This is a genomic window from Saprospiraceae bacterium (genome assembly GCA_016717265.1).
Lineage (GTDB): Bacteria > Bacteroidota > Bacteroidia > Chitinophagales > Saprospiraceae > Vicinibacter.
Genome location: JADKFX010000002.1, coordinates 1 through 43,353 on the forward strand (window position 1 = coordinate 1; position 43,353 = coordinate 43,353).

General features: G+C 33.0%; 32 protein-coding genes and 1 pseudogene. 14 read left to right on the plus strand and 19 right to left on the minus strand.

Annotated features, from left to right (window positions below; genetic code table 11):
* Positions 1 to 172: 172 nt before the first annotated feature.
* The 3 genes from IPO86_16075 to IPO86_16085 form a co-directional block, all read right to left on the minus strand.
* Positions 173 to 940, minus strand: coding sequence for a hypothetical protein (locus IPO86_16075; GenBank protein ID MBK9729620.1), 768 nt, complete (start codon positions 938 to 940; stop codon positions 173 to 175).
* Between the two features lie 102 nt (positions 941 to 1,042).
* Positions 1,043 to 1,564 carry a ribonuclease H-like domain-containing protein gene (locus IPO86_16080; GenBank protein ID MBK9729621.1) on the minus strand — a complete coding sequence of 174 codons (522 nt, stop codon included), beginning with the start codon at positions 1,562 to 1,564 and terminating at the stop codon, positions 1,043 to 1,045.
* The gene (locus tag IPO86_16085; GenBank protein ID MBK9729622.1) at positions 1,528 to 1,758 is read right to left on the minus strand and encodes a hypothetical protein; all 231 of its coding nucleotides are present in this window, start codon (positions 1,756 to 1,758) and stop codon (positions 1,528 to 1,530) included. The genes IPO86_16080 and IPO86_16085 overlap by 37 nt, the downstream gene beginning before the upstream one ends.
* Before the next feature lie 108 nt (positions 1,759 to 1,866).
* Here IPO86_16085 and IPO86_16090 point away from each other — a divergent pair, with 108 nt between their 5' ends.
* A complete protein-coding gene (locus IPO86_16090; protein ID MBK9729623.1) occupies positions 1,867 to 2,841 on the plus strand; it encodes a hypothetical protein in 975 nt (324 codons plus the stop codon).
* Positions 2,842 to 2,919: 78 nt separating this feature from the next.
* On the plus strand, positions 2,920 to 3,633 hold the full coding sequence (locus tag IPO86_16095; protein ID MBK9729624.1) for a nicotinamide mononucleotide transporter: 714 nt from the start codon (positions 2,920 to 2,922) through the stop codon (positions 3,631 to 3,633).
* Here the strand turns inward: IPO86_16095 and IPO86_16100 are convergent.
* The 5 genes from IPO86_16100 to IPO86_16120 all read right to left on the minus strand — a co-directional run bounded on the left by IPO86_16100 (position 3,619) and on the right by IPO86_16120 (position 8,768).
* Positions 3,619 to 4,779, minus strand: a complete 1,161-nt coding sequence (locus tag IPO86_16100) for an aminotransferase class I/II-fold pyridoxal phosphate-dependent enzyme (protein ID MBK9729625.1) — start codon at positions 4,777 to 4,779, stop codon at positions 3,619 to 3,621. The genes IPO86_16095 and IPO86_16100 overlap by 15 nt on opposite strands.
* Positions 4,780 to 4,807: 28 nt before the next feature.
* The gene (locus IPO86_16105; GenBank protein MBK9729626.1) at positions 4,808 to 6,148 is read right to left on the minus strand and encodes an APC family permease; all 1,341 of its coding nucleotides are present in this window, start codon (positions 6,146 to 6,148) and stop codon (positions 4,808 to 4,810) included.
* 62 nt (positions 6,149 to 6,210) lie between these two features.
* Positions 6,211 to 7,092, minus strand: a complete 882-nt coding sequence (locus IPO86_16110; protein ID MBK9729627.1) for a pyridoxal-phosphate dependent enzyme — start codon at positions 7,090 to 7,092, stop codon at positions 6,211 to 6,213.
* A 35-nt stretch (positions 7,093 to 7,127) separates the two neighbouring features.
* Positions 7,128 to 7,922, minus strand: coding sequence for a TonB family protein (locus IPO86_16115; GenBank protein MBK9729628.1), 795 nt, complete (start codon positions 7,920 to 7,922; stop codon positions 7,128 to 7,130).
* A 111-nt stretch (positions 7,923 to 8,033) separates the two neighbouring features.
* Positions 8,034 to 8,768: a TIGR00730 family Rossman fold protein gene (locus tag IPO86_16120; GenBank protein MBK9729629.1), complete on the minus strand. Its 735-nt coding sequence runs from the start codon at positions 8,766 to 8,768 to the stop codon at positions 8,034 to 8,036.
* A gap of 95 nt (positions 8,769 to 8,863) precedes the next feature.
* Here IPO86_16120 and IPO86_16125 point away from each other — a divergent pair, with 95 nt between their 5' ends.
* The 7 genes from IPO86_16125 to IPO86_16155 all read left to right on the plus strand — a co-directional run bounded on the left by IPO86_16125 (position 8,864) and on the right by IPO86_16155 (position 23,629).
* Positions 8,864 to 10,159, plus strand: a complete 1,296-nt coding sequence (locus IPO86_16125; protein ID MBK9729630.1) for an aminotransferase class I/II-fold pyridoxal phosphate-dependent enzyme — start codon at positions 8,864 to 8,866, stop codon at positions 10,157 to 10,159.
* Positions 10,160 to 10,195: 36 nt separating this feature from the next.
* The gene (locus IPO86_16130; protein MBK9729631.1) at positions 10,196 to 11,272 is read left to right on the plus strand and encodes a mannose-1-phosphate guanylyltransferase; all 1,077 of its coding nucleotides are present in this window, start codon (positions 10,196 to 10,198) and stop codon (positions 11,270 to 11,272) included.
* Positions 11,273 to 11,852: 580 nt separating this feature from the next.
* The gene (locus IPO86_16135) at positions 11,853 to 12,323 is read left to right on the plus strand and encodes a T9SS type A sorting domain-containing protein (protein ID MBK9729632.1); all 471 of its coding nucleotides are present in this window, start codon (positions 11,853 to 11,855) and stop codon (positions 12,321 to 12,323) included.
* A gap of 265 nt (positions 12,324 to 12,588) precedes the next feature.
* Positions 12,589 to 16,458 carry a VCBS repeat-containing protein gene (locus tag IPO86_16140; protein ID MBK9729633.1) on the plus strand — a complete coding sequence of 1,290 codons (3,870 nt, stop codon included), beginning with the start codon at positions 12,589 to 12,591 and terminating at the stop codon, positions 16,456 to 16,458.
* Positions 16,459 to 17,001: 543 nt separating this feature from the next.
* Entirely contained in the window at positions 17,002 to 18,129 is a 1,128-nt protein-coding gene (locus IPO86_16145) for a T9SS type A sorting domain-containing protein (GenBank protein ID MBK9729634.1), read from the plus strand.
* Between the two features lie 166 nt (positions 18,130 to 18,295).
* Positions 18,296 to 19,798, plus strand: a complete 1,503-nt coding sequence (locus IPO86_16150) for a hypothetical protein (protein MBK9729635.1) — start codon at positions 18,296 to 18,298, stop codon at positions 19,796 to 19,798.
* Between the two features lie 63 nt (positions 19,799 to 19,861).
* Positions 19,862 to 23,629, plus strand: coding sequence for a gliding motility-associated C-terminal domain-containing protein (locus IPO86_16155; protein ID MBK9729636.1), 3,768 nt, complete (start codon positions 19,862 to 19,864; stop codon positions 23,627 to 23,629).
* A gap of 313 nt (positions 23,630 to 23,942) precedes the next feature.
* Here IPO86_16155 and IPO86_16160 read toward each other — a convergent pair whose 3' ends face one another.
* From IPO86_16160 to IPO86_16180, 5 genes and pseudogenes are all read right to left on the minus strand, one after another.
* On the minus strand, positions 23,943 to 26,792 hold the full coding sequence (locus IPO86_16160) for a PKD domain-containing protein (protein MBK9729637.1): 2,850 nt from the start codon (positions 26,790 to 26,792) through the stop codon (positions 23,943 to 23,945).
* The gene (locus tag IPO86_16165; protein ID MBK9729638.1) at positions 26,789 to 27,184 is read right to left on the minus strand and encodes a hypothetical protein; all 396 of its coding nucleotides are present in this window, start codon (positions 27,182 to 27,184) and stop codon (positions 26,789 to 26,791) included. The genes IPO86_16160 and IPO86_16165 overlap by 4 nt, the downstream gene beginning before the upstream one ends.
* 218 nt (positions 27,185 to 27,402) lie before the next feature.
* On the minus strand, positions 27,403 to 28,839 hold the full coding sequence (locus IPO86_16170) for a PKD domain-containing protein (GenBank protein MBK9729639.1): 1,437 nt from the start codon (positions 28,837 to 28,839) through the stop codon (positions 27,403 to 27,405).
* Positions 28,784 to 30,637, minus strand: a complete 1,854-nt coding sequence (locus tag IPO86_16175; GenBank protein MBK9729640.1) for a PKD domain-containing protein — start codon at positions 30,635 to 30,637, stop codon at positions 28,784 to 28,786. Before IPO86_16175 ends, IPO86_16170 begins: the two co-directional genes overlap by 56 nt.
* Before the next feature lie 791 nt (positions 30,638 to 31,428).
* A pseudogene (locus tag IPO86_16180) lies at positions 31,429 to 33,350 on the minus strand (sulfatase-like hydrolase/transferase).
* A 251-nt stretch (positions 33,351 to 33,601) separates the two neighbouring features.
* Here IPO86_16180 and IPO86_16185 point away from each other — a divergent pair.
* Together IPO86_16185 and IPO86_16190 are read left to right on the plus strand one after the other, a co-directional pair.
* Entirely contained in the window at positions 33,602 to 35,680 is a 2,079-nt protein-coding gene (locus IPO86_16185) for a hypothetical protein (GenBank protein MBK9729641.1), read from the plus strand.
* An 8-nt stretch (positions 35,681 to 35,688) separates the two neighbouring features.
* Positions 35,689 to 36,327, plus strand: coding sequence for a response regulator transcription factor (locus IPO86_16190; GenBank protein ID MBK9729642.1), 639 nt, complete (start codon positions 35,689 to 35,691; stop codon positions 36,325 to 36,327).
* A 228-nt stretch (positions 36,328 to 36,555) separates the two neighbouring features.
* Here the strand turns inward: IPO86_16190 and IPO86_16195 are convergent, their stop codons facing one another.
* Together IPO86_16195 and IPO86_16200 are read right to left on the minus strand one after the other, a co-directional pair.
* On the minus strand, positions 36,556 to 37,272 hold the full coding sequence (locus tag IPO86_16195; GenBank protein MBK9729643.1) for a hypothetical protein: 717 nt from the start codon (positions 37,270 to 37,272) through the stop codon (positions 36,556 to 36,558).
* Entirely contained in the window at positions 37,224 to 37,529 is a 306-nt protein-coding gene (locus IPO86_16200; protein MBK9729644.1) for a hypothetical protein, read from the minus strand. Before IPO86_16200 ends, IPO86_16195 begins: the two co-directional genes overlap by 49 nt.
* A gap of 508 nt (positions 37,530 to 38,037) precedes the next feature.
* Here IPO86_16200 and IPO86_16205 point away from each other — a divergent pair.
* The 3 genes from IPO86_16205 (at position 38,038) to IPO86_16215 (ending at position 39,585) form a co-directional block, all read left to right on the plus strand.
* Entirely contained in the window at positions 38,038 to 38,352 is a 315-nt protein-coding gene (locus tag IPO86_16205) for a DUF3817 domain-containing protein (protein ID MBK9729645.1), read from the plus strand.
* A gap of 79 nt (positions 38,353 to 38,431) precedes the next feature.
* Entirely contained in the window at positions 38,432 to 38,938 is a 507-nt protein-coding gene (locus IPO86_16210) for a TIGR00645 family protein (GenBank protein MBK9729646.1), read from the plus strand.
* A 35-nt stretch (positions 38,939 to 38,973) separates the two neighbouring features.
* Positions 38,974 to 39,585: a YceI family protein gene (locus tag IPO86_16215; GenBank protein ID MBK9729647.1), complete on the plus strand. Its 612-nt coding sequence runs from the start codon at positions 38,974 to 38,976 to the stop codon at positions 39,583 to 39,585.
* A 312-nt stretch (positions 39,586 to 39,897) separates the two neighbouring features.
* Here IPO86_16215 and IPO86_16220 read toward each other — a convergent pair whose 3' ends face one another.
* The 4 genes from IPO86_16220 to IPO86_16235 form a co-directional block, all read right to left on the minus strand.
* A complete protein-coding gene (locus IPO86_16220; GenBank protein ID MBK9729648.1) occupies positions 39,898 to 40,488 on the minus strand; it encodes a T9SS type A sorting domain-containing protein in 591 nt (196 codons plus the stop codon).
* Positions 40,475 to 40,942 (minus strand): hypothetical protein, encoded by a 468-nt coding sequence (locus IPO86_16225; GenBank protein MBK9729649.1) that lies wholly within the window; start codon positions 40,940 to 40,942, stop codon positions 40,475 to 40,477. Before IPO86_16225 ends, IPO86_16220 begins: the two co-directional genes overlap by 14 nt.
* Before the next feature lie 173 nt (positions 40,943 to 41,115).
* Positions 41,116 to 42,087 (minus strand): hypothetical protein, encoded by a 972-nt coding sequence (locus IPO86_16230; protein MBK9729650.1) that lies wholly within the window; start codon positions 42,085 to 42,087, stop codon positions 41,116 to 41,118.
* 90 nt (positions 42,088 to 42,177) lie between these two features.
* The gene (locus IPO86_16235; GenBank protein MBK9729651.1) at positions 42,178 to 42,462 is read right to left on the minus strand and encodes an HYR domain-containing protein; all 285 of its coding nucleotides are present in this window, start codon (positions 42,460 to 42,462) and stop codon (positions 42,178 to 42,180) included.
* Between the last annotated feature and the right edge of the window lie 891 nt (positions 42,463 to 43,353).

Here is a 43,353-nt window from a genome sequence, read left to right on the forward strand (position 1 = left end):
AAAAGCTGCAATAATGCAGCTTAATTTAATGGAACAAGGTTAGCTCAATTTTTAAGAAATTTTATGACATCATTTTGATATATTAGAAAATATATCCCATTTTGCAATTCCTGTATATCTAAGGTCTTTTCATCTAGCCAATGTAGGGGAACCTTTTGACCATGAATAGTTGTCATTGACAACTGATCACCCTCAAAAAATCGAAACCTAAATTGAGTACATGAGAACTTGGATTTGGATAAATTTCAATTTTATTTTTTTCTTTTTTACCTATGTAAATAATTTGACTATAACTAAAAGTTTCATCCCGATCCACTGATTTTAAACGAAAATAAATAGTTGAATTTCCAGTTCCAATTCCACTGGTTTTTACCTCGTGAGAATATGATTTCAGGATCTTACTATCACCTGTTGCTTTCAATTTTGCGATGTCATTAAAGAATTTACCATCCTTACTTTGTTGAATTACAAAATGTGAAACATTCGATTCACTAGCAGTAAGCCATTTAAGGTGGACGGTTCCTATTTTATCTTGTTCCGCCGTAAAGCTTAACAACCGAATCGGCAACACTACCATATCCTGTACTGCACCACATAAAACATGACTCACAGTCTTACCATGTGCATGAAATTGTGCTTTGGAATCACAATTGGCAATAAAATCAAAGGTCTGACAAATGATGGTGCCAACGGGAACATTTGGAATATAAATCGTCCTATATAGTGTTCCATAACTATAATTTACACTATATAAAATGTGATCTGCTTCTGCAGAAGTTTTTCGAACACAAAATTGAACGGAAAATGAACAATCGTTTCCTGATTCTGGCTTTTTGCTGAGCAAAGTCAAACTATTGCTAACAGTATCTATACATTGCTGGGCAATGACAACATTTAAAGAGAAAAGGAAACACAAGGAAGAGACTAGGTATCTTTTCATGGTGGTTGAGTTTATGAGATTTTGAAGACCTCAAGTAAAGATAAGCCATCAACCTAGAGTCTGATTCTTTCAAATTGTATAATTGTTTTGATAATATATTAGCTACTTAAAATCTGCAAAATGCACTTCATCCCATTCTTTTGCTGGAAGATGATTCATCCTTAAATAAACGTTTGAAGTCACCCAAACATCTTGTGCACAATACTTTGCAATTCGGTCAAGATCCTGATCCTGATAATAAACTTCACCTACTTTGCTTCCGTCAAGGTCTCCTTTTGAACTTTCCAATTCCAAACATGCGGCTAACAATTCAAGTGAAATAAAATTCTTTTGATCTCCAAATTTCCACATGTCCAAAGTATCGGCCATAAACTTTAATTCCCAGGGTTTACGATTCGAAATATTTAAAATCGCTGGCAATTGCAGGTTATGGATTATAGCTCTCCGACAAATATATGGGATGTCAAATTCCCGAATATTATGGCCGCAAAGGATATTCTTGTCAGGATTATTAAAATGTTGGGATATTAAACTAAAAAAGTCAATTAGGATAGTTTCCTCATCAACTCCTGAAATGGTCTTAATTCTTAATACTCCTTTGTTAAAAAACCTAAGCCAATGCATATAATTTTTCCAAATTCTGCATAAATGGCAGCTTTCTCATTATATAACTGATCTAAGCTCTTTTCAGGCTCCTTTTCTTGAAAATAACGTATTTTACGTTCAAATAAAGCTTGCCAGTGATTATTCAGTTGATTATAGCTTGGATACTGACTAACGGTTTCAATATCAATAAATAATACATTATTAAGTTCCATAATATTATAGTAAGGGTTTTCCCTGATTTTTTACTAAATCATATTAAAATTAAGCTATTTACCGTTTATGTAGTTAAATTTACACAATAAATAAAAAAAAACAGTATTATGTCAACTTCCAATCAAAATGTTAAAGCCCTGGTAATTATTTTACTGGTTGCACTTTTTGGATTCAATGTCTATCAATTTGTAAATAATTCAAATCTTCAAAAAGATAATCTTGCAAAAGAAAATGAATTAGTTCAACTTGAAGATGCAAAAGCCAAACTCGATAAAGAATATCAACAAGCCGTAAGTGACTTAAATGATATGAAAACTAATAATGAAGAATTGAATCGGGTGATTGATACACAAAAAGAAGAGCTTCGGATTCAAAAAGAAAAAGTTACTGGCTTACTAAAAGATAGTAAAAATCTTGCCATTGCACGCAAAGAAATTGAAACTATTAAATCTAAAACACAAGAATATATAACTGAAATTAATCGCTTGAAATCTGAAAATGCTGAACTTGCAACAGCAAATACAGGTTTAAAATCAGATAAAGAGAAATTAACCCAGGAAGTTCAAACCAAATCCGCTGAAAATCAACAACTATCAGAAGCGAAAGCTACTCTGAACACGGAGAAAGATAATATCGCAAAGGAAAAAGATTTATTGAGTCGCAAAGTAAATCGTGCAACCGCAATTCCAATTCAAAAAATCAATGTTGATGCATTTGAAGAACGGGAAGGCAAAAAACCAAATGATGTATCTAAAGCAAAAGATGCAGATTTTATTGAAGTATGTTTTAAAACTACGGTAAATAAAAATACAGAATCCGGTACTGAAAAATTTTATATACGGATTATTAATCCAACTGGAGAAACGCAAGCAATCGAATCTGAAGGCTCTGGTGTTATCAGAAACGATCAAAATGGTGAAACCATTAAATTTTCAATGTCTGCCATGACTCAATATAGCAGCGATGTAAAAGAAGTCTGTTCTAAATTTAAAAATCCAGGTTCATTTGTAGCAGGCGTCTATCAAATTGAAGTTTTTAATAAAGGATATTTAGTTGGTACCAGTACTTTAAAACTTAAATAAATAATATTCTCCATTAAAAAATTGCACGTTCTGCATTATTTTCTATTGAGCACGTGCAATTTTATTTTATAGATCGCAATGTTGTTATATTTACAAATTAACAATACGCAATCTTCATCAGACCTTTTATTGACAATGGACTTTGGTGTAAATTGGTTTGACCCTGTCTTTACTATTTTAGGATACGGAATTCCTTTGATTGAAATCATCTCTGTAACTGCTGGTATCATTGCAGTTTACTTTGCTGCCCGGGAAAATATACTTACGTGGCCTATCGGTCTTGTGAATGTCACCACCGCATTTTTTATATACTACCATGTTCAGTTATATTCTGATATGTTTCTTCAGCTTTATTTTTTTTCCATCAGCATTTATGGCTGGATTATTTGGAAATTTGAAAAGTCGAATAAAATCCCTTTAAAATATCTTACTTCCAAACAAAGAATTTATATTAGTTTGCTAATCCTTATTGCAAGCTATGTATTTGGAAAATTTATAGCGAATATCCATTTGCTATTTCCAAATCTATTTCCAACTGCTGCTGTATACCCATATATAGATTCCTTTGTCGCAATTTCTAGCATTGCTGCAAATACTTTATTGGCCAAACGAATAATTGAAAACTGGATTCTTTGGATTCTTATAAATATAATCTGTGTCTATTTATACATTCAGAGAGAAATTTTATTTATTGCACTTGAATTTTTTATATTTCTTGGGCTTGCAATTTATGGAATAAAAGAGTGGTTGTATTTAAAAAAGCTACAAGATCAAATGCTAAAGTCTGAGTAATGCTTGTTGCAAATCCGAAATTAAATAATCAGCATCTTCCAGACCAACATACATTCGTATTAATCGATGCGACTCTTGTTTAGAATCAAAAGCACTTCGTTCAATTCCTGCAAGCCTGGGTATGATTAAACTTTCGTGACCTCCCCAACTAACAGCCATTAAAATATGTGTTAAAGATTCACAAAAATTTTCAATCTTTTCAGCGGCATCCGTTTTAACAATAAATGAAAATAATCCACATGCACCCCGCATTTGTTTTTTTGCGAGTTCATATTGTTTGAAACTCTCATCCCATGGAAATAAAACAGATTCAATTTTTGGATGTCCTTTTAGAAATTCTATGACAAGTTGTGTTGTATTCCGAATTCGATCCATTCTTGCAGGAAGTGTACGCAATCCTCTCAATAGTAACCAGGCATTAAAAGGTTGTATACCATTTCCTGCCGTCAGATATTCTAATTTAAAAACCTTTTGCAACAAAGTAGACTTACCAGTTAAAACCCCAGCAACCGTATCACTATGCCCTCCAATATACTTTGTGGCCGATTGCAAGACGAGGTCAATACCAAAATCAATAGGTCTTTGGTAATAAGGACTGCAATAACTATTATCTACTACTGTTAATATATTTCTTTGTTTTGCAAGTGTGGCAATAGCAGCTAAATGTTGGATAGAAAAATCCCAACTATTAGGAGATTCCAAATAAATAATTTTTGTATTTTCTTGAATTGCATTTTCAAAATTACTAGTATTTGTACCATCTACATACGTTGTTTCTACCCCAAATCGTGGTAAGAACTCATTAAACAATTTTTGTGCCCAGGTGTAAGGATCCCGAACTGAAATAATATGATCTCCTTTAGAAACAAAGGGAACTACGGACGAAAAAATTGCGGAAGCACCACTATTAAATACTAAAGCATCTTCAGCTCCATCTAAAGCAGCAAGTTTCTCTCGTAAAATATCTACCGTAGGATTTAAACCCCTTGAATAAATATATCCGCCATATTCATCTTTAAATCGTTGGCGCATTTGATCCACCGTATCAAACTTAAAATTGCTAGTTTGAATTATTGGAGGAGCTATCGCATTAAAATACTGTTCGCGATGTTCTCCTAGTTCATTAAGTATATATGATAAATCCACGATACTCTCAATTATTTTAGAAATTATATTAAATAGAATTACGCTTTAATTTTTGAATCAAAAAATACGCAATAATCAGCGCTATAAAAACAAGGATCGCTGTGAATCCAAATTGAGGATTCAAATAAAAACTAGAAATACCAACAAAAGTATAAGCACAAATAAAAAATATTGGCACCCAAGGAAAGAACTTAATTTGGTAAATTTCCTTCAAATTTAAATCTTTTGTTTTCCTTCTAAGGTAAAAGATTGTCGCAGCAGATGTAGCCATTCCTAAGGAATCCAAAATCATAACGAAACCCAGAATACGATCAAATGTTGATGCAAAAAAAACAACCAGAACGCAAATTAAAGTAAATACAGTCAAGCTCACTGTCAACACTTCCTTATTGCCAGACTTTTTGTTAAATGATTTTGGTAATATCCCATCCAGACTCATAGCATACATAACTCTTGGATTACTGAGTAACGAAACATTTACATATGCTAAAACTGCAAGAAATAATAAAATTGCAAATAAATTTCTTCCTATTGGACCAAAAAGTTTGGATGCTACAATGGATGCAATCCCTTTTGCTGTTTTCAACTCTTCGAAACCAATGATTTTATAATAACTTAAATTAACTAAAAGATATAAAACAATCACTAATAATATTCCACCATAAATACTTTTTGGAATCGTTTTTCTGGGCGACTTAATTTCATCACCAAAATTAATAGTTTGTTGATATCCACCATATGTAAAAGAAACAGCAACCAGGGTAGCACCAAAAGAGCTTATCAAATCAGACCAAGAAATTTGCATCCAATCCATATAATTTTGATTTGAGCTTACATGAATTTTGGGAAAAAATAATGCTGAGATGATTAATAGAATCATGGCTATTTTAATAATCATCAATACGTTTAAAGTATTCGCACTTAATCGAAGTCCTAAAAGATTGACACCATAAAATGCCAGAATAGCAAAAATTGCGATCATTGATTTTAATAGATCCGTAGGAGGGGTTACAAATAAAACCTCTGCCAAATAATCACTCCCAATTAATGCAACACCACCCAGGGAGGCAGCATTTGAGACCAGAATAATTCCATTAATTGCAAAGGCAATAGAAGGATGATAAGCAACTGAAAAAATCTTATAGTATCCACCTGTAACCGGAAATCTTGAGCCAATCTCAGCATAGGTCAGGGCACCACACAATGCAACCAAACCACCAAATATCCATGCTGCGAAGTAAACACTGGGTGTAATTGCAGCATTCGCTGAAACGGAGGCAGCCCTAAAAATACCAAGTCCGATCACTAAACCAATAACGATCATACTAAGTGAATAAACCCCTAGTTTCTGGCTACTATTAGAATCCATAATAATTGCGAAAATAAGAGATTCCAAAGAGAAAGTAGCGTTCCCGCGAATTATATAAGAAATTACTTTATAGACGCTCTACTCCCTTGCAATCCACCTGTATGCAAAACATAAATTTTCTTGTATTTATATTTATCTATTTGCTCAAAAAAAGAAACTAATAAAGGTGCTGTATAAACAGGATCCAATCTTATACCATAGTTCAAAAAAAATAAATCCATAAACTTCAATATAGATTCATCTTTTTTGCCGAAAGACAGATTCAGCTTAGCATCTATCATTTTAACTCTCGAATCCTGAATCCATGGATACTGAGCCATTCTAACTACTTGCATACTTAAAATGTGTACATTTTCAGAAAACGTAAGCAAGCCTTTAATTGTAGTACCTGTGCCACAAGCACATACTATTAAATTCTCCTGCCGGTCAAATTCAACTGGAAATTCTGATACAAGATTTGCGATCCCCTGAACACCAATCTCCCCACCTCCACCTTCTGGAATCCATAATGCATTTGAAAATCTATCCTCTAGAAAAATCTTTGGATCCAATCTCAGTTGTTGCGCTTCTACCCTACTTATTGGAATTAATGTAGCATTCCAGTTTCGACAATCCTTTAAAGTGGGTGTTTCAAAATCATTGTTCCATCCATAAATCAAGCAAGTACAAGGAATTTCTAACTTAAAACAAACATAGGCTAAAGCATGCAGATGATTTGAAAAAGCACCTCCCATACTAATCAATTCTTGCTTATCTGAACTCTGAAAAAAATTCAAATGGTTGCTTAATTTTCGCCATTTATTTCCACAGACTATTGGATTTATCAAATCATCTCTTTTAAAAATAAGCTCCTGTTTAATTTCTTCAATAAATATGGATTGCAAATCTGATGGCAGATTTAATTCTCGTTTAAGCTGCTGATATTTTTCCTCCGAAATTCTCACACACTGAATTGCTTTAATAAAAATACCATAACACTTTAACGATTTAATTTAAATTCAATCGGCATTTTAAAATTAAAACTAACATTCCGGTTATTATTTTTAGCGGGAATCCAAATTGGAATGAGTCTTATTACCCGAAGTGCTTCTTCATCACAAGATGGATAGAGTGATTTTAAGATTTTTGGATTTCTAACATTTCCTTCCTTGTCTATTACAAAGCCTACTACAACTACCCCTTCAACTTTGTTCTGAAATGCGGTATTTGGATAGACTAGTTTTGAAGAAATAAATCTGGATAAATTAGATGAACCTCCAGGATATTGAGGCATTACATCTACAAAATCGAAGGTCACCTCTGATTCATTTGCAATTTGCGCATTATTATTTACTTTGTTAAGATCCTTCTGTTGTATTGAATCTAAATCCTTATTCGTTGTATTTATTTCATTTATTGGGATCTCTTCTTTAACTACTTTTTTTATTTCACTTTTTTTCAATTCTGGTGGCTTCTTTTCAGGATTTTTTTTAGGGCTCTCTGGGACTTGCTTTGAACTCATTTTGGTGTTCAATTTTGGCAACACGATATCCGGAGGATTTTCTAAAAAGACTTCCGTAATCATTTCAGATTCCTTTGTAAAATTCCAATGGATTGAAGGAATAATCAAACAAGCAAGAAATATAATTAAGGACAATATTAATCCAATGGTCATATTCCTATTATAAAATAGCCTAAGTTGATAAGCACCATATGCGCGATTTCGATTAGAAAACACCATATTATTCCAATCAGAAACTGAATTCTTAAAAAATCGATATAAAATACCTAACAATGGAACTGTGAATTGATTAAATACAATATTACTTTCCTATAATGAAAATTTCATATAATTAGTATCTGTATCACTTTAGTTGAAATGAAATTAACATATATAATATTAAAATTAGCTGTCTTTTTCAAAAAGCCATGTGATCGGTTGGGCTATATTAAATGGCTGCAATACCCTCTTTATATTATAATTATTTTTAATATGTTCTAAGATTTGGGGAATATCATCTGAAACTAAAAACAAACTCCGATCAATTGGTGAAATTGTTTTTTCCAGCTCCATTTTATCAAGAAATTCTAAGAGCTCTTTATGATATTCTGTGCCATAAATAACGACTGGAAAATGAACCAACTTACCGGTTTGAATTAAAGTCATAGATTCAAAAAATTCATCCATAGTACCAAATCCACCTGGCAAGACTATAAAAGCATAAGAATATTTAATCAGGAGTGTTTTTCGGTTAAAAAAATACTTCATGTTTACCCAATAATCAAGATATTTATTGGGTTGTTGCTCATTCGGCAAGGTGATGTTGCAACCGACACTTCTTCCACCTACTGATTTTGCACCTTTATTTGCTGCTTCCATAATTCCTGGTCCACCCCCGGTCATAATGGTAAAACCCAAACTAGCTACTTCTGCCCCAATAGTTTCTGCAATTTTATAATAACGATGATCTTCCTGAAAACGAGCCGAACCAAATATAGTTACGCAAGGTCCGGTAAAATATAATTTCCGGATTCCTAAAAACAAATCCCAAAATACATCCCAAACAAAACGCAATTCTGCAAACCGGCTCATAGGGCCATTTAGATATTGAATATTTCTAATGTTCTTAATATTCTCCATAGCTTCTCGATCAAATAAACCGCAAGATTAAAAAAAATTCAAGTGATATCTCTATTTTTTAATAATTTGCAGCAACAGTAAAAACCCACAGGCCTATGCCGCTGAATGAAACTACCCCCTCAGCCTTCAGAATTTCTTCTCATATGGCCGAAACCTTGATCCCATCGGAAATCATTAAACTGGCTGCCGAAGTGAATCACAAGATTCAAGCTGGAGAACATATTTTCAACTTGACAATTGGCGACTTTAATCCAAGCATTTTTCCAATACCAAAAGGATTGGAAAAATTTATCATTAAAGCATATCAAGAAGGGCATACCAATTATCCTGCTGCCAATGGAATGGTAGATTTAAGACAGGTACTTTCAACGCAAATAAATGAAAAACTTGGGCTTCACTATAGTGCTGATGAAATCCTAATTTCTGGTGGTGCAAGGCCTTTAATATATGCTATTTACAAAACACTTCTAGATCGGGGTGATACTGTATTATATCCAGTTCCATCCTGGAACAATAATCATTATTGTCATTTATGCGAAGCGAATGGGATTGCGCTTGAAGTGAATGCCGATCAAAATTTTATGCCAACTGCTGCCGATTTTGAACCTCATATACAAAAAGCTACACTCATCGCTTTATGCTCCCCACAAAATCCGACAGGTACTGTGTTTACAGAAGACACACTTCGGGATATCTGCAAGCTTGTATTGACAGAAAACATCCGAAGAAAAGGCATTCAAAAGCCACTGTATATCATGTATGATCAAATTTATTGGGAATTAAGTTTTGGTGATACAAAACATTTCGATCCTGTTAGTTTAATTCCTGAATTAAGAGATTATGTAATTTATGTCGATGGACTTTCAAAAGTATATGCAGCTACCGGTATTCGGGTCGGATGGTCATTTGGACCTCGAAAAATAATGGATCAGATGCGGGCAATTCTGTCTCATATTGGAGCCTGGGCTCCTAAAGCAGAACAAATGGCTACTGCCTGGTTTATAAAAGATCAACAAGAGGTACAAACCTATTTGGATTGGTTCAAACCAGAAATTCATACCCGATTAACAGGTTTATATGAGGGGATCTTAAATCTCAAACACCTTGGATATCCAATTGATATCATCCATCCACAAGCTGCTATTTATTTAACTGTTAAATGTCCCTGGAAAAATAAAAAAACAGCGGAAGGCAGAATTTTACAAAATCAAATTCAGGTAACTGATTATATATTGAATGCTTGTAAAGTAGGAATTGTTCCTTTTAAGGCTTTCGGTGCATCGGAAGATTCTGAATGGTATCGAATATCTGTTGGCACATTAAAAAAACTTGAAATTGCTGAAATTGTAAATGCTTTGAAATCTGGCATGGATCAATTAATGGAAGTATAATCAACAATTCTTTTTTAGTTTTTAATTAAAATTTAGATGGAAAATAAGCATCCTAATTATCATGCAATTATTATGGCAGGTGGAGTTGGAAGTAGATTCTGGCCGCTCAGTAGAAATCAAAAACCGAAACAATTTTTAGATATCTTAGGAACTGGTAAAACTTTAATTCAATTGACCTATGAGCGATTGATTAAAATTATACATCCAGAAAATATTTGGGTAGTAAGTCATGCGGATTATCAAGATTTAATTAAAGAGCAATTACCTTTACTTCAAACAAACAACATCTTATTAGAGCCCCAGCGGAAAAATACTGCACCCTGTATTCTATTTGCTGCACTTGAAATTTCCAGAAGAGATCCAAACTCAATATTATTTATTGCACCTTCCGATCATTTAATTTTAAATGAGTCCATGTTTGTAAAAGATGTTAGTGATAGTTTTGATTTTATTTCAAAGAATCCAGAAAACTTATTGACTTTTGGAATTCAAGCCTCCAGACCTGATACAGGTTACGGCTATATTAATTTTGATTCAAGCCAAGTCCTTGCCGAAGATATTTATCAGGTACATAAATTTGTTGAGAAACCAGATCATAACACTGCATTATCTTATTTAAGAAGTGGAAATTATGTTTGGAACTCTGGTATGTTTCTATGGAATACTAATACCATATTACATTCCCTTGAAATCTATGCTCCAGATTTATTTAAAGCATTTAATTCCTATACGAATCCTTCTGATATTATTTCCATTTATCAAAATTGCAAATCAGATTCCATTGACATCGCTGTAATGGAAAAATCCAAATCTGTTGTCGTGAAAACTGTAGATTTTGGATGGAGTGATTTAGGAACCTGGGGATCATTATATGAACTTTTACCACATGATTTGAATGAAAATGCAAGTACTAATACAACGCTTCTCTTAAGCCAAACCAAATCTTGTATGATTCACGATGAACAACAAAAATTAATTGCTTTACATGGTGTGGAGGACTTAATCATTATTAATACCGAAGATGTATTATTGATTTGTCATAAATCTGAAGAACAGGCAATTAAACAAATTGTTGGTACAGTACAGGAAACATTCGGTCCTGCTTTAACATAAGCTTTCGCAAGGTCTCATTTTAAGGATTTACAAAAACAGGCTTACAAGATATCCTTTAAGTTAGGTTAATAAATTTGAGGAGCATGTTTATAATATAGCCTAAAAAAATTTATAAAATTTTTTTAATTTCTTTTAATAATAAGCTATTACTTAAAATGCATCCGAAATTTTAAGATCTATAAAATAATTTCATATAAAATGAAATTTAAAAAAATGCATATTTTTAAACCAAATTTAAATTTTTACATAACAACAATTTACACATAATAAAAATAAATATATAAAAATACTTGTCAAAAAATTAGGAAAATATGTTTTTTTTCACCTTTGCGATGAAGTAGTGTTGTTTTCAAATTCAGTTATTTTTACTTCATTTATTTCAAACGAGTCTTTAAGAACAATCCCTGAACTCGTGTGTACATCAAACTATTTTGTTTGTAGATATTACCTTTTTAAAAGGTATTTATTTGTTTGAAAATTTTATTGAGAATTAATTTATTCGATTGATTTTATAGTGTGTGCTATAAGACAGGTATTGTATTGTCTTTAGATGCATTCAAAATAAAATGGATTAAATTTTATTTTTTGTTATGAAGCGCTGAGAGCATCTGATGGCAGTACATACTCATATGGCCTCATAAGTAGTTATATAATAGGTCCCTTTGATGAAAGTATTTTTTTAGTAGTCAAAATATGTACCACATCAGTTTGTAACTGTTCAACACCTTATTGTTTTAAAACTATCAATGTACCTTTTCCTGATTGCGATAATCTTGAGTATCGATTCAAAAATTCCCATTATTCAAAATCAATTGGCGGAGGCGATCTTATTGTTATTCCAAATCCTATAATTAAGAACGAGATTATACTAAGATCAACATTGGAGGCTACCGATTTTGAAGTATTAAATTCGTCTGGTTTTATAGTTCATCGTGGAAATTTTAATGATCAGGAATATAAGTTTACTTTAAATATTTCATCCGGATTATACTTTATAAGATATAAAAATAGTTACAATAAATTTACCTATTTAAAATTTATTAAATTGTAATCCAATATAAAAAGCTTGTGAGATAATAATACATTCTCACAAGCTTTTTTAATTAATTAAGAATGATTTATTAACTTTGCTTAAAGGTATGGTTTCTAATAAATGTTAATAACAAAATCAATTGACAAGATTATTTAATATTCTCCTGATTATAATGGGTGTTCATTTATGTAATGCTCAATCAAAGTCATGCATAAATAGGGATTCAAGTTTGTGCTATATTTCTGAAAAGCTTCCCAAGTTAAACTTAATTTTAGAAAAAAAATTGGAATGTAAAGAGATTATTCCTGATACACAAACTCCATTGTTGGCGGATATGGATGGGGATTGTATACCAGAATTAATTGTACAAGACACAAACCGTGAAAATTTACTGATAATAAATGCTAAAACCGGATTGGTAAAAACTAAAATTAAAACTTACATTTTATATCCTTATTGGAATAGCTTTTGTGTGGCGGATGTGGACAAAGATGGAGTACTTGAAATTTTCGTTATTGCGGCAAATTTTTTCACAAATCCTTCTAATATTCAAAGCCGAATAATTTGTTACAATACAAATGGTATTATCCGATGGATTTCGGATCAAAGAGTTGATAGGGATTACAATAATAAAATAACTGATATTATTGGTATACCGGCAATAGCAGATTTTAATCAGGATGGTGTTCCAGAGATCTATGTGAGTAATAAAATATTTAATGCTCAAACAGGAGTAAAATTGGCAGATGGAGGTCATAATGGTATAGGCTGTGATATTTCGTCTGGATTATTCTATGGTCCTAGTACTATTGCTTCACAACTTGATACGGATACATTTGATTTGGAATTAGCAGCTGGATACTCCGTTTATAAGGTCAATATTTTAAACCCTAACGGATTAATTGGAAACAGCATGATCCCAATAAACATTAAAGTAAATAGTGAATACAAGGATGGAACTACCACAGTAGCAGACATTAATTTGGATGGTCAACTGGATATTATTGTAACAACTCCTGGAGTAGGTGGAAGTGTATTAATTTACGTATATACACTTTATAATGGTTTGCCAAAACTACTTACTAAAGTGAACCCAATAGGTTCAGATGCTGGGGTAGGAATTCCATTAATTGGCGACATTAGAGGTATAGGCAAACCCTCTATTCTAATTAATAGAGAAAACAAATTATATGCCTACACCTATAATGGAACTGGATTTTTACAACAGGATTGGGTTTTTACTACAACTGATTCGTCCGGTTCAACTGGTCTAACCATGTTTGACTTTAACAACGATGGTAAACAAGAAATTGTGATTCGTGATATGACTTCACTTAAAATTATTGATGGTTCTGGTGTAATGCCAAAGTTGATTGGACAAGTAGATTGTTATTCGCATACTTGGAGTGAATATCCAATAGTAGGAAGTTTTGATAGTGCAAATCATGCAATAATTTGTGTACCTTGCCTCTCAAGTCTTAACGAATCAAATGGTAAGCTAACTATCTTTGGTCCTCCAGACAGTCTTCCTGGTTGGGCTCCCGCTCGTGGTATCTGGAATCAATACAACTATCATGTGCTTAATATAAATGACGACCTCACCGTACCGCGCGTACAAAAAAACAATGCCACTTATAAAAATGGAAAGTATAATAATTTTTATGTGCAGGAATCACTTTTAGAGGACGGCATGTATCTAAGAAAAGCGGCAAGCCTAACTGGAAAAATCAAATGCATTAATTATGATCCAATAAAAGAAGAATACACAGTAATATTTGACATTCACAATCGCCAAGATGCATCATTTATTGCAGATTCCAGTCTACCCGTTTCTTTTTACAATGGAGATCCTTCAACAGGAGGGATATTAATTGGTACATATTATACTTTTAAAAAATTATTTGGTGGAGATAGCTTGCTGAATCTAGAGTTTAAATTTTCAGTGTCCAATCTTGCAGATCTTTTTATGGTGATCAATACTACCAGGAATGGATCAGGGCAGTTTGATCCTACTGATTTTTCTATTGCAGAATGCGATTATACTGACAATATATTTCGTACACTCGAATTGCCAAAGATCGAAAAATTAAAAGCAAGCATATGTAATGGTGATACATACAATTTCTATGATACCCTTCTAAATAATGCTGGTATGTACTATCATAAACTGAGTGCGGTAAAGGGATGTGATAGTTTGATATTTATTTTGGAATTAACTCTTGTTGATTCAGTTCATACAACACAATCAATAATCGCTTGTGATGGATATTCATGGAATGGCACTACCTATACACAAAGTGGAAGCTTTATCTTTGACACTATAAACCAATTTGGTTGCGATAGTATTGCCACTCTGGATCTTGTCATTAATAAGCCAGATAATATAAACTTACAACATACAGCTTGTGATAGTTTTTCTTGGAATGGAAATACCTATGACAAAAGTGGGAGCTATCCATTTCAAACAGTAAATAATCTTGGCTGTGATAGTATAACAACATTGGAACTTGTAATCAACAAATCCGATAGTCAAGCGATTAATCATAATGCTTGTAATAGTTATGAATGGAATGGACAAATATATGCACAAAGCGGTACTTATAAATTTGATACTGTAAATAGATTTGGATGCGATAGTGCTGTTTCTTTAGATTTAACTATCAATTCAATCATTAACGTAAATTTAGTAGATGCTGCCTGCGATAGTTATACCTGGAATGGCAATACATATATACAAAGTGGTACTTACCAATATAAAACAATAAATCAACAGGGCTGCGATAGCATTACCACATTGCAACTCAAAATAAACAAATCAAATAATTCAACTACATCACTGACGACTTGTGACAATTACACTTGGAATGGAGTTACATATAACCAAAGTGGTATTTATCAACAAAAAACACTGAACAATTCTGGATGCGATAGCACAGCTACACTGCAACTCACAATTAACAAATCAAGCAACTCAGTTATAGATAATACGAGTTGTGAAAGTTATACTTGGAATGGCAATACATATACACAAAGTGGCAGTTATCAATATCAAACATTGAATGTTTCAGGATGCGATAGCATCGCTACGCTTAAGCTGATCATTAATAAGTCTGATCAATTGAATATCAATCAAACGACCTGTGATACATTTACCTGGAATGGAAATACCTACGATAAAAGTGGTAGCTATCCATATCAAACAGTAAATAATCTTGGCTGTGATAGTGTCATCAATCTAAACCTTACTATTAATAAATCATCTAAAGCAGATTTGGCATTATCTGTATGCGATAGTTTGAATTTTCTTGGCAAAACTTTAAAAGCAAATGGGAATTATACATTTAAAGTTCAAAATGTTGCAGGATGTGATTCTGTAATTAATCTAAGTCTGAATATCAGATCTGAGTTTTATAATAACTCTATATCAAGTTGTGATTCTTTCACCTGGAATCTGAATGGCCAATCATACAATCAATCCGGAATATATCTAAAAAAGTATACCAATAGTTTTGGTTGCGATTCAATTTACACACTCGATTTGAATATTTTTAAAAGTTATGAGTTAGTTGAGCAAGAAGAAGTCTGTAAAGAATTTCTATGGCAGGTAAATAAAACTTTATTAAAACAATCCGGTGAATACACACATCCATTAAAAACTATTCAGGGCTGTGATTCCATTATCAAATTGAATCTTATTGTGAATCACGATTTTGAAAAAGCAGATACTGTAGTTACTGACAGTGCTTACACCTGGTTTGTCAATCATCAAACATATCCGATATCTGGTATTTATCAGGAGCATTTTATTTCAAGCACTGGATGTGATTCTATTCATGTTTTGTTTCTGACCATTAAAAAGGACGTGGGAATTTACTATCCCAACGTTATCCGGCCTGGTGGACCCAATGGTTGGTTTACGATATTTGATAATGGTTATACAATTTCATCAATAACAACTCTATCTGTCTATGACCGTTGGGGCGATTTGATTTGGCAAAAACATGGTATTCTCCCAAATGATCTTCATATGGGTTGGGATGGAAAATTTAATGGACAGAATGTAATGCCAGGTGTTTATGTGTGGCATGCCCAAATAACACTTCAAGATGGAAGTGTAATTACAAAAAAGGGTGATGTAACAGCAGTAAGATAAATTCAGAAAATGCTAAATCCAGCATTTTAGTATTTCAAATTTTTGAGAACTCCAGTTTTATTTTACTGAATCTAAAATGCATCTGATTTTGATTGAAAATGGAAATTTTTTTATATTTAAGCAAGCGAATATATAACAACAGTTTACACATAATAAAAATAAATATATAAAAATACTTATCAAAAAATTAGGAATATATGTTTTTTTTTTTTTCACCTTTGCGATGAAGTAGTGTTGTTTACAAATTAAGTTATTTTTACTTCATTTATTTCAAACGAGTCTTTAAGAACAATCCCTGAACTCGTGTGTACATCAAACTATTTTGTTTGTAGATATTACCTTTTTAAAAGGTATTTATTTGTTTGAAAATTTTATTGAGAATTAATTTATTCGATTGATTTTATAGTGTTTGCTATAAGACAGGTATTGTATTGCGTAAAATTTAAACATTTTTAAATTATTTTGCCTATGGACACGGGAATGCATTTAAATAAAACGATGAAATAAGACCAGCTTCATTTTTTTAATCTTAAATCATTCTATATGAAACTCATTACATTTTTCGTACTTATAATTTTTACACAATCTATGTATGGACAATCCGCTTGTTCAGCACAATATGATTTTACTATGGTTGGAGATTCCAATACTTGCGTATATACATTTACACCAAATACTTTTCCTGGCAGCCCGAGTGTATGTTCTATTGATTGGGTAATTGGAAGTACCGGAACTTATGGTTTAGCTTGTGATCCAGGTCCAATGACTGCCAATCCACTTACCTACTCATTTTGTTTTGATGGCTATTACAACATCACGATGAATGTCCGTTTTTGCAGCGGAGCATATTGTTATGTTACCAAAGTGCTCTATGTGCGATGTTTAGGAGCTACAAAGTGTGATCCTGACCCAAATCGTATCACTTCTATTCCAGATCCAAAAGTGGAAATTACCTATATAGAACCTGATACTTGTGATTTTAATAGAGGCTCTCCTGTTTCTGGTTGTATGTCCATATGGAATGGTAATAATGGCTATTACATTTCCTGTGGATGGAAATGGGCTATCAGAGTGCATCCAAGTAGTTGTAATTTTTTTACCTATTATGTTCAGTATGATTCCATAAGATCTTGTGGAAACTATTCTTGTGTTACAAGATCACTGGATACAAATATCATTTGTATTAAAGCCTATATTGATAGACCGATATACATCGTTGCAACTGCTTTTGGATGCTGCATTCCAGCAGGTTACCAGCGAGGCTATATATGGACCCCAAGCCCCGATGGTGGCGTTTATACAATAATTGATGATCCTGATCCAATCGTTAGTGTATATTGTAGTGCTTACCGCCATTGTACAAATTATACCTATTGCACTGAAAACCCACAAACCATGAATCAAACCTCTGGTTGGCCTGGTACTACCTGCTTTTGGGCTGGCAACAAAACAGAACAAAGGGATAACTTAAAGGCTGTAGAGCATTTTAATATTGAACAAAATATTGTAATTTATAATATTCAAGGTAAAGAAGTTTTTAAAGGCAGATGGATCTTTGGCGATCCTTCCAATTTGTATTTAAATTGGCCAGATCATATAACATCAGGACTGTACTTTATAAAATTTCAGCACTCTACAGAAAAATCGCTTGTAAAATTGTATAAATTTTAATAGTTTATATTAACTTAGCTAATGAAAGTTCAGAGTAAAGCTAGAATAAAGTATGTAAGTCAAAAAAATCTCTAAGACATAAAATGGAAAAGACCAAATACACTTGCTTTACTTTGAATTTTTTTAAAACCTAATGCAAAAATAAATGTAAATTATCTGAAATAAATTGAAAACGAAAAGACTAGATTTTATTTTGATTTTTTCTTGCTTCACCATCCTAGCAAGAACACAATGTTCATTTGAATATATTTCAAATGACACCGTATTTCAAGATCATATAGAATTTATCCATCCAAAAAAAAATGCGAATGAAATTATTACTATTGGCAGTCGTATAAACAGAGGTCTCATAAATGATACCGTTTTTAATGCTCCGGTTTTTCAAATCTTTGATTATTGTGCTAACATACTTACTAAGACTGTGTACAATGTAATTGAAAAATTTAAATTGAATCACAAACGATTGCCGTTTCATCAAAGCTATCTCGAAGAACCTATAGGAAATACAGCTATTGCAATCGATGAAACGCAGTTTTTAATAGTGGACGAAGCTATTGATACCATATCAAATCAACAGGTTTTGATACTGTTTAGAATTGACGATACGGGACAAATCAGGAGTTTTAAGACTTTAAATTTAAATTCGCAAGAAGCAAATCAAAATGCAATCAAAAACGTACTAAAACTTAAAGATGGAAGATTTTTAGTGATCTTAACAGATAACATAGTTCAATATGATTTTTATTATTTTGATGCATATTCAGAGTTTTTATATAAAAAATCATTTAATTTAGGCAGAGGGATTCGATCGATAGTAGAAATTGATAATAATGAATTTATATGCAGTTCAAACACAACTGAAAAAGCAAGTTTTCAGTTTTACCGAATAGACACAAGTGGACAAATCAAATGGATCGTAACTCCATACACTGTAACAGGGTCAGCAAGAGAAATTCTAATAGAGGATGCTAAAATGTATATCGTGGGAGGATCTGGTGTTCAGGGTGTTTTTATGATTTGTGATTTTGAAGGAAATATTTTGAAGGAGTTTATATATGATAGCATCTACTGCAAGCAACGCTTTTGTAGTGCGTATATCGCCTCAGATGGTTATTATTATATTGGTGGGTATATACAGCATTGTGACAAAAATGATAAGCGAGGACAAGATATATGTATACTAAAAATGGATCCGAATGGTAAGCTGGTTTGGAATAAAACCTATGATTTTAGAAATGAATTGGGCACCTCCGGAAATCAATCATATTACACAGATTTTGGCGGATTTATGATAAGAAAAACGAATGATGGTGGCATCATTACAAATGGTATGTCAAAATATTTTGCAGTAACTCCAGGAATCGAGTTGCATGAAGATGCCTTACTAATAAAAACCGAAGCTGGATTGGTAAAGAATAATCAAATCACAAAGGGCCCTCATCATTTTGAATTAACAGCGAATATAATCCAGAATAACTTAAATATAATTGGACCCACAAACGATATAAAGAAATGGGTCCTATATAATTTACAAGGTGCGTCTTTGGTACAGGGTTCAAATTGGTCAACAGATCTGGAGATAGGGAATTTACATTTAGGCGTATATGTATTAAATATAATGGATCAAAATAATTGTAACTATTATTTTAAATTTATTAAAATGAAATAGCTGTGACCGAGGATCATTATTCAAGAATTAGATATGCATATTAGTATGAAATTTATCAAATTTATGCTACTCTTATTTCTTTCCTTTGGAAATTTAAAATTTGAAAGGATTGTAGCGCAATGCATACCAGTACCTTCAGAAACTTGCGAAGAAGCAAATGTTTTTTGCTCCTTAGATCAAATGAATGGCTATACTTGTAATACTCCTAGCATGACAAATGGAACATGTAGACCCGCATGTTCAGGTGGTGGAGGTGGGGGCCATCGAACATGGTGGGCTTTTCTAAGCCAAGGTGGATCTATTTCTATAACACTTAATGTCGGAGGGTGTACTTTTAATAATGGATTTACTGGATTATGTTGGGGAATATGGGGTGATTGTAATTGTAGTGAAGAAATTATGTGCATGCCTTTATTTATTCAACCAGGCCAAACAAAAACCTATGCTGTGAATTTGGTAAAATGTAAAATTTATTATATTGCTATAGATTCCGACGACGACATTTGCGATTTCACATTAAGTACATCTGGTGGAGGTCCACCAAATTTATTTTTAGGTCATATTAATAATAAAGTAAATGATATCATTGAACCAGTATGTGAAGGATATTGTGGTTATAAATTTTTTGTAGATCAGGGAGGTTGTTTGGAAGCGAATTACGAATGGACTTTAGATGGTAATAAAGTGGGTGATTCGAAACATGAAATTTCCTTAGATTTTCCAACTCAAGGTGATTTTAGATTATGTGTTACGGCTACCCTTGGCAATCCAAATAATGGATTTATATGCGCACAACAAGGTCCCACCTGCACTACCGTTAAAGTTCGATCTCTTGCAGATAAAAACGGAACACCTAGAACATTATGTTACGAAATAGCAAATCCTGCTGGCTATAAATGGCATTCCCAATTGATAAATACCTCGGGCATTTATCGCCAAAATTTTATAGACAATACCTGTTGTCCTTATGATTCTGTTGTACAATTTACAGTAATACCACAGGTAGATCCTCCAGATGTTTATTATATAAGCTGTGATAACAAACCCTATATTGATGCTTTGGGCCGTAGATGGAATCCTTGTTTAGCCCAAGAAGTTATAGCCTTTCCTAAAAGTAATGGTTTGTTTAAATGTGATAGTTCTATAAAACTTACCGCCATTAATGTTGATTTTAATGCCGCCTGGAGTGCACAATGTGTTGGCAATAAAGTTGTGTTATCACCCAATATAAGTATTTTAAAAGCCTGTGATGTAGGCGAAACCTATGCGTATGAGTATAAATGGTATAAGAAAAATGATAGTCTAAAAACTACCATAGAAGTAGATGAACGCATTCTAGTCAATGCTGTAAATGAAGATTATTGTGTGGATGTAAAACTTAAAGTGGCACTGGGCACTTCAAACCTGGTTTGCACAAAAACATTTTGTGATACCATCCGGGAAGCTAATGCACAAGCTATGAATCACAATATACTTGTACAAGCTTGTGATAGTGTGCTCATCAATGGCCAAACCTATACCCAATCAACTACGTTTACACAGAACTTAACAAATGTATTTGGTTGTGATAGTATCATCATTACAACGCTTAGTATCGCAAAAAATAGTTCGTCAAATCTTAAAATGAACGCATGTGATTCAATCCAAATCAATGGACTGACCTATTCACAAAGTGGTAATTATGTACAAAAATTAATCAATGCACAGCAGTGCAATAGTCTTATAAACATAGATTTGGACATATCAAAGAGCAGTATAACAAATTTAGTATCCAGGGCTTGTGATTCAATCCTTGTCAACGGACAATATTACTATCAGTCAGGAATCTATTCTCAAAAATTAACGAGTTCAAAAGGCTGTGATAGTATATTAAATTTAGATATCCAAATTCAATCTAGCCAACTAACAAATGTAAGTTATACAGATTGTGATTCGGTCGTAATAAATGGAAAAACGTATAAGCAAAGTGGAGATTATTTTGAACTATTAAAAGGTCAAAACGATTGCGATAGTACTGTGAAAATTCACATAAACATACCAAGCAGTAATACCGCTCCATATATTTTAACTGCTTGCGACTCAGCATTTATTAATGGCACTAAATACTTACAAAGCGGAACCTATACTCAATTATTAACAAGCACTAATGGATGCGACAGTACCCTAAATATAAATCTTACCATTGGAAAAAGCAATGTTGCAAATTTGAGTTTAACTTCTTGTGATTCTATTCTCATTAATGGTCAGCGATATGATCAATCGGGCAACTATACACAACTACTCCAAACTATAAATCATTGTGATAGTATCTTAAACATTGACCTTCTGATTCCAAAAAGCAGTAGTTCGAATTACAACATTTCTGCTTGTGATTCCATAAGTATAAATGGAAAAGTATATACACAAACAGGCAGCTATACCCAAACATTTTCAAATGCAAATCTTTGCGATAGTATAGTGACTATCCATTTTACTAAACAGTCTGGTGATTCAATAAATTTAAATTATAAATCCTGTGATTTTGTTGATGTAAATGGAAAAATCTACAACCAAAGCGGCAATTATATCCAAACACTTAAAAATAAGAATCACTGCGACAGTATTCTTAATATCAAAGTAATAATTACCAAAAGTGATTCAACAAATTTTACCATGACCAGTTGTGATTCTGCAATCGTAAATGGACAGGTCTACAAACAAACTGGAAGCTATGAGCAAAGGCTTAAAAACAGTCTGCTTTGTGATAGCATTCTAAATTTGATTTTAACGATTCAGAATAGTAGTTTTATAAATTATAATACTACAGCTTGTGACTCTGCAATTATTAACGGACAAATTTACAGACAAACTGGAAACTATAAACAATATTTAAAAGATGTACATCAATGTGATAGTGTAATAAACATAGCCGTAAATCTTTTAAAAAGCAATGCGCAAAGTTTAACACAAAATGGCTGTGATAGTATTGTCATCAATGGTATTGCGTACGATACCAGTGGCAACTATATACAAACGCTCAGGAATCGTAATGGATGTGATAGTACCCTATTTCTTAAACTGACAATCAAACCCGGTAATCCAGGCAGTCTGGAAGCTGGAATGGACACCCTTATTTGCGAAGGAGAACAAATAAAATTAACAGGATTATTTTCAGGTCAAGCCAACTTCATTTGGGAATCCCAAAATGGTAGTTTTGATAATCCAAATACGCTGAATACAAATTATTATCCGGGCATTGCTGGTCAAGACCGAATCTATTTAAAAGCTACTGATGATTGTAAACAATGGATCGATAGTTTATGGATTCGGGTACTTCCAAAACAAATTATACAGATCACTGGAGACACCATAATAAATCCTTGTAAAGTGATAAGTTTTACTGCCAATGGGGCTACAAATTACCAATGGACACCAAGCACCTTGGTAGAATGTCTGGATCCACCCTGCAGCAAAGTAAAATTAAAAGCCACAGTACCTACCCGATTTACAATTACTTCAAATGGACCTTGTGTAGTACCTGCAAATTTAAATTTATCTGTATCACAAATCCAAACAGATATTTTTGTACCCAATGTATTTTCTCCAAATGGCGACAATATCAACGATCTGTTTATACCTATAATGAATTGTGATCAATTAAATTATTACAATTTACAAATCTTTGATAGATGGGGTAATCTACTATTTGAATCTCAAAATAAAGAAAACGGATGGAATGGTAAATTTGAAGAAATATCAATGCCTCCTGGTGTTTATCCATATGTCATTCAATATCAATTGCACAATGAAGACAAAAATATTAAGGCTGGCGAACTAACGCTTATAAAATAGAATTAATGCATTTATAAGGATTACTTAAAATGCATCCGAAATTTTAAGATTAATTCTTCCATTGTAGTGGACTTGAAAAACGATTTGTATAAAAAAAGTCACTTCTCAGAAAATTAATGAGCGCTTTTTTGACTGCATGAATTCTATGCTCTCATAGAATAATATAAATAATAATAATTCTTTGTTAGAATTTTTAATTCCATATTTAATGCATAAAAATTTACTTTTTAATATAAAAAAGAATGCTGACAAAACTCAATTTATCAGCATTCTTAATTTGCAATTTGTAGTCTAAAAAATAATTTATTGATCGCTAATTTGCAATTACAAATTTAGTAACGATCGCATTTTTTCCATTATTAATTTTAAGATAATAGGTGCCAGCTTGAATATGATTTGTTTGAATACGGTATACTTGATCTAAACTTTGGTGCGTTGTCATTTTTCTACCTGAAAGATCAAACATATCTATTGAAACTGGGTTTTCACGACTCGCATTTGTATAAACTAAAATATAATCCTTTGCAGGATTCGGAAATATTATCGGGAGTTCATATTCAAAGTCATCTGATCTATTTTCTAAACCTCCGCCAAAAGGTAAGTCTGAAATATTAAAACGACCTGTTTTTGTATGCTCCGGACATAAAACTGGAGACAATACTTGTATATACTGAGTCTTCGTTAATGCATTCGTACCATTCGTATTCTTTACGGTTAACTTTACTGTATATTTTCCCTTTTTATTAAAGACAACCACTGGATTTTTAAGCTTTGAAGTTGTTGGATTACCATTTTCAAAAAGCCAATCCCATTCAATAACATCTACCGAAGACTTATCGTTAAAATTCACAGTCAAAGGTGCACAACCTTTAATTGTATCTACAACAAAATTTACTTTAGGTACTAAATATACGGCGACTTGTTTTTTAAAGGTGTCTAATCCACATTCGTTTTGAACAATTAACCGAACATTAAATTCACCTTCAACCCCATAATCATGTATTGGATTTTTTTCAAAACTTGGTTTGCCATCACCAAAATCCCATAAATAATTTAATCCGCCTGTTGATTGATTCGTGAAGGTCGATTTAAAACCAGCAATAGAATTTGTAAATCCTGCATTTGGTATCGTATTCACATCAATAAAATCCTGCTTTCCGATAGAATCTTTGTAAAATACATTAGATGCTACCAGGCTGACATTAAATTTTCCCGCATTGTTATAACTTATTAATGGATTTGGATCCGTACTTGTAGAAGGTGACCCACCTGGAAAATACCATTGATAATTGGTTGCTGCAACAGACGCATTTTGAAATTGCACTTTATAAGGTGCGCATCCTTTAGGATTTCCAACGCTAAATGAAGCTGTTGGTTTTACACCGATTATTAAGGTAGTTACCGCAGTATCTGTACCACAACCATTAATCGCAACATATTTAACTTCATAAGTTCCTTCTGTATAATTATGACTTGGATTTGGATCCGTACTTGTAGTGTTATCACCAAAAATCCAAACATGTGATTTAGCATATCGGGATTGATTTGTGAAGTCAACTTTTCCTACATCGATACTATTTGCAAATTGGGCAACAGGTAAACTATCAATTGTTATATATGCCTTTTTGGTAATAGAATGATTAAATCTTGAACCATAAACAGTCAGTCTTACATCATAAACACCTGGTAAATTATACTTTACAACCGGATTTTTCTGCGTTGAAACACTTGGCACACCACCGACAAATTCCCATTGCCAGTTTTTAACATTTCTGGTGGATTGATCAAAAAACTTAATAATTCCAGGAGCACAACCACCGATCGTATCGGAATCAAATTCTGCAGTAGGAACACTTACTACATTTATCAATTTTTTAATTGTATGTACACCACAATCATTTCTGACAGTAAGTGTAACTTCAAATGTAGAATCCGTTGGAAATTCATGGAAAGGATTCGACTCCTCACTAAATTCACCATCTCCAAATTTCCAGGAATATTCATCTGCTCTTAATGATTGGTCGATAAAAAATATTTCTCGTCCTTGCAAACCATATGAAAAATCCGCAACTGGAACATCATTGATTTCAATAAATCCTACCTTAGTAAGTTCTACTTCACATCGGTTACTGCCTGCTTCCAAAGTAACGTTATAGGTTCCAGCAGTTTTGTACACTATCACTGGATTTTTTTGTGTCGATGTATCTGGTGTACCTCCTGGAAAACTCCATTTCCATTTAGTTGTATTTATTGACAAATCTTTAAATTTTACTGTCACGGGTTGACAACCGTATGTGATGTCAGCTGAAAAATCGGGAACTGGAGCTGAAGAGTTTGGACAAATTGGCAAACAACCACTTTCAATCAATTTTTCTGTCCGTGCGTAACTATTTAAGGATGCGATAGCAAGGCCTGACCAAGCTGTACTTCCATTTGGAAGTCCGGGAGCCATTATTGTCGGCGAAATACCTGCATCATGAATCATGCTCCAGTTATGTCCTAACATATGGGCTTGCAATGTCAGATAATCACCTTGTCTTCCGCCCGGACCCCAATAATCACTGCAAACATTATATCTGTCATTTAAACATACGGATGCCTGAAAGGCAGTACCAACAGTACCTGTAGGGCCAAATTTAGAAGTCCATAAAGTAGCAACATTATGTTGCGAATTTGCAAACATAGAGGTTTCTGCAATATCTCGAAAACGATTTAACATTGCATTAATGTCATTCATTCCATTAAAGGGATCTTTAGCTTGTTCCTCTGGAATGAATGTCCCTGTTACTACATATTGGTATTCATTTTCAAATTCATCATCATAAACTGTTTGCACATCGGCTAATATGTTCAACATTTGATTTTCAGTTTGATTAACACTGCCTCCATACTTTCTATACATTGGATAATCTGCTGCAAGACATATTTTTACTTCTGCACAAATTTTACATGGTTTTGCTCTGGCAAGTGATTCTTTTTTTAATTTTTCCAAATTTTCGTTGACCGCTCTATTTACCAAATCAGCTCCACATAAAATACCTTTTGCAGGAATCAGATCGGATGTTTTATACATAAGATATTGTTGTTCGGAAGGCATAGCATTTGACAAACTTTCAAAATCTAAAGGCTCAATGAAATAACGATCCTTGCGATCATCAATCATGATACTAAAAAACCATCCGCAATACTCATTGACACCATAGAATTTTGGCCTTTTATGGTACCGTTAAAGGTTCTAAAATCTGTTCGCTTATTTAATATTTTAAGATCGCTTAAACCATAGGTAGCTCGCACCATATCTGGTGATAACAAATTATACTCAAATAATTGAAGCTGCCAGGTTTTTTCTGGAGTACGCAAAATAAATTCCTTTACATTCCCTTTTATACCATCAATTTTATCAGCCAGGACCTTTACGTCTAATTGCAATACTTTGAATTCTTTTAGATGCTCATCTGTTCCCTTAGACATTTTGGTTTCAAATGGCTTAAGTACAATACTTTGTGAGATCGCTATGTTAATAGAAGCGATTAAAAATAGTAATATTTGTTTCATGTTCTAATTTGTTTATTTTAATATATTTTAAAAACAATATTTTACATACTGTTTGCTTATTGTTGTTTTAAATTAAATATGTTCAAGTGTGTATCTAATAATTAGTTATTGATGAATTCATACAAAATGTGGGGATGCAATTTACAATTAAATTTCAACAAAAAAAAGGTGCTGCGAATTATTCACAACACCTTTTTTTATATTTATCCAAAGGATCATTATTCTGAAATTACAAATTTATTGATGTTAGAATTTGTTCCATCATTCATTCGAATATAATAGGTTCCAGATTTAAGTTGTTCTGTTTGGATTTTAAACAGTTGTTCTTTACTTAAATGACTTGACAATTTTTTTCCTGAAAGGTCAAATACATCTATATTAATTGGTTTCATTTGGCTTGCATCCGTAGCAACTAAAATATATTCCTTTGCTGGATTCGGAAATACTATTGGTAGTTCATATTCAAAGTCATCTGCTCTGTTTTTAAAACCTCCGCCAAAAGGTAAGTCTGAAATATTAAAACGACTAGTTTTTGTATGCTCCGGACATAAAACAGGAGACAACACTTGAATATACTGAGTCTTTGTCAATGCATTGGTACCATTTGTATTTTTAACTGTAAGTTTCACAGTATATTTTCCTTTCTTATTAAAAACGACTACTGGATTTTTAACATTAGATGTTGTTGGCGTTCCATTTTCAAAAAGCCAATCCCATTCAATAACATCAATAGAAGATTTATCTTTAAAATTCACTGTCAATGGCGCACAACCTTTGATAGTATCTGCGGTATAATTTACTTTAGGCACCAAATACACTGCAATATGTTTATCGAATGTATCTAAACCACATTCATTTTGAACGATCAGGCGAACATCAAATTCACCTTCTACATTATAATCATGAACTGGATTCAATTCAAAACTTCCTTTCGTATCACCAAAGTCCCAAAAGAAATTGGTTCCACCAACACCTTGATTCACAAAGGTTGATTTAAATCCACTAATTGAATTAGAAAACAGTGAAGTCGGTGTTGTTTTAACTTCGATAAAATCAGTTTTAGCGACTGAATCAGTATAAAAATTATTATAAGCTACCAGGCTTACATTATACTTTCCAACTGCATTATAGGTGATTACTGGATTTTGGTCTGTGCTCGTACTCGGTGATCCTCCTGGGAAATACCATTTGTAAAAAACAGCAGACGCGGTAGATGTATTTTGAAATTGAACCTGATAGGGAACGCAACCTCTTGCTTCGTTTACTTGAAAGCCTGCAATTGGTTTTGTTCCAATGGTAATTGTAGTTCTTGCAGTGTCATTACCACAGGCATTACTAACGATATATAAAACCTCGTATCTTCCTTCCAGATATTTGTGACTTGGATTTGCCTGAGTACTGGTGGTATTATCTCCAAAATTCCAAAAATGTGATTTTGCATATCTGGATTGATTTGTAAAATCAACTTGACCTTGCGTTTCACTATTTGTAAATTCAGCATCTGGCAAACTATCAATTGTGATATATACTTTCTTGGTTATAGAATGATTAAATCGAGAAGCATAAACCGTTAATCTAACATCATAAACTCCAGGATTGTCATACCGAACAATTGGATTCTTCTGTGTAGAAACGCTTGGAACCCCACCAGACAAATTCCCACTGCCAGGTTTTTACATTTTTGGTGGATTGATCAAAGAACTTAATAATTCGCGGAGCACAACCACCTATTGTGTCTGAATCAAAATCGGCTGTAGGAATACTAACTATAGATATCTTCTTTTTAATGGTGTGAACTCCACAATCATTTTTAACAGTGAGGGTAACCTCAAAGGTGCTATCGGTTTCATATTCATGGTATGGATTAGCCTCTTCACTAGTTTCTCCATCACCAAATTTCCAGAAGTATTCATCAGCGCGTAAAGACTGATCTATAAAAAACACCTCCCTGCCTTGATTTCCGTAAGAAAAACTTGCAACAGGCACATCATTAATTTCAATATAACTAATTTTAGTTGCCAACACTTCACAACGACTATTCCCTGCTTCCAGACTCACTTCATAAATTCCGGGAGTCCGATAAATTACGATTGGATTTTGAATAGAAGAAGATGCCGGAGTACCGCCAGGGAAAGACCATTTCCAGGTAGACGCGTTTAGCGATAAATCTTTAAATTTTACGGTCACGGGCTGGCAACCATAGGTAACATCTGCAATAAAATCAGGAACTGGTGCGTCAGAACCGGCACAAATCTGTAGGCATTGACTTTCAATCAGATGTTGAAAGTTAACATAATTATTTAAATAACTAGTTGATAATGTGGACCAGATGCTACTTCCATTAATTGTTGGTGCCATAATCGTAGATGCAATTCCTGCGTCGTGGATCATACTCCAGTTATGACCTAATTCATGGGCTTGCAATGTTAAATAATCGGCTTGTTTTCCACCTGCTGGTAGATAGTCACTGCAAACATTATATCGATCATTCATACAGACAGTAGCCAAATATGCAATCCCTATAACTCCCGTTGTAAATTTAGAAGTCCATAAAGTAGCAACATTGTATTGGGAGGTTGCAAAAATGGTAGGAGCGATATTTGCGAACTCCGTCAACTGTGTTGCAATGTCCCGAGTCATCGCCCATGGGTCTCTTGCAAAATCGTCCGAAACCCATAATCCTGTGACTTCATAAACATATTCGTGTTCAAATTCATTATCAAAAACAGTTTGAACATCTCCTAAAACTGACAACATTTGATTTTCTGCAGCAGCTACACTTCCGTATTTTAAAAACATGGAATAATCGGCAGCAAGTGCAATTTTTACTTCAACACATTTTTTGCAAGGGCGGGCGCGTGAATTTATTTCTTTTTGAATTCTTTCATGTTCATTATGCAGACTCTTATTTACCATTTCCGCTCCACAACTTATACCTTGAGTAGGTACTACATCAGCAGATTTATACAATAGAAATTGTTGACTCGCTGGTAAATCTGAAGTTAGACTTAAATTATCCAAGGGCTCTATAAAATAACGATCCTTACCATCGTCAATCATAATTTTAAAAAAACCATCAGCAATCGACATAGATACCATAGATTTTGTGCCTTTTATAGTTCCATTAAAAGATCTAAAATCCTTTCGCTCAGGTAAATGAGTTGGCTTTAATGGATCTCCTTTTACACGTTTCATCCCAGGTGCAACAAGGGTATATTCAAACAATTGCAAATTCCATGATTTTTCAGGAGTGCGCAATACAAATTCTTTTACATTACCCTTGATTGCATCTATTTGATTGATCAAAGATTTTACATTCAATTGTAATAAATTGTAATTTTTTAGATGTTCATCGGTAGCTTTTGCAACCTTGGTTTCAAAAGGCTTTAACAAAACAGTTTGAGAATAAGCAATATTGGTAATAGCTAAAATTAAGAGTACTATTTTTTTCATGTTATCAGTTTTTAATAAATTCCGCGAAAAATTAGCAAAAAATATGGATAGGTTGGCAAATTTTAACATATCATAATCATTTCCCTAAATATTAAAGAAAGTAATTAGCCCTCCGAATAAAATGTACAAAACCTAAGTATTTTTGCAATTTAAAAATTTAATTTGGTTTTATCTAATTTATATTAATGTAATAAATATTTAATTTGGCAATAGTGGACTAAAACACTTTTTTATCAAAACAATTAGGTTTAATAAATCCGAAAAATTAGGGTTCCATCCAAAGACAAATTTAATACATAATTAGATCTAAATTTCATACCAATTTGAAATCCAATCTACCTAAACTCAAGACTACTTTAGAAACAAGCTCTTAAAAGTTTTGTTTTTAATAAAGAACTATATTATTTAACGATCCATAAATCATTCAACAAACGTTCATTTTAAAGGATATGTGAACCAACCATTTAAGAATTATAGGATCCATAATTGTGCGTACTCCCTTTGATATTTGAAAACAATACTTGCTTCTGATGGATCTGGATTAGGTTCTTTATAAGCTTTCATTTGGGTGCTCCATAAATCTGAAAATTAAGCTTAATTTATTTTAAATTCGGTTGGCTTGAAATGGCATAATCTACTTTAAAAACAGTAAAACAAATTTGAAGCCTAAGCTCACCAAATCGACATAGAATGATAATTTCGACCATTTCGAATATGATCCTTTAGATTAAAAAATCATCCGAACTATGCCAATTTCTAGTACCACTGCTTAATGATTGAAAACTAAAATTCTATCTGCTCTTTAATTTTCCTGTTTTAAATAATAAACTTGAACTTTGATACCAACTTATGGCTTCTTGATCAAGTACTTTATCATCTTCTGTTTTAATTTGTTTATGATCAGCCGTAACAATAAAAGTTTCGACTTTTTGTTTTGGTGACAAAATGACCAACTTATGATTTTTAAGGTACCCTAATTTTTGGTAGGTACTGATAAAAGCCCGATCATGTAAACTATCCATTTTAAAAATATCAAAACCAAAAAAACTACTCGTATAACTAAGATTTAATAAACCCAAAACAGTAGGACAAATATCAATTTGGCTCATCAGGCGATCCACTTTTCGGGGGCAATAAACCCTGGAGCATAGATCAACATTGGAATATGGTATTTTTCTATCGGCAGTTCGGATTTACCTGCACTCGAAGCACAATGATCTGCAACAATTATAAACAAGGTATTTGAAAACCAATTTGTCCTGGAAGCTTCGTGTATAAATTTCGCGATACTATAATCCGTATATTTTACAGCGCCGTCCCGTCCGGTATGTGAAGGAATATCAATTCTTCCTTCAGGATATGTATATGGACGATGGTTTGAAGTGGTCATAATATGTGTAAAAAATAGCTTTCCATTGGTTACTGATTTTTCTATTTCTCTTAAAGACAATGAAAACAAATTTTCATCCGCTACTCCCCAAACATTTTCATAATCTACTTCAGAGTCCTTTAATTTCATTCTATCTACAACTTCATAATGATTATTAGAAAAATAATAATTCATATTATCAAAATAACTATACCCACCATAAATATATTTACAATCATAAGCTTTATCTGAAAATATTTTTCCAATAGAAAACAAATTTTCATTATTAGGTCTCCGCACAATAGATTGACCTGGAGAAGGTGGAACACTTAATGAAAGTGCTTCAAGACCCCTAACCGTTCGGGTTCCTGTTGCATATAGGTTTGTAAAAAACAAACTTTCGTTTGCCAAAGAATCCAAAAATGGGGTAATCCCTTTTGTATTTCCAAATGAATTCATAAAATCAGCACTTAAACTTTCTACACTAATTAATACCACATTTTTCTTTAGCTCCTGACCACTATTTGTAATTTTTCGCTCCACAGAATACAAATCATTAGAAATGAAATCAGAGCCTGTTGTAGCTAACAATTCATGCAGCTGTGTAAAGGCAGTAGTATTATCAATAAGTTTATAGAACTTTTCATAATCCAGTTCATTGTTGCGATATGCTGCAAACAACTCATACATTCCATTTCCAGCCAACTCATTATTAAATTCATTTCCACTCATTGTATGCCATTTCTTATCGATAAAAAAATAATTCAATACAATGATCCCAAGGAATCCTAAAAACCATTTAGTTCGCTTCGTGAAATTCAAAGCGACGATTTCTCTATCCTTAATAGTGCGTTTAACAAAATATACTAAAACCAAAGAGCAGAAAGCTACCGCCGCTAAAATCCAAGCAATTGGATAAGATTGTTTTATATTTTCAATAACCTCATTCGTGTATATCAAATAATCAACAGCAATAAAATTATACCTAGAATTAAATTCGTCCCAAAAAAACCATTCTGAAACTGCATTTAAAATCAGCAAAAAGGAACTCAAAAAATAGCCAACGTAGAGTATAAAATGCTGCCATTTCCAGGCATACATTCGTTGTGGTAAAACCCAAATATAAACGAACAAAGGAATCACAAAATAGAATGCATTTGCGAGGTCAAACAACATACCTATTCCGAAAATTTCTAAAACATTTAAAACGGACCAATCTATCTGATCCCAACTTCTCACAAACAATGTCAATCGTGTAACTGTGGATATTCCTAACAGGATTAGAATAAGTAGGAATATATGCTTAAAACGGTTTTGTTTAACAAACTCTGGTAAATTCAACATAAGGCTAAAAGTTACAAGTTATAAAGAAAACCCGGTATTTCGCCTGTTATTAGTTTGCATTACAGAACGAAAATTCATAAATCTGAAAATTCTAGTCGGACCCTAATTTAGTTGCACAAACCCAAGCTATTTCAAAATTATCAGTTGCTGTTAAAAGAAGCTCTTAGAATATAATCCAGCTAAAAATCACCCGCAGGGGTTATATTCAGATAGTACTTTCTGGCTACCTTTGAATCCATAATTATAAATTATTGATCCAATTTAAATACTATAAGGTTTTACTACTACTTATTGGAAGTTTGGTAATCTTGCTGGAAGAAGCATTTTGCCAGGCAAAGTATTTAAACTTTAGCACAGAGGAACTGATCTCTTTTGCTGAAACGAATATAAAACGAAATCCAGATTCTGCATGTATTGGCTTAGAAGACTTATCAAACAAATATATTGCTTGTAATAAATTACATCATTTTACAATTTGTCAATATTATAGAGCAAAAGCTTTAACGGAAGTAAATCGGGATGAAGATGCCAGGCTATTATTGAATCTGCTTCTAAAGGAAAAAACGCTAGAAGATAAAATTGATTTGCAATATGAAATTCATAGTTTGCTTGGAAGTATTGAATTTCAAAATGGCCATTTTTATAGATCAACCGTGAGCTACAGGAGTGCAATGGATTTAGCAAAACGACTGAATAAAGATCTATGGATAGCCAAAACAAGTGAGGAATTAGCAAAAATATTTGATAAAATAAACAGATCCGATAGGGCTATACAATTTTATTTGAGATCCTTAAAATTACAGTCTAATTTAAATAATAAAGAAGCCATGCAAAGTTGTGCCCTCGCATTAGCAAGGCTCTATATCGGAGAAGCAAAATTAGACTCGGCAATACATTTTGTAATGCAATCTATAAATTTATCTAAACAGTTAAATAATCCTACGGCATTAATTGAAAGTCTTGTAGAAGAAGCAAATGTTTTTCTCAAAAAGAATGATTTGGAAAAAACAGTTAGAAATATTCAACTCCTTGATTCTCTAATAAAAATTGCATCTAATCCATTTAACAAAGTGCGACACTATGTACTGATCGGAAATTATAAAATGACCACCGAAGGAGATTCTGTTGCAATGATATGGTATAATAAAGCGGAAGAATTTTCTAATAAAGGATTTACTCCATATATAGATTATTACATTAAATCTAATATTTCTGATGCTTACTTTTCCAATGGGCAAATAGAGAAAGCATATTCTTTCTTAAAACATACTAATAAAATAGGTACTGCATATAATAGCAAAGAAAATATTGAATTAGCGGAAGATGTCAGGCAAAATTCTGAACTCAATATTAGAGATCGGGAGATTGCAATTTTACAAATCCAAAATCAATTAAAACAAGAAAAGCTTGAACAAGAAATTCAATTAAAACTAGGTTTAAAAAGGGAAAACCTGCTTAAAGACCAAACTTTAAAACAAGAAATACTCTTGAACGAGGCGAATGCAAGAGAAAAAGTGTTCCAACATGAACAACTCGAAAAAGAAAAAATTATAAGTCTGGCGCTACTTCATGAAAATGAGTTCAAGAAAGAGAGCCTGCAAAGTGAACAAAAAAGACAAAGATGGCTCTGGATTAGTATTTTAGTTTTATTAATTTTGGCTTCCCTAATATTTTATTTATTTAAAAATCAAAAGGAAAAAAATGCTATTATTCTAAAACAAGCAAAAGATCTTGAATTTATTAATAAAGAAGTACACCATCGTGTGAAAAATAATCTTCAGGTAATCTCCAGTTTATTGGACTTACAATCACAAACGCACGCAGATAAAAACATTAGCAACTTGTTAAGAGAAAGCAAACATCGCGTTCAATCCATGGCTTTTATCCATCAAAATTTATATGAAGGGGAAGGCATGAATTTGGTTGATATGCCAAATTATATTCAAAATTTAATTGATCATTTATATACTGCATACCATCGGGATTCCGAAAATATTAAAATTATTACTGAAATATCCCCTCTGCGCCTTCATATGGATACCGTCGTTTCTATTGGAATGATTGTAAATGAATTAGTAACCAATTCTTTAAAGTATGCTTTTGTTGAATCCAAACAAGGATCCATCATTGTATCTTTGAAAGAATGGCAAAACCAACTCATTTTAACTGTTTCTGATGATGGTATTGGCATTCCTGTTGGAATAGATGTTTCTACCATAAAATCATTTGGCTATAAAATGATTCGAGCATTTGTTCAAAAGCTAAAAGCGAAACTCATCATTGAAAATGAGCACGGTACGAATGTTCAAATTCTAATTAATAAAAAGTAATATCTTCTATGGAAACCATTAATTACAAAGTCAAAGTATTAATCGTAGAAGACGAGCCCTTAATAGCAGAAAATCTGGCTATGTATTTAAATAATAACGATTTTGAAGTTGTTGGGATGGCTTATGATTATGATGAAGGTTTGCGTTTATTAAATGAAACGAAGCCTGATATCGCTTTACTTGATATTAATTTGGAAAGTCAACAAGACGGGATTGATATAGGTTCTTATATTTTTAAAAATATTAAAATTCCCTTTGTATTTTTAAGCTCCTATTCTGATAAGCAATCATTGGACCGTGCAAAACAAATTCAACCATCTGGATATTTAGTCAAACCATTTCATGAAAAATCACTTCTGACAACTTTAGAAATATCACTCGCAAATTTTGCAAACCAAGCAAATAATCAAGCACCCATATTAGAGCTTTCTCAAATAAATAAGCATCTTTTAAGTTCACTATCTGATCGTGAATTTGAAGTAGTTCAGTTAATTTATTCTGGCAAAACCAATCAACAAATAACCCAGGAATTATATATCTCTATAAATACTTTGAAGCGCCACATCAATAATGCATACATGCGCCTGGATGTGAATTCAAGAACTTCTGCAATTCATAAATTGCGGGCACTTATGTTAAAAAAATAATTGAATTAAGAATGCGTTCCTGCAAGTTCTTTAAAAACTCCCATTAAAGTTTTGAATATTCAATACCAGGAAGATTGGCGTTGAAAGAATCAAATGAATAGCTATTTTCTTAAACGATTGCCAATATAATTTCTTGAACTTCGATCGTATGAATCCCTTTAGTTGACCTTGCATTAGCTAAAAAATCAAAACCATATGCCCCTATAATTTGAAAATTATTAGCGTCCTTTAATGGTATTGAATGTAAATGGGTTTTGGAATGAGTTCTAAGATTTCACGAGGCGTAAACAAGCCATTCTTATCAAGCCGTGTATCATTTTTATAAAATATTTTAAATCCCGTAAATTGCACAGGCTCTTCAAAAATATATCGTTGATATGAATTTCGCTTTATTTCTTTTGGACCGAATCCATCCATATGAATTATAATTTGTACTTCCGGACTAAGCTTAATTTGGGAAGCATTTGTAAGCATTTCTTTTGTAAAGCGGTGTATAACAATTATTTTAGGCGGTAAATTATGATTTTTAACAAGCTTTCCAAGGTAATGGATAGCATCATTAATATCCTTTGCATCTATAGTACCAATAACACTTCCAGGTACAACTTCTGGTTTCATCTTAAATTCTGGATCAATTCCGAGATGCACATGTGGCATTTTAAAATATTTTTCAAGTTTTGGAAGTTCCTCTTGAATTGTACTCCAACCCGCTTGAATGTCCAGAAAAACCAAAGCATCAATCTGTTTTGCCAAATCTAGAATTTTATCGATTTCTTTAAATGGCATTCTCAATCTTTTCTTGTCACCTTCCGTTTGCGCTGTTACCGCTATATAATGTAAAGCAGGACGAGCAGGAAAACTAGAATCAACCTGGCTCCACTCCTTAACAAGAAGATCTAATTTCTCAAGCATTTGCTTTGGTGGCAATGCCGCCAGGATGCCCATTTTTTAGAATAAAGATTGCCATAAAATGCTATGATGCGCTGAAATGGCAGGATAGCGCCTTGCATTGGATAGGGATCTTTAACTGGCCATTTACCGGAACTATCCTGAGAACTTAAAAATGCGACTTTATTCCTATAAATAGCTGTATCTAAAGGAATTACTTTCAAAATATTTGGTATACTATCACTTTTTGTAGTGCTCTGATTCTGAATTCCAACTAAGTCTTTACAATTCAAATGAGTCAAAAAAGTTGGCATCAATAGAATCCAAAATAAATATTTAAGCATGTATTCGCAAGGGAAACTAGATTTGGCCATATGTAAAAGGGATAAAATGCTCTTCGTGTAATCGTATTTTGCAAAGATATTTTATAAAATTGGCTTATGCTATTTAAATATGAAATCAAACTCGGATTCTAATGAAACCTAATAAACTTTACTTTAAGAATGATTTATACAAATCCCGAAACAGATCCCAAAATTTTTTCTTAAACAACTAATAATTATACAAGGCAACCATATTACTTGTTTAACTTTAAAGCTTATTGAATTCCAAATTTTATATAATTTATAAAAAACTGAAAGAAACACAAAATGGAATGAAATAGTTTAAATGACGATCCTGGAAATAATAACTATTTCAGCTCATTTGTAAATGCCTATATTTGCACAAGATGAAATTTGTCATCTGTTTTCTCAGCATTTTAAGCATGAATTCCTCTATTTTATTTAAAAACCAGAATTAAGCACCCAATTAAAATTACAAATGAATAAGTCAAGTTATCAAAGCTCGATAGGACGTTTTAGAATCATTGCAATTTGCGAAGGTATTTCGTACTTGCTTTTGTTATTTATTGCAATGCCATTAAAATATTTTTCGAATTTTCCTCAAGCTGTATTAATTGTCGGTTGGATTCATGGATTTCTGTTTATTGCATACATGATCGCCGGACTGGATGTTTCAATAAAATATAAATGGGGTTTAAAAAGAATTTGCATTGCTGTTATTGCATCCCTTTTACCATTTGGACCTTTTATCTTAGATCGAAAAATTCTAAGTAAAGAAATGGATCGTGTCTAAATTGGACAAGAATTATTTTCTAAAAACTAAATAAAATTGAACAAGTAGTTAGCTATATTTGTATTTACAAAAATATTATATGAACAAACTAGAATCCATATTTGAACAACTCATTTTTGGCAGCCGTTGGTTGCAAGCTCCACTTTATGCTGGACTTATCATTGGTGGTTTTTTGTATGCGTATAAATTTATTGTGGAATTAATTCATTTATGCACTACGATAACGGAAATCACAGAAACCGCTTTAATGTTGGGAGTCCTCACCTTAGTAGACATTACGATGGTGGCGAACCTTCTTATTATGGTAATTATTGGTGGATATTCTACCTTTGTAAGTCGTTTAGACATAGACAAGCATACTGACAAACCTGAATGGTTGCAAAAAGTAGATGCGGGTACTTTAAAAGTAAAATTAGCAGGTTCGTTAGTTGGGGTATCTGGAATTCATCTACTTCAAATATTTATCAATATTGAAAATAAAGATCCGGAAGATGTAAAATGGCAAGTAATTATCCATATAGTTTTTCTTGTATCTTCATTAGCCCTTGCCATTACAGAAAAAATATTACATGCGAAACATGCCTAAATTAAACTTCATTTATAAATTGTAAATTAAAAAAGATGAAACGTATATTTGGATTTACAGAAATTATTGGGATACTCACTTTTTTTTCATTTTTATCCAATAAATTACATACAGATGTATATAAAGTCGATGCCAATCAAAGTTCACTTGAATGGATTGGAGAAAAAATTACAGGCAAACACAATGGCACTATAAAATTTATAAGTGGCGAAATAAAAAACAATCATGGGTCTATCCATGGTGTTTTTGAATTTGATATGACATCCATAGAATGTCAAGACCTTGAACCAGGGCCAAATAAAACAAAACTTGAAACATTTCTTAAATCATCAAATTTTTTTGATGCAGCCTTATTTCCAAAATCACAATTTATCATTACATCCGTCACCCCTTTAAAAGAAACCAATGTTGGAACGAATACACATACTATAAAAGGGTTACTTACCATCAAGGATAAAACAAATGAAATTTCATTTGGTGCTAAGCTTACACTACAGGGCAATCGCTTTTCTTGTCTAGGAATAGCAACGATAGACCGCACAAAATTTGATATTAAATACCGCTCTAAAACATTTTTTCCAGATATTGGAGACAAAATGATATATGATGAATTTACATTAAAATTTAATGTTGTAGCAAATAAATAAGCGACTTATTGAATTTACAAATGTGATGCATCCGGAGATTTTTATTTTAACCCATTATTTGATTGGTATAAAAATATAACTAAGGAATAAATAATTTGATCGTTACACGAGGCGAAAGCCCCTTTCCAGGGCTTGTGATTCATCAACAACCTGATTTGATTACAATTTTCACTTTGACTGGGTATTGTCTATATTAAAAAACGATTGCTCCTCATAAAATTAAATGATTGCTTATTTTTACAAAAAAAAATCGCTCTAGAATTTGTTATTCTAGAGCGATTTCTTTAATTAAAATGGATCTGTTACTTCGACTTACTGCTTGACAAATTTTTCGCAGGCTAATATTTTTCCACCCGAAATCAATTGAACCAAGTACATTCCATCCACCAAATATTCAATATCTATAAGTTGTGTGATGGTGTTACTTTCGATTCGCTGTGTATGCAATACGCGTCCTGCTAAATCAAGTATACGCAATTTTGAGTCAGGTGAATTTTCAAAATTCAGTTTGAGTTTAAAGATCCCATTGTTTGGATTTGGCAAAATTTGAAACGCTTCCTGCTTTTGCACATCTTTTGATGATACAATAAAATTTTTCAGGCAAAATGAATCTATTTCACATTCGGTTATTACTCTGTTATACAACCGTACTTCATCCATTTCACCATTAAACCATAATGGTGTTCCTCCGGTGTGATAGCCTATGGTAAAGGGTTCGCCAATAGTTGAATTTGGTATTGGATTATTTGTTGTTCCTGGTTGGCTGCTAACAAGAATTCCATCTACATATATTGACCAAATATTGTTTCCTGCAGTTCCAACCAAGCAATGCCAATTTCCATCATTGATGCTAGGTGCATTTGTTCCATAACCAGAAGAATGATACACCTTAAGTTCCATCACGGCCACCAAATGCAGCAAAACCAATATTATTATTTTGATTGTCTCCAATTTGCAATGAATAACCATGATCATTTGAAAAATTATATTGTCCGGCTACCCAAATTCCTTTTTGATTTTCTGTGGTTTTAATAAATGCACATAAGGATACTTGATCAGTCACGCCCCTAGTATTAGGACCACAATTTACAAAAGTTGAAGTGCCATTAAAATGCCCTGCAAGCAACAAAGCATTTGAAGGTGCTAAATCGCCACCTATCCCATGGATCGCATTTGTGCTTAAGTCAGGCACAGATTGTCCAGTTGAATTAGTTAAATTGTCTAATGGATAGTAGGCGACCAAATTCTTAGCATGGTCAATACTATCACAGGGAATCGTAATATCCGTCACACAAATGTTGTCAATTCTTCCAAAAGTAGTTTCTGCTATTTGATTGCTGGTTGCACGGATTATCAAGTGATCAAAAGATTGGTTTAATGGAGCTGTCCAAGCAGAAAAACTGAATGGTGCCCAAGACGTACTTGTAATTGGTGGCGTGATACCAATACTTACCCAAGCTGAACTACCAATGGGATCTATACATCCATTTGCTGCTATAAACTCAAACTGTACGTTGTTAAAAGTAGTACCTAGTTATAAACTTTGCAAAAAAAATCAACAGCATAGGTATGTCCATTTTGAAAATTAAATGGCTGACAAATAGCTTCACATGCATCTAATTTTCCCCACATTTGAATACTTACTTCATCGCACCAAAAATCACTAAATGCAACTTGAGGAGTTCCACTAGCTGCATTCCAATTATTAGATGCTCCCGGGAATCCGAAATCTCCTGCAATAGCCCCATCATAAAATCCAGGATTAAGAACCAAGTTTTCTTCACATGAACAATCTGGTTTATAAAAATACAAGGTACATGGACAAGAATCTTGTCCACAATGACCGATTATTGTTAGTGTATAAAGTCCAGGATAGTTAAAGGTAGCGTTCGTAATAGGGATTGAAAATGCTGGCGAAGCTAATACTCCTGTCATCATTAATGTTGAAAATCCATTGGGTCCTGTCAATTTCCAATCAATAGTTGCCTGTGGACAATTTAGTCCCAAACATTGGAATGAACTTAGAAAACCTATCGGAAAGTTGGGATCAGGAACTATTAAGGTATCACCGCAATTCTTTGGAAATAAAGGTCCTCTTCCTACACTATACAAGAACTCAAATGGGCCGCAAGCACAAGAATCCTTAGCTAAGCAAGCGTTAAAGCTGATATCATCAATTGCAAAATTATTGCCTTCATAAGAAGTTGAAGCGGTGCGAAATTCCAAATTATAAGGATTTGAAACTGTACCCGGTGTTACATAATTTCCACTTATAAATTCCCATTGATCCGGGGATTCTGGAAGGGTAATACTAGTTAGCAATATTGCTGGACCATTTAGAGGTACTAAATAAACTTCCACAATTGGATCGGCTCTGTCAAGTATTGGCTCATTTAAATTATTGACGTAAGCACAAAATGAATATTTTGTATTTGGCGCAAGTGCTAACGGATGTCGCCATGCGGCCAAACCAATAGTTTGACTACCGTCTGCAACAAACATTTTGCCTGTTATAGAATTTGATGTGTGATCTATACAATTTCAATTAACGCACATACCAGAAACCGGAATGCTGGATTCAACATTATAAAGTCACGGTGTGCAGGTTGGATTTAATATATTGTAATCTGAATTAAATCCTGAAATTCCTGCAGAAAAATCTGGGTTGGATATCATATTTGGACCTTGTATCGAACCCGGCGGACGGCAACCACAATTAATTGTGATTGTAAAACTACAAGAAGCTGTGTTACCACAAGCATCCGTTGCAATGTAAGTTAGGTCGAAACCCTTGATTAAAAGTACGCCACTTGCATCCTTTATTCCTGAAGTTTTGGTGGCTCCACTAATTTGATAGAAACTGTTGGAATACTGCAATTATCTGAAACGGAAAGCCATTTAATACTATCGACTTTTAAAGAACAATCCGGAGGGTAAGCAGAAATTATTTTATTAGCCGGGCATACTATGAGTAGGAGGAACTGTTTCAATTGTTTGAACCTCTACATTAATGCACTTTTATTTCACATAAATCCTCTACTGTAAGTGAAGCTTGAAAATTCCGCACCACTCACTACCAATGGATTTACGGACAAGGATTTGATTTGGCAATTATCAAATGATCCCCGTCAATAAAATGCCAGTTTTGCGTAACAACTATCGTCTAAAACCAGGCTAGATGTTCTGACAGGTCGCTCTTGGAGGAATCAAGTCATTAGCTATAACGGATTGCAAATGGTTTCTCTACTAGGTTCCTCTTCTTCTTACCTTCAGGCAAGCATTATAAACACCACATTCAAAAAAATATCAAACAGGGTTTTTGCTCAAGAAGTTGTTGAATTATTAAGGATACTCATTGGATCATGTCAAGTTTGAAATATAACTTAAGGCTGCGAGCCCTGTTTGAGGTGTTGTTAAGTCAGTATTAATCCACAATTGTGCTCTGGTTAAACTACAATTAGAGGGAGGTGGATTTGACAAATTCAGATCATCAGGTAAAGTCTCTCAAACCACACCTATCATTTGCCGTAAAGAAGTTGGGAGTCGGAGAGTGGGATACAGTCGGTTATATGTAAATTGGGTCCAACCTGGAATTTTGTTGTATTGGCTAAATTCGCCCCTGTTAGGTCTTGCACAAGGTCTGACTACAACTTATTAAAAACACTCGCACCTTTAAATGAAAACGGCGAAATTTAGCCACTTGTAATAGGGGTTGTTTAATCAAGCATCCGGATCAGATAGTTTCATCAAAATTAGAAAATTACCGCC

Excerpts from the sequence above, each read along its gene's own strand:
- IPO86_16120 (MBK9729629.1), bottom strand. The coding sequence starts at position 8,768 with ATGGAGAATATTAAGAACATTAGAAATATTCAATATCTAAATGGCCCT.
- IPO86_16210 (MBK9729646.1), top strand. The coding sequence starts at position 38,432 with ATGAACAAACTAGAATCCATATTTGAACAACTCATTTTTGGCAGCCGT.
- IPO86_16125 (MBK9729630.1), top strand. The coding sequence starts at position 8,864 with ATGCCGCTGAATGAAACTACCCCCTCAGCCTTCAGAATTTCTTCTCAT.
- IPO86_16095 (MBK9729624.1), top strand. The coding sequence starts at position 2,920 with ATGTTGTTATATTTACAAATTAACAATACGCAATCTTCATCAGACCTT.
- IPO86_16195 (MBK9729643.1), bottom strand. The coding sequence starts at position 37,272 with ATGGGCATCCTGGCGGCATTGCCACCAAAGCAAATGCTTGAGAAATTA.
- IPO86_16230 (MBK9729650.1), bottom strand. The coding sequence starts at position 42,087 with ATGTTTGTTGCAGACGGTAGTCAAACTATTGGTTTGGCCGCATGGCGA.
- IPO86_16155 (MBK9729636.1), top strand. The coding sequence starts at position 19,862 with ATGCTACTCTTATTTCTTTCCTTTGGAAATTTAAAATTTGAAAGGATT.
- IPO86_16205 (MBK9729645.1), top strand. The coding sequence starts at position 38,038 with ATGAATAAGTCAAGTTATCAAAGCTCGATAGGACGTTTTAGAATCATT.
- IPO86_16105 (MBK9729626.1), bottom strand. The coding sequence starts at position 6,148 with ATGGATTCTAATAGTAGCCAGAAACTAGGGGTTTATTCACTTAGTATG.
- IPO86_16175 (MBK9729640.1), bottom strand. The coding sequence starts at position 30,637 with ATGAAAAAAATAGTACTCTTAATTTTAGCTATTACCAATATTGCTTAT.
- IPO86_16165 (MBK9729638.1), bottom strand. The coding sequence starts at position 27,184 with ATGAAACAAATATTACTATTTTTAATCGCTTCTATTAACATAGCGATC.
- IPO86_16085 (MBK9729622.1), bottom strand. The coding sequence starts at position 1,758 with ATGGAACTTAATAATGTATTATTTATTGATATTGAAACCGTTAGTCAG.
- IPO86_16160 (MBK9729637.1), bottom strand. The coding sequence starts at position 26,792 with ATGATTGATGATCGCAAGGATCGTTATTTCATTGAGCCTTTAGATTTT.
- IPO86_16215 (MBK9729647.1), top strand. The coding sequence starts at position 38,974 with ATGAAACGTATATTTGGATTTACAGAAATTATTGGGATACTCACTTTT.
- IPO86_16080 (MBK9729621.1), bottom strand. The coding sequence starts at position 1,564 with ATGCATTGGCTTAGGTTTTTTAACAAAGGAGTATTAAGAATTAAGACC.
- IPO86_16090 (MBK9729623.1), top strand. The coding sequence starts at position 1,867 with ATGTCAACTTCCAATCAAAATGTTAAAGCCCTGGTAATTATTTTACTG.
- IPO86_16200 (MBK9729644.1), bottom strand. The coding sequence starts at position 37,529 with ATGCCAACTTTTTTGACTCATTTGAATTGTAAAGACTTAGTTGGAATT.
- IPO86_16190 (MBK9729642.1), top strand. The coding sequence starts at position 35,689 with ATGGAAACCATTAATTACAAAGTCAAAGTATTAATCGTAGAAGACGAG.
- IPO86_16130 (MBK9729631.1), top strand. The coding sequence starts at position 10,196 with ATGGAAAATAAGCATCCTAATTATCATGCAATTATTATGGCAGGTGGA.
- IPO86_16075 (MBK9729620.1), bottom strand. The coding sequence starts at position 940 with ATGAAAAGATACCTAGTCTCTTCCTTGTGTTTCCTTTTCTCTTTAAAT.
- IPO86_16145 (MBK9729634.1), top strand. The coding sequence starts at position 17,002 with ATGAAACTCATTACATTTTTCGTACTTATAATTTTTACACAATCTATG.